Below are 43,220 nucleotides of genomic sequence, written 5' to 3' on the forward strand. Positions count from 1 at the left end.
CACCCGCAGCGTCGCCGAGGTCGATCTCTGGGCGGTGCATCCGGGGGGCAGGACGATCCTCGATTCGGTGGAGCACGGCCTCGCCCTGCCGCAGGGCGCGCTGGCCGAAAGCCGCGCGGTGCTGCGCGACCACGGCAACATGTCCTCCGCCACCGTCATGTTCGTCCTGCGTGCGATGCTGGAGCAGCGCCGGCCCGGCCGCAGCGGCTGCGCCCTTGCCTTCGGCCCCGGGCTCTCGGCCGAGGCCATGCGCTTCGCCACCGTCTGATGCCCCGCCGCCTCGCCCCCGAGATCATGGACGATCCGGGCCAGTCCGAGGCCGATTTCTCGGCGGCGCTGCACGACCTCGAACGCCTGAACCGGCTGACCTTCGCCCATGCCCCGCTGCTGCGCTTCCTCGACCGCGTCCTGCGGGAGGAACGGCCCGCCCGCCTCTCGCTCCTCGATGTCGGCGCGGGCGGGGGCGACGCGCTGCGCGCGGTCGCCGCCTGGGGCAGCAGGCGGGGCGTGGCGCTCGACCTCTGGGGCCTCGACCGCAGCCCCTGGGCGGAGCGCCACGCGCTGGCGCGCGGGACGCCGGCGCGCTGGATCACCTCCGACCTGTTCGACCTCGACCCCGCGCGCCGCTTCGACCTGGTGACCTGCTCGCTCTTCGCGCATCACCTGGACGATGCGACGCTGCTGCGCTTCCTGCCCTGGCTGCGGCGCCACGCCATGCGGCGGTGGCTGATCACCGACCTGCACCGCCACCCCATTCCCTGGGCCGCGGTCTGGGCCGGCACGCGGGCGATGCGGATGCATCCGATGGTCACGCATGACGGCCCCGTCTCCGTCGCGCGCGGCTTCACCCGCGCCGACTGGGTGCGGCTGGCCTCCGAGGCCGGGGTGCAGGCCGAGATCCGCTGGGTGCTTCCCTTCCGCTGGTCGGTGAGCGGGCCGGGCGGCGGCGCCCTTCCGCCATGAGCCGCCCCGTGATCCTCGGTGCCGGCCCCGCGGGCTGCGCCGCCGCCATCGCCCTTGCCCGCGCCGGGCGCCGCCCGCTGCTGCTGGAGCGCGAGGCGCGGCCGGCGGAGAAGGTCTGCGGCGAGTTCCTCGCCGCCGATGCCGCCGCCGCCATCGCCGCGCTCGGCCTCGACCTGCCCGCGCTCGGCGCGGTCCCGATCGCGCGCGGCGTGATGGCGGCTGGGCACCGCCGGGCGGCGATGGACCTGCCCTTCGCCGCATGGGGCCTGCCGCGCGCCACGCTCGATGCCACCCTGCTGGCGCTGGCGCGCGAATCGGGCGCGGAGGTGCGCGCCGGCACGGCGGCGACGGGGGCAGGGAGGCTTGGGGATGGCTGGCGGCTTCGCCTGGCGGATGGCGAGGTGCTGGACGCCACGCAGCTGGTCCTGGCCACGGGCAAGCACGAGTTGCGCGGCGCGCGGCGCGGCGCGCGCGGGGGCGCCATCGGGGTGAAGCTGCCGCTGCGTGGCGTCGGCGTGGACGGCACCATCGTCCTGCTGGCCTGCGCCGGCGGCTATGCCGGGCTGCAGCCGCGGCCGGGCGGCGAGGCCAATCTCTGCGCCGCGCTCGACCCCCGCGCGCCGGGCGTCGCCGCCGCGGCGCGGGACGGGCGCGCCTTCCTCGCGCATGTGATGGCGGGCTCCTCGCTCGCCGAGTGCCTGCTGCGGGATGCGGTGCCGCTCCTGCCGCGGCCGCTGACGGTGGCGGGCGTGCCCTACGGCTTCGTCGCCCGCGGCGGCCTGCCGGGGATGTTCCGCGCCGGCGACCAGGCTGCGGTGATCCCCTCCTTCTGCGGCGACGGCGTGGCGATGGCGCTCGGCTCCGGCCGGCGCGCGGCGGAGGCGATCCTGGCCGGCCGCGACGCGCCGGCGCACCACGCGGCCTGGGCCGGCAGGATCGGCGGCGCGATGCGCCTTGCCGGCCTGCTGGGCGGCCTGGTGACGCGCGCGCCGGGGCTGCTGGTGGCGGGCGCGGCACTTTCCCCCGGCCTCGCGGCCTGGGCGGCCCGCCGCACACGCAGCGGCTGACCCCGCCGGCGGATGGCCGCGGGACGACGGCAGCGGACCGCACCCGGCGTCAGGAACGCCAAGGGAGGGCTTGACCCCCCGCGATGGTGCCGCCATACGCGGGCGCACTGCGTCCCGTTCGTCTAGAGGCCTAGGACACCAGCCTTTCACGTTGGCAGCACGGGTTCGAATCCCGTACGGGACGCCACTTCCGCACTTCGCTACCTGTCTCTCCCCAAGGTAGGCCCGCCGGGAACGGCCGGTTCCGCGGGATTTTCGGGGACAGGTTGGCGGATGCGCAGCGGGAAAAAGGCGGCGAGGTCCCTCTCTGCGGCCCCAGTTTCTCCGAACCTGGCGACTTGGGCGATCAACCAGCCAAGCTGAAAGCCCCAGGAAGTCCTTATTTTCCCGCGGCTGAAGTGGGGCGGAGTTAGCGGGGCGCATGCCCCGCCGAAAGACGCCTACCTGTGTTAGCGTCAGTGTGCGACTGGAAGCAGCCCTTGCAGCCCGGTGTGCGCCAACGCTGGCGCTACCGGTGCAACCAGGGTCAGGTCAGAACTGAACCGCACGCTTGCTACACCCGGCGGCAAGTCGCCTCGAATGGCGGGCACGTGCCGGAGATCGAACCACCTCAAGCTTGCCCGGCAGGTGGCTTCGTCGAACGTTGCGTCCAGCGTTTCCGGCAACGCGGACCCCATTGTTGACGCGACCGTCTCGCGCAGCTTCACGGCGGCCTCCGGCACTGCCGAAAGGCGGGCCTCGATCCGATCGAGGAGGTCACGCACCGTGGTGCCGCCACCGGTCGCCTCGCCGACCACCCCGTCTCGCGCCTCGACGAGTTGCTGCCGTGGAAGTAGAAACCCACTCCTGCTCGACTTGCGGACGCGGCATAGCGCCATGGCCACGACTGGCGAAACCCGGATCGCCGTGATTGGGAACAGCGGCGGCGGCAAGTCCACAGTCGCGCGGCATCTCGCCATATCGAGGGATTTGCCGCTCGTGGAGGTCGATGCGCTGCTCTGGCGGCCGGGCTGGCAGCTCTCTCCGACCGCCGACTACGAGCGTGCCCACGCCGAGGCGATCCGCCGTGCAAGCTGGCTCGTCGAGGGACTTGGACGACTTGAGTCCATCCCGGACCGGCTCCACCGCGCGACCGAGATCATCCTCGTCGACATGCCGCTGGAGGTGCATGTCCGCCTCGCATCTGAGCGACATGCGGCCTGGGAGGCTGGAACGCTCCGCTTTCCACCAGCCTCGATGTTTCAGCCCCCACCGTTGGCCGCACTGCTCGAAACCATTCAGGAGGTCGATCGGACCTGGATGCCCGATATCCGACGCTGGGTGGCGAGTGCCGAGAGGGGTGGCACCGCCGTGACGCGGGTCACCTCACTTGCTGAACTGCAGTACCTCGGTCGGGACTCGCTCTGAACAGCCAGAACATCCGCGGCCGTCACCGGACGGATACTATTCCGGACATTCCTGGGGCGGTTCGCGCTGACCTCGTTCCTCGGCCTCCGTCCTGGTCCGTTGGACCCGAACCTTGACCTGGGATCACTTGGCGCGGCGATCGCGGCGCGTAGCGAATTCGAAGGCTACCAGGGGCACCACGAGGAGGCGTTGCTGGCGGCGTGGTTCGGGCGAGACCGCATGAAGGACATCATCATGCGGCGGCGCCGGCGACGGTTGAGTGGTCCCGCCGGAGCGGGAGGGCCAGCGTGATCGCCCAGCAGACTGCCAGCAGCGTCGATGCGCCGATCAAGCAGCCGGTGACGCCAGCCAGTTCGTAAAGAAGCCCGGACAGCAGGATTCCACCGAAGCGGCCAGCGGCATTCGCCGCATAATAGAAGCCAACGTCCTCCGCCGCCTTCTCGCTGCCGGCGTAGGCCAGCACGAGATAGGAGTGGACCGAGGAGTTCACCGCGAAGAGGACGCCGAAGACGCAAAGTCCCGCCGGTACGAAGAACTCGGGCGCCGGCACGCCTGCGATCATCATCGCGGCGAGCACCGCGGGCACGGCAGTCAGCGCGAGGGACCAGGCGCGCGCGGCGGGAACCTCCGCCGACAAGCCGTCAGCGCTGCGCCGGACGAAGGCCGGAGCGGCCGCCTGGACCACGCCGTAGCCGATCGTCCAAGCCGCGAGGAAGCCGCCGACCATGGTGAAGGTCCAGCCCGAGGCGTAGAGGAAGACCGGCAGGCCGACCACGAACCACACGTCCCGCGCGCCGAACAGGAACACCCGCGCGGCCGCCATCAGGTTCACGCCGCGGTTCTTCGAGAACAGCTCCCGCGCGGACTTCGACGCCTTCGCCCTCCCCATCATCGGCGGGAGCGACAGCAGCACCCCGGCGAGGATCACGGCCAGCGCCGCCGCCATGGCCCACAGCGCGCCCCGGAAGCCCAGCGCCTCCAGCAGCAGGCCACCGAGGAAAAAGCCGAAGCCCTTCATGGCATTCTTGCTGCCGGTGAAGAATGCCACCCACTTGAACAGACGCCCGGAGGCCTCGCCGGCCGTCAGCTTGATCGCGCTCTTGCTCGCCGTCTTGGTCAGGTCCTTCGCCACCCCGCAGACGCCCTGCGCCGCGACCACCCAGGCGACCGAGAGAGCGGCAGACCAGGCGGGCGAGACCACCGAGAGCAGCAGGAAGCCGGCGATCTGCGTGGTCAGCCCGACGGCCAGCATGCGCGCGATGCCGAACCGCGTCGCCAGCCAGCCGCCGATCAGGTTCGCACCGATCCCTGCGGCCTCGTAGAGCAGGAAGAGGAAGGCCAGGGTGAAGGGCGAGTAGCCGAGCCGGAAGAAGTGCAGCAGCACCAGCATCCGCAGCGCGCCATCGGTCAGTGTGAAGCCCCAATAGGCCGCGGTGACGATGGCGTAGTTGCGGGTCCCCGAGGAAGACGGGACGGCGGCGCTGCTGCTCATCCCGTCAGATCCCGGCCTCGGCCATGTGGCAGGCGAGGCCGACCATGCGGCAGGCGTAGCCCATCTCATTGTCGTACCAGGCGTAGACCTTCAGCAGCGTGCCATCGATGACCAGGGTGCTCGGAGCGTCCACGATGGAACTGCGGGTGTCGCGGGCGTAGTCGGCGCTGACCAGCGGTCGCGCCTCGTAGCCCAGGATGCCGGCGAGCGGGCCCGCGGCGGCGGCCCGGAACAGCGCGTTGACCTCCTCGGCCGAGGTCTCCCGGGCCATCTCGAAGACGCAGTCGGTCAGGCTGGCGTTCAGCACCGGCGCGCGCACCGCATGGCCGTTCAGCTTCCCCTTCAGCTCCGGATAGATCAGCGCGATCGCCGTCGCGCTGCCCGTCGTCGTCGGCTGGAGCGATAGCATCGCGGACCGCGCCCGCCGCAGGTCCTTGTGCGGGGCGTCGGTCACCACGTTGGTGTTGGTCGGGTCGTGGATGGTGGTGATCTGACCGTGGCGGATGCCGATCGCCTCGTGCACCACCTTCACCACCGGGGCGAGGCAGTTCGTGGTGCAGGAGGCCGCGGTGACGATCGGGTGCCGCGCCGGGTCATACAGGTGATGGTTCACGCCGACGACGATGTTGAGCACGCCGTCGAACTTCACCGGCGCCGCCACGATCACCCGCTTCGCGCCGCGCTTCAGGTGCCCCCCGATCGTCTCGGGGTCGAGGAACTTGCCGGTGCACTCCAGCACCAGGTCCACGCCCAGATCGCCCCAGGGGATCTCGGCCGGGTGCGGGTGCTCGGAGAAGGACAGGCGGCGGTCGCCGATCCGGATGGCGTGCTTCCCCTCCGCCGCGATCGGCGCGCGCCAGCGGCCCTGTACGCTGTCGAACTCGAGCAGGTGGGCGGTGGCCGCGGCGCCCCCCTTGATCTCGTTGAGGTGGACGACCTCCAGCCGGTTGCCCCGCCGCGGGTCGTCGTCCGGCCGCTCCGCCGCGCCCAGTGCGGCGCGCCGCGCCAGCCGTCCGATGCGGCCCATGCCGCTGATGCCGACCCTCATGGACATCTCCCCCTTTCCGCCGCCTATCGGGCCATCGCGTGCGGATCGGCCAACTCGTCCACTCTCGCCTTCAGCGCCATCCGGTCGAGCGAGGCGAAGGGGAGACTGGTGAGGATGCGGAGGCGGCGGTGCAGCGCGGCGTAGAGCTCGTTCAGCAGCGTGGCACGCTCGGTCGCGCTGCCGGTGAACTTCGCGGGGTCGGGCAGCGGCCAGGCGGCGGTGACGATCGTATCCCCGAAGTCCGGGCAGAGCTGGCCGGCCAGCGTGTCGCAGAGCGCGATGACGAAGTCGATCCGCGGCGCGCCCGGCCCGGTGAACTCGTCCCAGCTCTTCGACCGCAGCGTCGAGACGTCGTGGCCAAGCGCCTTGAGCTGGCTCAGCACCTCGGGCAAAGGCCCGTTCTCGCTCGGCGCCGAGCCCGCAGAGAAGGCGCGGAAGCGGCCCTCGCCGACACGGTTCAGGATTGCCTCGGCCATGATCGAGCGGGCCGAATTGCGCGTGCAGAAGAACAGCACGTTGAACACGGGCTTTTCCATCCTGGCAGTCTCCCCTCCGGTGTCCAACAGTCGGTGCAGGTCGCCGCAGCGTGCGGGATCGCCGTCGCAGCAGGCCTCGGCCAGGAAGGCGACAAGCGCGCGCAGCCGCGCCAGTTGGGCGGCGTAGATGAGGCTGCGGCCGTGCCGCGTCGCGGCGACTAGGCCAGCCGTCTCCAGCGCCTTGAGATGGAAGGACAGGGTGGAGGCCGGAACGCCGAGCCGCACCGCGATCTCGCCCGCGGGCAGTCCGGAGGGACCGGCCGCCAGCAGGCTGCGCATCAGTTCGAGCCGGGTGCCCTGCCCAAGGGCGGTGAAGCCGGCCGCGGCCTCGTCACTATCCATGCTTCCAGAATAGTCGAATTAATGCTGCTGTGCGTGAAGGTTGGATGACGACGCCGTCGGCCACCGTGCCTATGGCGACGCCGGCGATCCCGCCGCAGGTTCTGACCGGGCCATGTCGAGGGCCAGCGCGTCCGAGATCCCGGCCACCGCGCCGCGCGCGGCCCGGGTGATGCCGGCCAGCGTCGCGGAGGCGGTACCCGTCCAGTCCCCGTAGCCGAGCAGCCAGAGCCGAGGCTCGGAGGTCGCTCGCCCGTCCGACCCGGCCCGAGCCCGTCCGTCCGGCCCCGGCACGCCGAGCGGCGCAAGATGGTCGAGCGCCGGGCGAAAGCCTGTGCACCATATGATCGCCTCGGCCGGCACGCGGGTGCCGTCGGACCAGACTGCGCCGTCCGCTTCGAGGCATGCGAAGGGCCGCAGGCTGCGTGTCAGGGCGCCGCGTGCCCGCGCCTCCCGCACGGGCGGCACCATGACGATGTCGCCGAGACCGCCGCGCGGCTCGGGCGGCGGGCGCCCCTCGCGCTCGGCCTGCCAGCGCGCCGTCGCGCGCTCGAACAGGACCCGGCCGTCCACCTCGTCCGGCAGGAAGACCGGCTCGCGCTCCGTCACCCATGTGGTCCGCGCCACCTTCGACAGCTCGGCGATGATCTGCGCGCCCGAGTTCCCGCCGCCTACGACCAGCACGGCCTGGCCGGCGAAGTCCTCTGGCCGCCGGTACTGCGCCGAGTGGACCTGCCGGCCCTGGAAGACGTCGCGCCCGGGCACATCGGGGAACCAGGGGCGGTTCCAGGTGCCGGTGGCGCTGATGACGGCGCGGGCACGCCAGGACCGGCCATCCGCTGCCTCGGCCAGGAGGCGTTCCCCGTCGCGCCGCACCGCCACCACGCGCACGGGTCGCCGCACCGGCAACGCGTAGCGGGCCTCGTAGGCGGCGAGGTAGCTCACCACCGCGTCCCGCGGCGGGTAGCCGCCACCCTGCGGCGGGGGCATCGGCCAGCCCGGGAGCGAGCTCCATTGCGCCGGCGAGAACAGGGTCAGCGAATCCCAGGCGTGCTGCCACGCGCCGCCTGGGGCAGCGGCGTCGTCGAGGATGATGAAGGACAGGGGCGTGCGACGCAGGAAGTAGCCCGCGGCGAGCCCGGCCTGCCCGCCACCCACCACGACAACGTCGCGCGCCTCCGGCATGACCACATCGGGCACGTCCGTCACGCCGGAGCAGTGCGCGGGAACCAGCGCCGTCCGAGCCGGAGCGCGACGCCCACCAGCAGGATCAGCACCGGGACCTCCACCAGCGGTCCGATGACCGTAGCGAAGGCAACCGGCGAGGCGAGGCCAAAGGCGGCGATCGCCACCGCGATGGCGAGCTCGAAGTTGTTCGACGCCGCGGTGAAGGCGATGGCGGTGGTGCGCGGGTAGTCGGCCTCGATCAGCCGCCCCATCCAGAAGGAGACCACGAACATGACGAGGAAGTAGATCGCGAGCGGCACGGCGATCCGCAGCGCGTCGAGCGGCAGTCGCACCACCTCGCCACCCTTCAGCGCGAACATGGCGACGATGGTGAAGAGCAGCGCGCCGAGCGTGATCGGCCCGATGCGCGGCAGGAAGGCGCGCGCGTACCAGTCCTCGCCCTTCCGGGCGACCAGCAGCCGGCGGGTCAGGAAACCGGCCGCGAAGGGCACGCCGAGATAGAGTAGCACCGCGCCGGCGATGGTCCCGAAGGAGACCTCGACCACCTGCCCTTCGAGGCCGATCCAGGGCGGCAGGACGGAGAGGAAGAACCACGCGTAGGCGCCGAAGAAGAGCAGCTGGAAGATGCTGTTGAAGGCGACGAGCCCCGCCACGTACTGGCTATCGCCGCGCGCGAGCTGGTTCCAGACCAGCACCATGGCGATGCAGCGCGCCAGGCCGATGAGGATCAGGCCGGTCATGTATTCCGGCTGGTCGCGCAGGAAGATCACGGCCAGGGCGAACATCAGCACCGGCCCGATCAGCCAGTTCTGCACCAGCGACAGCGCCAGCACGCGGCGGTCCGCGAAGACCTGCGGCAGCGCCTCGTAGCGGACCCGGGCAAGCGGCGGATACATCATGAGGATCAGCCCGGCCGCGATCGGGATGTTGGTCCCGCCCAGCGACAGCGCGTCGAGGGCCGCAGGCAGCCCGGGCACGAGCGAGCCCAGCGCGACGCCGAGCGCCATCGCGGCGAAGATCCAGAGGGTCAGCCAGCGGTCCAGGAAGGACAGGCGACGGGGCGCTGAATCGCTCATGCGCGCCTCTCCCCCGGGCAGCATGCGGTCAGCGGCAGCGCCGCCTCGATCAGCGGCGCACAGGCCTCCGGCCGTCCGCCGCAGCACTCCTCCACGAGGAAGCCGATCAGGTCGCGGACGCCGCCCGCCTCCACGGCGTAGATGACCTGCCGGCTCTCGCGCCGGGACGCGACGAGGCCGGCCCGCACGAGGATGGCGAGGTGTGTCGACATGGTGTTGTGGGGCGCGCCGAGGCGCCGGGCCACCTCGCCGGCGGGAAGGCCTTCCGCTCCCTGCCGGATCAGCAGGCGGAAGGCGCGGAGCCGGGTCTCCTGGGCAAGGGCGCCAAGCGCCTCGACGGCAGATGTTTCGTCCATCTGTCGAGAATAATGGACAGGATGGGTGCAGGCAACATGGGGTGTCCCCGTTTCGCCCCCGAGCCTAGGATCGCCGCGTGTTCTCCCCATCCAGCCTTTCGCCGGCCGCCCGGTTCGCGGCGGCCGTGGTCGCGGCGCAGGTGCTGGTGCAGATCGGCGCCTTCACCCTGCCGGCGCTCCTGCCGCACTACCTGGCCGCCTGGTCGCTCTCGGCCATGGAGGCAGGCTGGCTGATCGGCGCCTTCTTCGGGGCCTATGTGGCGGCCGTGCCGGTGCTGGTCGCCCTGACCGACCGCGTGCCGGCGCGCCGGGTCTACCTGGTCGGCGCCGGGGCGACGGCGCTCTCGCACTTGGGCTTCGCCATCCTCGCTGAAGGATTCTGGAGCGGGCTGGCGTTTCGTGCCTTGGCCGGCGTCGGCTGGGCGGGTTGCTACATGCCGGGGCTCAAGGCCATCGCCGACCGGCTTGAGGGCGACGCGCAGTCGCGGGCCGTGAGCTGGCACGCCGCCGGTGTGGGCATCGCCGGCGCGGCGTCCTTCGCCTTGGCCGGCGGACTCGCAGCCTTCGCTGGCCCGCCGGCCGCCTTCGCCTTCGGCGCTGCCTGCGCGGCGGTGGCCTTTGCGATCGGCGCGGCGGTGATGCCGCGGTCGGCGCCACGGCCCGCCGCGGCGCCGATGGCCCTGCTCGACTTCCGCCCGGTGCTGCGCAACCGGGCGGCCATGGCCTGGATCGCCGGCTACACGGTGCACACCTGGGAGCTGGCCGCGCTCCGCGCCTGGGGCGTGACCTTCCTCGCGGCCGCGGTCGCGCTGCACGGCGCGCCGGCCTGGCTGCCGGGGCCGAGCGTGCTCTTCACGGCCGCTGGCCTGGTTGGCATCGCCGTCTCGATCACCGGCAACGAGACGGCCCAGCGCTTCGGGCGGCCGCGCGTCGTCGCCGCCGCGATTGGCGGAGCCGCCGCCTTGTCGCTGCTGGCCGGCTGGTCGCTGCTCGTCTCGGCGCCGCTGGCCGCGCTCTGCGTGCTGGCCTGGAACGCGGCGATCTACCTCGACAGCTCGGCGCTCACCGCGGGCACGGTGCAGGCGGCGGAGAAGGACAGGCGCGGCGCGACGATGGGGCTGCACAGCATGTGCGGCTATGCGGGCGGCCTGCTCGGCCCCATCGGCGTCGGCCTCGCGCTCGACCTGGCCGGGACCGGCGCGGCGGGTTGGGCGATCGCGTTCGGCCACCTCGCCATCGTCACGCTGGCCGGGCTCGTCATTCTGCGGCGGCTCGGCCGCTCCGCCTGATCGCGAGGGGCACCAATGGGGCGACGAGGGCGAGGTTCACCACGCCCGCGATCGCCAGCGCGATAAGCGTGCCCTCCGGCCCGAAGGCACCCAGCGCCCAGACGCCCAGCATCGGCGCGGCCGCCGTCGCGAGCAGCGTCGGCACGGAGAGGCGCCCCATGAGGATCGCGTAGCCCTCCTTGCCGAACAGCACGAGCGGCACGGTGCCCCGCACGATGGACCGCAGCCCGCTGCCGATGCCGTAGAGGATGATCGCAGCCGCCGCCCAGCCGGGCACGACGAGCAGCAGGATCGCGCCGAGGGCGACCAGCCCGCTGGAGACCACCAGCGTCCAGATCGGGTGCGCACCACGCCCGAAGACCATTTCCAGCACGCGGCCGCCGACCTGTGCCGGGCCGACCAGCGCGCCGAGGGCGACCGCCGCGGCCAGTTCCAGCCCACGCGCCTGCAGCAGCGTGAGCAGGTGGACCGCGATCACCGTCATGACGGCGTAGGCGAGCGTGAAGACGATGGCGAGGAGGTTGAAGGCCAGGCGTTGCTCGGGCGGCAGATGTCCGGGCCGTGCGCCGGCAGGTCCGGTGGCGGACGCCTCCGGCGCGCGTGCCTCCTTCGGCACCAGGAGCAGGTAGCAGGGCAGCACGACCGCGAGGTGGACGAGCGCGTAGGCGAGGCACGCGCCGCGCCAGCCGACCCATGCCTCCAGCAGCGCCGTCAACGGCCAGCAGACCGTGCTGGCGAAGCCGCCGAACAGGGTGACCTTGGTGATCGCGGACCGCGCCGCCTCGCCGTAGAGCCGGCCCAGCGTTGAGAAGGCCGGGTCGTAGAGCCCGGCTCCCATCCCGAGCCCGATGACCACCCAGGCGGCGACGAAGACTGCGAGGTTCGGCGCCGCCCAGAGGCCAAGCTGTCCGAGCGCGATCAGCGCCGCCGCGCCGCCGAGCACCGGACGGCCGCCGTGGCGGTGGATCAGCCGTCCGACCAGCGGCGAGACCAGGCCCGACGCCACCAGCCCGACCGACAGTGCGCCGAAGATCCAGCCGAGCGACCAGCCGGTGTCCCGCTCGATCGGCACGGCCAGCACGGCCGGCAGGTAGTAGGTCGAGCCCCAGGACAGGATCTGCCCGAGCCCGATGGCGGAGATCACCGCCATCCGGGGCCGGTCGGGTGCGTGCGCGACGGCCGATGCCATGCTCACCCGCGTGTCCTCAGCCGCAGCAGCCGCCGCCGGCCGCGACCGGCGCCAGCACCTGCTGGGCTGTCTCGACGGGGCCGCAGCAGGCGGTCGCGGCGCCTGCCGGCGCGCGGTCGGTCGAGCAGACACCCGTCTCCGGCAGCACCAGCTCGACCCGACGCGCCGCCTCGACATCGCCGGCGAGGAAGGCCGCGATCGAGCGCACCTGCTCGTGCCCCGTCGCCATCAGGAAGGTCGGCGCGCGGCCGTAGCTCTTCATGCCGGCGATGTAGAAGCCCGCTTCCGGGTGGCGGAGCTCGACCTCGCCGTGCGGACGCACCGTGCCGCAGGAATGCAGGTTCGGGTCGATCAGCGGCGCGAGCGCCGGGGTCGCCTCCACCGCGGGGTCCAGGCCGAGCCGTACCTCCCGCAGGAAGGAGAGATCGGGACGGAAGCCGGTGGCGACGATCACGCGGTCGGCCTGCACCGTCGTCGTGCGTGCCTCCTGCCGGCCGGTGACGGCGAGCTTGCCATCCGCTTCGGCGATGCGGTCGATGAGGAAGGGCGCGAGGGCGGTGACGGCGCCGGTCTCGACCAGCGCCTGCGCGCGGGCGCCCAGCTCGCCCCGCTGCGCGAGCCCGTCCTTCGCGCCGCCGCCGAAGTTCACCGCGCCGAGCGGCCGGCGGAAGGCCCAGAGGATCCGCGTGCCCGGCGCCTGCCGCGCCAGTTCCGCGAGGTCCAGCACGGCGTTCATCGCCGAGTGTCCGGCGCCGACGACGAGCGTCGTGCGGCCCACATAGGCCGCGCGCTCGGCCCCGAGCACGTCGGGGATGCCGTAGGCGATGCGCGCCGCGTGCCGGGCCTCGCCGGGCGCGGGCATGCCGTGGCTGCCGGCGGGGTTGGGCGCATGCCAGGTGCCGGAGCAGTCGATCACCGCGCGCGCCTCGACCGCCCGCACGCCGCAGCAGGTCTCGACATGCACCACGAAGGGGGCCGCGTCGCGGCCGGCCCCGCCGTGCAGCCGCCCGAAGTCGCGGCGCGCGACGCCCACGACCTTCGCGCCGGTGCGGATGCGCCCGCGCAGCGCCGCCGTCGCGGCCAGCGGGGCGAGGTAGTCGGCGACGAGCTCGGAGCCGGTCGGATAGTGCGTGGGGTCGGGCGCCGACCAGCCCTCGGCCTCGAGCAGCGCCCGCGCCGCGGCGTCGGTGTTGAACTCCCAGGGCGAGAACATGCGGACGTGGCCCCAGGCGCGGACCGCGTGGCCGATGTCGGGCCCGGCCTCCAGCACAAGGGGCTCGAGGCCACGGCCGAGGAGCTGCGCGGCGGCGGCGAGGCCGACGGGGCCGGCGCCGATCACGACGACGGGCAGGCTGGGTGCGCTCATGGGCATGCTCCCTGATGCATAGGGGGTTGAGGTATGCAGGCAGGAAAAGAGGCGCTTCGGGTCACGCGCAGCACTCCCCGCCGGGGCGCCGCTCCTCCCGGGCGCGGTCGGCGGCGGCGAAGGCGCGGCCGGTGTCCTGCAGGGCGGCGGTCGCCTCCATCCAGGCCTCCAGCGCCACGCGGAAGGCGGCGCGACCGGCATCGGTCAGCTCGTAGACGCGGCGCTGGCGGCCGCCGACGACCTCCTCGGTCGCGGTGACGAAGCCGCCGGCCTCGAATTCGCGGAGCACCGGGTAGATCGTGCCCTCGGTGGGGGAGCAGCAACCATTGGTGGTGCGCTCGACCAGGCGGGCGATGTCGTAGCCGTGCATCGGCCCGTCGTGCAGCACGCGCAGGATGAAGAACTTGCTCAGGCCCATCTTGATGGTGCCCGCCCAGTAGTCGCGGGAGGCGTAGTCGACGCGGGGGGAAGGGGCTCGGCGGGCGGCGTCCATGCCCGAACGCTATACCTCGATCATCAATGCATCAAGCCCCAAGATCATGGCGCGGCCACGTTGCCAGTGTCGGCGCCGATGCGCGTCCACCGCCGAATACGCGGCGGAGCAGCGCCAATCCCGCCAAACCCCCACCTCCCACTCCTTCGAGCTCGCCTGCGCGCAGAGCCACATCGAGCACCGCGTGACCAAGCCATTCCACCCGTGGACGAACGTTCAGGTTGAGCGAATGAACAGGACGCTCAAGGAAGCCACCGTCCAGCGCTACCATTGCGGCAGCCACGATGAGCTCAGGCATCACCTCGCCCTGTTCCTCGACGCCTACAACTACGCGAGGCGCCTCAGGAGCCTGAAGGGTCTCACCCCCTACGAGTTCATCTGCCGATCATGGGCCGCAGAGCCCCACAGGTTCTCTGCAAACCCGCACCACCAAATGCCGGCACCAAACATCTAGCCCAGACGCAGCGCAACCGCGCGGAAGCGAGCCAGCGCGGTCTCGAGATCCTCGGCGATGCTCGCCGCGATCTCGGCGGGCGGGGGCAGGCTGGCGGGGTCGGTGGCGCCGTCCTCGCGCAGCCAGGACAGGTTCAGGTCCAGCTTCTCGCGCGCGGCCAGCTCGGCGTAGCCGAATCGCTTGAAGCGCTCGGTCTCCTGGCGCTTCGCGCGGTCGGAGAGCCTGGCCAGGCTGACGAACTCCGCCATGTCGGCGTCGCGCAGCGGGCGTTCCTTCAGGGTGAAGCGCTTGTTGGTGCGGAGGTCGTAGACCCACAGCGCCTCGGTCCAGGGTTCCTTGCGCCGCGGCCGGGCCTCGAAGAACAGGACGTTCGCCTTCACGCCCTGGCGGTAGAAGATGCCGGTCGGCAGGCGCAGCAGGGTGTGGCACTCGAATTCGTCGAGCAGGCGGCGGCGGATCTTCTCGCCGGCGCCGCCCTCGAACAGCACGTTGTCGGGAAGCACCACGGCGGCGACGCCGCCCGGCGCCAGCACGGTCATGATGTGCTGGACGAAGTTGAGCTGCTTGTTGCCGGTGGTCACGTTGAAGTCGGGGCGCTGGTAGTCCTCGCGCTCCGTCTCCGCCTCGCCATCGCCGGTGAAGACCTGGATGGACTGGCGCCGGCCGAAGGGTGGGTTGGTGAGGATCACGTCCCAGCGGCGGCCGGGATCGGCCAGCAGCGCGTCGGCGCGGTGGATCGGCGTGACGTCGGCGCGGCCGAGGCCGTGCAGGTAGAGGTTCATGGCGGCGAGCCGCGCGACGCCGGCGACGATGTCGAAGCCGGTGAAGCCTTCCTCCCGCATGCGCCGCCCCGTCTCACGGTCGCGCGCCTCGGGCTTCCGGCGCATGTGCTCGAAGGCGGCGAGGAGGAAGCCGGCGGTGCCGCAGGCGGGGTCGCAGACCGTCTGGCCGGGCCTGGGGTCCACCACCTCGACACAGGCCCCGATGACGGGGCGCGGGGTGAAATACTGGCCGGCGCCGGACTTGGTGTCGGAGGCGGTGCGCTCCAGCAGGCTTTCGTAGATCGCGCCCTTCACGTCCACGCCGAAGCCCGACCAACTCTCGGCGCCGATCATCCGCACCAGGCGGTGCAGATGGGCCGGTTCCTCGATGGTGTTGCGGGCGCGGGTGTAGATGGTGCCGACGAGGCCGGGCTGGCCGGCCAGCGTCTCCAGCGTGCGGGCGTAGTGCTGCGCGAGTTCGCGGCCGGAGAGCGCGGCGAGGCGCGCCCAGCGGCACTCCTCCGGCAGGAGGGAGGGCAGGCCGTCCTCCTCCCGCTCCGCGTCGAGCTTGAGGAAGAGCAGGTAGGTGACCTGCTCCACATAGTCGCCGGAGCCGACGCCGGCGTTGTTCATGACATGGGCGAGGTTCCAGACCTTCGCGGTCAGGACGTTCTCGGTCTCGCTCATGCGGGGGTCTCGATCAGGTCGGGCTGCGTGGCGGTGCGGCGCGCGCGGGGACGGCGAGAAGCCGCCGGCGTGGCGCGGAGGCGCGCGAGCAGCGCGGCGGCGGGTTCGTCAGCCGGGTCCTGCGGGACGAGGCGGCCGGTGAAGGCGGCGTGGAGGATGGATTGGCGAAGCTGCGCGGCTTCCTCGACGAAGGGATCGCCAAGTGCGGCATCGCGCGCCACATCCAAACAGTCCGCCACGCGGGTGATGATCTCGTCTTGTTCGAGCAGCGGTGGAACAGGGACGCAGAGCGTGCGAAGGCGACCGCCGCTGACATTTGCCTGGCCAACCTGCTGCGTCATCACCGATGCGATCCACTGCCGCCCAAGCGGGGAGTTGATGTAGTGCGCCAAAAACGGCGAGCGGACGTGCACAGCCTTCGCACGAACAATATACGACGCGAACGAGACCGGACGGTCGTGCCCCTCGAAGACAGCCGTCTTGCCGACGAGCTCGGCGCTGTTCGTGCGATTGAACAGAAGGTCACCCCGCTCCAGCAGCAGGTCGGGAAACTCATTGTGGTCGCGAGGGAGATGCTTGAGTTCGGCATAGTCGAGCCGGCCGTTCTGGATGTTTCCCATACGGAGCACAGGCACTCCGTCAGGCAGGGGCCGGCAGCGCGCCGATGATCCATAGTCGATCTTCCAGCACAACTGATCCACGGTCGCCCAACCCCAACTGGGGGGCAGATCGAACGGTGGTGGACCTTCGGGAGTCTCGGCGTCACGGTATCGCTTGGCGACTTTGCGTGCCCGCTCCTCCGCAATCGCTGCAAGTAGCTGTTCGGGCGGGCTGTCTGCTGGGTTCTCAGCGCGCCAGTCGGCGGTGAGGGCGCCGGTGCAGGCGGCGTGGAGAAGGCTTGCGCGGAACTGCGTCAGGCCCTCGCGCGCACGCGCCAGCGCGGCTTCGCCGGCCTCCACCTCCTCGAACAGCGCGTTCACCGCGGCGACGATGCGGGTCTGTTCGGCCGCTGGCGGGACCGGCATGACGGCTTCGCGGAGGAAGGTAGCCGGAACACGCTGCTGGCCTACCGCTCCACTCATGGACGACCGGGCGGTCGCTCGAAAGCTTTCCTGCATCAGATAGTAGCAGACGTAGGCAGCATCGATGCCGGGCTTGGGACGGACGACGTGAAACTCGGTGCTACCGATGCCGATGCCTTGGGGTAGCTCGGGCACGAGAGCGATCTTCCCGTTCTCCATGCACGGCGTGATCTTCGCGAAGATCACATCGCCGCTTCGGAACCGCGTGAAGCCCGTTGTGATCTCGCGAAGCGGGCGCGTCGTGTTCGTGTCCACCGTATTCGTCAGCGCGCCAACCGCTGCCATCGGCACGAAGGTGATAGCTGTGTCGCCGCTGATGGCGCTGATGTCCGTCGAAGGATTTATCTCGCAGATCGTTTCGAGAGATGCAGCACCCCATCCCGGCGGCAGGCCCTCACGCGGCAGCGCATCCATGCTTAAGCCACCAGCGCGTCGGTCAGGTCATCCACCAGCGCCGGCAGTCGCTCCGCGCCGAACAGCGCGCGCGCCCGCGCGGTGCCGCCGCGCGACGAGAAGTCCGAGGCTTCGCGCAGATCGGCCAGCGTCAGTTCCACGTTGCTCGCCACCCAGTCCTTCATCAGCCGCAGCCACTCCATCTGCGCCTCGGTGTAGTCGCGCCCGGCCTTCTTCTCGCGGCCGAGCCACAGTTCGAAATTGCGGTTCACGTCCGGCGCGAAGGGGGCCAGCACCGCGCGCGCGCCGATGGCGTAGCGCACCAGCCCCACCAGGTCGGTCAGCAGCCCCGCCGGCGCGCGGGTCTGCCCTGCATGCAGGCGCCGGTAGCACGCCCAGACCGCCTTGTCGTCCAGCAGCCAGGGCGGCCGCGCCATCGCCGCGCGCAGATCCTGCAGCATGGCGTAGGTCAGGCGGCGCTGCGCATGCGGCCGGGCATAGAGGATGGCGAGCGCGGCGAGCCGGTCGGCTTCCTCCGCCAGGAAGCGGCCGAAGCGCTCGGTGATCTCGGTCGCGCGGTTCAGGTCGAAATCGGCGGAGAGCACGGCGTCGGCCGTCAGCTCGTCCACGATGATTTCCGTCGTGCGCTGCGCCTCCAGGATGGCGCGGCGCAGGGCGGGGTTGGCGGCGAGCGGCCGGCAGGCCTCGGCGCGCAGCCCCTCGGCGGCGGCGTCCCAGGCGGCTTCGTCGTCGGGCGTCGCGGCGGCAGCATCGCGGGCGCGGGCCTCGATGCGGACGGGATCGGCGGCGTCCACCAGGGCGCGGGCCAGGTCGGTCAGCGTGGCGCCGCCGGCAGCCTGGCGAAGCTCCGCGCGGGCCGGGTCGGGCAGGCGGCGTTCCAGGCGGGCCAGGCGGCCGGCGAGGGTGGCGCAGGTGTCCTCGTCGGTGTGGCCGAAGGCGACGCGCTCCAGCAGGGCTTCCAGGCTGAGGGTGCGGTCGCGCTCCAGCGGCTCGGTCGGCGTCTTCACGCTCTCCGTCACGCCGACCGCGTCCACGATGATGAAGCGGTCCTTCCGCTCGGCGGAGGGCGTGGCGCGCTGCAGGTCGGTGGGCAGGATGGTGCGGGCGCCGCGGCCGCGCATCTGCTCGAAATACTGGGCGCTGCGGACGTCGCGCAGGAAGATCACGACCTCCAGCGGTTTGATGTCCGTGCCGGTGGCGACCATGTCCACGGTGGTGGCGATGCGGAACAGGTGATCGGTCCGGAAATCCTGGATCAGCTCCTGCCCGCTGCGGCCGGTGGCGCGGTAGGTGATCTTCTGCGCGAAGCGGGCATCGCCGCCGAAGACCTCGCGGGCGATCTCGGTCACCGTCTCGGCGTGGCTGTCGGACTGGCAGAAGATCAGGGTCTTCGGCACCTCCTGCCGGCCGGGGAAGAGTTGGGTGGGCAGGGCGTCGCGATAGGCCTGCATCACGGTGCGGATCTGGTTCGGCACCTCCACGGCGCGGTTCAGCTGGCCGGGGGTGTAGGGCAGATCCTCGTCCAGCGCGGCGAGGCGGCGGCGGCGCGTCTCCTTGTCGCGGTGGGGGACGGTGAAACCGGCGGGGATGGTGCCGCCGCGCTCGCCGACCTCGGTGCGGACGCGCCAGACCTCGAAGTCCACGTTCACGCCGTCGGCGACGGAGCGCTCGAAGGGATACTGGCTGACGATGTTCTGCTGGAAGAAGCCGATTGTGTGGCGGCCGGGTGTCGCGGTGAGGCCGACGAGGAAGGCGTCAAAGTATTCCAGCACCTGCCGCCAGTTGCCGTAGATGGAGCGGTGGCACTCATCCACGATGATGAGGTCGAAGGTCTCGGGCGGGATGGCGGGGTTGTAGATGACGGGGCGCTCGGCCCCCCTGTCTTCGCCGCTGCCGGCGGCGCGCTCGAAGCCGCCGCGCTCGTCGTCGGCGTCGTCGAAGGGCTGGCCGCGCAGGACGGAATACAGGCGCTGAACGGTGGAGATGACGACGCTGGCCGAGGGATCGATGGTGCTGCCCTGCAGGTGCTGGACCGTGAACTCCTCGCGGAACAGCAGGCCGGCGCCGCCGGGGGCGCCAAAGGGGACGAAGGCGTCGAACTCGCGCTTCGCCTGGGTGCCGAGGTTGGCGCGGTCGACCAGGAACAGCACCCGGCCCATGCGGACGGGCGGCGAGAGCAGGCGGTGGGTAAGCGCGCAGGCCGTGAAGGTCTTGCCGGCGCCGGTCGCCATGGAGACCAGGGCGCGGGGCCTGCCCTGGGCGAGCGAGGCTTCGACGCCCGCGATGGCCTCGGCCTGGCAGGGGCGCAGGCGCGTCGGGTCGAGCGGCGGCAGGGTGGCGAGGCGGGCGCGAAGGCTGCTGCCGGCCGCGAGGGTGGCGCGCAGCGTCTCGGGCCTGTGGGGGGCGAAGACGCGGCGGGGGCGGGCGCCAGAAGGGGCAGCCTTGTCGCGGGCGTCCTGGAACAGGGTCTCGGCGCCAGTCGACACGTAGACGAAGGGCAGCGGGTCGGCCCAGGCGGGATACCTGGCCGGTGCGGCGCGCGTGTAGTCGTCGCCCTGGTGCACCACGCCTGACAGGGTCGTGCCTTCGGGCTTCGCCTCCAGAACGCCGCAGGCGCGGCCATCGAGGAAGAGCAGGTAGTCGGCGGGGCCTGTGGCGGTCGGGGTCTCGCGCACGGCGATGCCAGGGCCGGCGTGCAGGTTCACTTCGGCGCGGTCCTGGACGATCCAGCCCGCGGCCGCGAGGCCGGCGTCAATGATCTGTCGCGCCCGTGCCTCTGGGGCTGCGTCGCGGCGCCCGCGCTCCTGGCCATCCATACCGGAAGGGTAACACAGGATCGGGAGATTCGAGGGGCTTGGGCCTGCGACGCGCCGGATTCAGACGTCCGAGGCGTTCGCCCGGGCGAAGCGGTTGCTGAACATCCAAGCCCTGCGATGCCGCAAAGATGAGGCAGAACAACGGGTTGGGGCTTGTAGACTGGATCGGGCTAGTCCAAGGTCCGGAGAGAAAAGCCCGGAGAGAAACGCGCGCCGGGGCTCGGCGCCGCCCGTGAAGTCTCAAGGTGGGGGCGGAAAACGTGGCGAAAGGCCGCGCTTCTGCGAGGCGTCGCCAGTACGGAGAATGTGTTCTGGATGACCGACTGGAGCGGGCGAAGGGATTCGAACCCTCGACCCCAACCTTGGCAAGTGCGGCGGGGCTGTTCGCGGCCGTTCGCCGAGGTTCGGCAGGTTGTATCGCATCAAGGGGTTGCAGCTGCCGACGTTCGCTGTGGGTCGCCCAAAGCCGCCGCCAACCGCTCGAAAGCGGCACCCTATCCGGCCCCCGCTTCCAGGGCAGCCCGGCTTTACCGCTCCGCCCAAAACGGGGGAGGCACCGCGGAATCTCCCGAGATGGCGCTGACGGCGTGGCAGCCGTGCGGTAGCATCCGCCACGATGGAACAGTCTGGACGATATAACCACTTATCGCGCGAACAACTCATTGAGTTGCTCGAACGGCGAGACGTGCGGCGGAACTTCGGCCTGGTTTGGGAGCGGGAGGGCATCGAACCCGACCGCGCCATGAACACCGACTTCGTGGCTCTTGAACTCGACCCGGAGCTATCAACGGCACCGCTGGACGAGCGCGGGTGGCGCAATCTAGTCATCGAGGGTGACAACTGGGATGCGTTGAGGGCGCTGCGGATCGCCTATGCTGGGCGTGTCAATTGCATATTCATCGACCCCCCTTACAACACAGGAAACGCCGACTTTAGCTATAATGATAAATTTATTGGAGCGAATGACCGGTATAGGCAGTCTTTATGGATAGAATTTCTTTACCGACGCTTGATGGTTGCTCGCGATCTTCTGGCGCAAGATGGCGTTATTTTCGTATGTATCAACGATGAAAACAGAGCGCGTCTAGATCTCCTTATGGAGAAAGTATTTCCGGGGATGCGCCTTGGGAGTTTCGTGTGGCGCACGCGAACTGCGGTCGGTGACGCTAAGCCAGGGTCGATTTCAATAGATCATGAACACGTGCTTGCTTATGGCAACAATGGAGCACGCTTTTCTGGCGTTCCCAAAACTAACGCCGCCTATAAAAAAGGTAAGGATGGAGAAGTCTCTCAGTCTGTTACATTAACACAGAGTAAGAACTACAGAAAGCGGCCAAATTCGTATTTCCCACTAGTTAACCCAAGCAATGAAATACACTATCCATGCAATCCCGATAGGGTGTGGGCATTCGTGGAGAAAATCGAGGATACTAAGGGTGGGAAGGGAAGAACTGCTTCCGAGATCATAGCCGCAGACGAAGTTATCTGGCCGGAGAATGATCGGTTTGAGGTTTTTCCAACACTTGATGCCCTCGAGAAAGCGATTTTTGACAGGGCTGTCCCTCACTCCGGAAGAGGAAAGCGAAAGAAACCCCTGCTGCGACCGGGCCTTCCCGGGGTTGAACTGTTAGTAGGCAAAAAGATTGGTTGGGGAACGCCTCGACGGCGCGTGACGCCCAAGTCAGTGCGGAGCGAGATGCAACCTACACCGTCCATCATTATTGGAACGAGTGAGGCGGCCAAGCGAGCATCGCTTCGGAGTGGCACGAATGGCGAGGGCACTGCCGAGTTGCGTGGCATATTTGAAGAAGACCTCTTCAGCTATCCAAAGCCTAGAAGCTTGGTTTCATCGCTGATTTCTCAAGTTACGCCGAGAGACGGCCTTATTCTCGATTTTTTCGCAGGCAGCGGGACTACCGGCCACGCTGTTCTAAGCTTAAATTCCGCTGACCTGGGTGATCGGCGCTTTGTGCTTGTCTCAAACTCGGAGAAGCTGCCAGAAGACCCGAGTAAGACGATTTGCCGTGATGTGTGCGCAGAGCGCCTCCGGCGGGTGATTAAAGGTTATGGGACCGCGCCGCCAATGAAAGGAGATTTCGCTTATCTCCGCACTCAGCGTATGAATTGGGATGACGTGCTTTATGACCTAGACGATGGCGCTCTCTGGACCCTCTTGCAGCTTCGGCATGACCGTCCCGTTCGGCCCTTCGATCCCGCTGCGCCTGTGCAGATTGCCCACCCTGATCCGCGCCACCCGGCCGATCCCATCATCGCCTTCCTACCGCGCGTGACGGAGGAGGCGGTTGCGCAGCTCCGGCAACTTGCCGTTCTCGGGTCGTTGGTCGCGTTCTCCCCCGCGCCCGCGCTGCTGCGCGACGCGCTCGACATGCCCGCCGTCCCGGTGGAGCAAGTCCCGGATCGGCTGCTGGCCGAGTTTCCGCAACTGATCGCCGGGCTGTAGCACCATGTCCCGTCGCGCCGCAGCCCCTCTGGTTCTCAGGGACTACCAACAGGAGGCTGCTGACCGCCTCTCGGCTGCTGCCCTCGACACCGCTACGAAGATACGGGCAGCGCCCACCCAGCGGCGGCGCATCACGAAGCAGATTGGCTGCGCGTTGCTCGAAGCGCCGACGGGATCGGGCAAGACGGTGATGCTCGCCGCGACAGCCGAGGCAGTCAGCCGTGGCGCCCCGGTCGTGTGGTTCTGGTTCGCGCCCTTCGCCGGGCTGATTGGGCAGACCATAACGGCGCTGCGGGAGGCTGCGCCGGGGCTCCGCGTGCGCGATCCGGTGAAGGACCGCCTGGATGTGGGCACCCGGCCCGGTGACGTGTTCGTCGCGACCTGGGCGAGCGTCGCTGCCCGCCGGGCGGACACCCGCCGGATGCGGATGGATGACGACGGCGCCCCGGCGTTGGACACGCTGGTTGCCTCCCTTCGTGGAGCGGGGTTCCTGCTGGGCGCGGTGGTGGATGAGGCACATCACAGCTTCCGGCCCGGGACAGAGGCGTTCCGCTTCTTCTCGGACGTGCTCGCGCCGGACCTGCTGATGTGCGCGACGGCTACCCCGAACGACGCTGACGTGGAAGTTCTGCGACGCGGCCTGGACATTGTAAAGTTCCAACACGTCGCTGTCTCGCGGGACCGGGTAGTCGCGGCGCGCCTGAACAAGCCGCGCGTCAAAGCTGTCAGCTTCGTTGCTCGGGGCACGAGCGCCGAGCTGCTGGACCTCAATGACGTGGCGCTCCGCAAAGCCGTGGAGCAGCACCGCGCGTTGAAACGGGAACTGGTAAAGGCCGGCTTCCCCCTAGTGCCGCTGCTGCTGGTCCAGGCATCAAGCAACGGCTGGACACCGGCTAAGGTGAAGGAGTTTCTGACCGGGAGCCTGGGCTTCGCAGCGGAATCCGTCGCTGTGCATACCGCCGATGAGCCTGACCCGAATGTGCAGGCATTGGCCAATGACCCAGCCGTTGAAGTGCTGGTGTTCAAGATGGCCGTCGCCACGGGGTTCGACGCACCCCGGGCGTTCACCCTCTGCGCCCTCCGGCCAGTCATTGACACGTCGTTCGGGTTGCAGGTGATCGGGCGCATCATGCGCGTCCACCCCCTTTTGCAGCCCCGCACGGACCTCGCGCCCATCCTCGACACAGGTTGGGTGTTTCTGTCGGACGCGCAGGGTCAGACCGGCTTGCAGGCGGCGGCCGACCGCATCAAGGCGATGCGGGACGCCATCTCGGTTGTGACGGACGGCGTGCAGGTCTTTGAAGCGGCGGTCGGGGAAGGCGGGAACGTCACCCTGATCGGAGCTGACGGGCAGGCGCGGCTTGTCCTTGAACCTCCGCCCGAAGTCGCTCCGCGACCTGCGACGCCGGACATATCCCGTGCCATGCCGGCGCCGGCGCCGTGGCCCCAGACGTTGTTCGGCCGTCTTGAGGAAACGCAGGCGCCCGGGCCCGTGCCGGCCGGACCCCAGCCCGGCACGCCCGCGCCACGCCGCCCCACGGCTCAGGCGATGACCTTCCAGTATCCCCGCCGGGCGGGTCTAGTTGTCCCTGACAGGCTGCGGACCGAGAAGATGCCCAGAGGTCCGAATGACCTGCTGGACGCGCTGATCCGGAATGTGCGCTTTACGCCCGAGCAGCTACTCGCAGCGGGGCAGACAACCGCGAGCGTCGAACGCCAGGAGGGAGACCTTTTCGAGCGAACAGCGCAGGCCCGCAGGGTTGAGCAAGCCGCCATTAATGAACTGTTCGCGCGGCAAAACGCTCATGAGCTGCTGCGCGTCAGTCAGTATATCAACCCCGCCGAACTTGGACGGAGGCTACAAGACCGACTGGCAGCGCAGCTTTCGGAACGCGGCCTGCCGGCGGTAGACCAGAAGGCGCTGCGCCGCGCCTTAAACATCATTCTTGTCCAAGCGCCCAACCTGTTGCGCGATGCGCTGAGGCGGGCTGCGGCGGCTTGCACGGAGGTTGTTGATGCTGCCGATCTTCCAACTAAGCTGGAAAGCCCGGACCCGCTGCCGCCCTCTCCGCTGAACCTATACGGCTGTATGCCGCCAGGTTTGAACACCTGGGAACAATCATTCGCGGACTGGCTAGACACACAGGACGGCCGGGTTCTTTGGTGGACTCGCAACCTTCCACGGCCGAACGCGAAGGATGACTGGTCTGTCCGGATTGTGCTGCCAGAAACAGGCCGAGGCTACTACCCCGACTTTGTGGTGTGCGTGGATGGCCGCAAGTATCGTGACGGTATAGCCCTTGCCGAAACGAAGGACCGCACGGAGACGACGGACAGCGCGGTCAAAAGCCGGACGGAGCACCGCGAATACGGGCGGGCGCTGATGTTGTCTTTCGACAGCGTGGCGCACCGTTTCAACCGCGTTGAGTTTAACGCGGCACTCGGGAGGAACAGCGAGGTAGCGCCGCTCTACCCTGATGACTTGTTGCAGTAAAAGCCGGCTCTCCGTCCAGATGTCGTTAAGCTGCTGCGGCGGTCAGCGTTCGCGTCTCCCGCACGGTGTCAGCCCATCGCTGAAGGGCATCGAGCTTCTCGGGCAGGAAGTTGTATCGGCGGTAGGTGCCGGCGACCCCCTTCAGCACATGTCCGAGGCAAGCCTCGATGACATGCGGCGCCACTCCCAGCCGCTCCATGTGGGTGGCCATCGACCGCCGAAGGTCATGCACCACCCAGGGCGTCATCGGCCCACCGTAGTAGGCCGCCGCCAGTCGCTCCAGCGCCGCCTTCGCATCGCTGAACCCGGCAATGGCCGTCTGCCCGCCATCCGACGAGAACAGGTGATCCCCCGTTACCGGCGCTGGCAGCGCGGCGACGATGCTGCGCGCGAGCGGACTGAGCGGCACCACGTGGGGCCGGTCGGTCTTGTAGTGCTCGGCGGGGATCTCGAGCGCCGACCAGGCCTCGTCCAGCCATAACCATCGGGCCGTCGCCCATTCGCCTCGCCGGCAGCCGGTCAGGATCAGCAATTGGTAGAACGGGCCCCAGGGGTAGGGCGTCGCACACGCCGCCGTCCACACCGCCCGCAACTCCTCCATCGACAGCACCCGGTCGCGCGGCCTCGCACGGTCACGGTTCCGCACCCCCGCAAAGGGGTTGTCGGGCCGCATCTCGGCCTCGACAGCATACTGGAACATCGCCCGCACCCATTTGCGCACCTCGGCGGCGGCGCCCGCACCGCCGCGGTCGACAGTGAAGGTTCCCCGCCCGCGGGTCCTCACCTCGACGGGGCGGGGCTGGCGGACATCGTCGAGCAGCTTCAGCAGATCACCGCGCGTGACCTCCGCCACCGGCCGGTGACCCCAGGCGGGGCGGACGTGACGGGCCAGCAGCGCCTCCACCACGGGGGCGGAGCGCAGGTTGCGACGCAGATGGTCGGCGGCGTAGCGCTCGATCAAGTCGGCGACGGTAATGGCAGCCGCCTGGGCGGCCGCCTGAGCCCGCTGGGCGGCGCCTGGGTCGATGCCGTCACGGGCGAGCCTGCGAGCCGCCAGGGCGGCCTCACGGGCCTCGCTGAGGCCCATGGCGGGGTAGCTGCCGAGGGCCATGCGGCACTTTGGGCCGGCGAGGCGGGCGACCCGGCCCTCGCCGGGGTCTCCCTTGCCCTTCACCCGATAGGTGAGGGTCCAGGTCATGGCGCCGCTGGCGCCGACGCGGAGGGACAGCCCACCGCGGTCGGGCAGCTCGACGCGCGCGCCGGTGGGTCGCACCGCGCGAAGCTTGGTGTCGCTGAGAGGCATGGATGGATGTCGGGGGTGCCGCTGCGGGTTGATCGCGGCAGTGAGCGGCGGAGGCCTGCCAGCAGGGGCAGTATAGCCGATCTAAGCCATTGACTACAAACAGAATTACCGAACGTCCGCGGTCGCCGGCGAACGGGCGCGGAAGGAGGGCATCACGGCGGGCCTCGACGCGCCGGTGCCGCCGCGCTCGCCAGCGTAGCGCTCCGCCAGCCGAGCTGCCCCGACACAAGGGTGCCGGGTCGAAGAAACCTCCAAGAACTATCCATTTACGACAAATGCTGAGAGAAACGGACCAAACAAAAAATCTACTAACGGCGTCGTGGGGTGAATTGAACAGTGTGAATACTCTGCTTGTAGATTTGTTTGTTATAGGGTTATATTCACACTGGGGCAGTATTTGCCCCGACAACCCCTACCCCTCACGAAAGGTCAGCAGCATGAACGCGACGCCGAAGCGGCTCGTGGTGATCGACGCCGACAGCAACGGCCCAGCCCGGGGCGCCAGCTTCGACCCCGCCGGCCGAGATGCCATCGCCAAGGCGCTGGAAGGCAGCACGGCGAAGATCATCGAGGTCGACCAAGTGAAGCTCAACCAAGTCGACCCGGACTTCCCCGAGGGCAAGCTCGCCGCGACCGGCAAGCCGACCCTGCCGCTGATAAAGCGGGCGACCTATGAGCGGCTGGTCGCCCTCGCCACGCCGGTGCCGGTGCCCGCCCCACCGGTGGCCCTGGCATCGTCTGGCAACCCGCTCGCCGCGGTGAAGGTCGGCTCGGTCGTGCTCGCCTGGGACGACGAGAATGGCGGCTGGTGGGAAGCGGTTGTCCAGCGCCTGGAGCACAACGGGGCAACCCTGCGGCTGAAGTGGCGCGACTTCCCCGAGATGCCCCAGGTGGCGAAGCCGCTCACCGCCGTCGCCCTCCCGCCCGCCAACGGAGTACGTTAAGTAGACGGGACGCCGAAGTCTGCGTCAGGGCAGGGGTGGTCGCGTCGGCCGTTACCCCTGCCCAGTTTAGCCAGTCCTCCCCTGGCGTCATTGATGACATGGCCGGGCAGGGCTCATTATGGCGCGCAAGAGACGGTTCCCTCACAGGAGCAAGCAGCGTTGATCCCACTGCACTGATATGGATTGGGGCACCATTCCGTTTCCGCCGCCGGCGGACGAAGCGATCCTCGAAGAGTTTTACGAGCGCCGCCTTCGCCTGCGGCGCATATCCGCTGCCGACCTCACCGCCCGATCTGCTGAGGCCCATGAAGCTCTGCGGCCCCGGACGGAAATTACCCAGGACACCGAACTTGCGCAGGACACGAGCGACAGCGCCCGAAAAGGACGCTTCGTCAACTCCATGGTCCTGCTGCCGGACACAATCCCAAGCCTGCTCGACGCCCTGTCTGCCCTGCTCGGTGAGAACGTCAACATTCCAAAGCTGGCTAGGCTCCTTTGCGGTGACGACGGGGACGCCTGCATCAGGCTAAGCGCAGTTCTCTATCGCGCGCGAAAAGGAAGACCGGTTCGCGTGGAAATCGTGTGGGCGATGGCCCTGGAATTTGGAATACCGGTCGAGGAGTTAGCGGCACCTGACTCAGTCGCCTTGAATCTGGCTGCCGCGCGCGGGGGATCGGCAGCGCGAGACGGGTTCGCGGAAATCCGTAGAGGGCAGACACAAGACCTCCTCCATCGTCTGCAGCGTTTCCCCGTGACCATGCATACCGTGGAAACCGACATGGACGAATCGGCCCTGCTTGCCGATCTCCGTGACCCCGCGGTGGACGTGGAGTTCCAAAAGCGCAGCCTCAAGAGAGCCGCATCCTCGTCGAAACGCGCCAACAGAGTTTTTGCCGAGCTACGAAATGCGATGGGCTGGCCCAGCCGGATATCGCTGTCCAAGGAAGATGTTCGCAGCTTGGTTGCAGCCGCGGCGGAGGCAGAGCGCGTTATCAGGTTCGGCCGGCTCATTCGCGTTCAACGACTGCGTCCAAGCGACCCTCTCGCGCCTTCCACGCATTATCGCTGCCTGCGTGTCGACGTGGCCTTTGCTCACGAGAGCCCCAACGCTCCTGTAGATCTATCCAGTGACTATGCCCACCGCCCCACCCAGCGCGAGTTGGCGCTCTTGGGGCGGGAGAGGCCTGTTGACGGGGCCATCGAGCGCGAAATTGAGGCCGTGCGAGCCGATATAGAATGGTGCGGTCATTGGGAGGGGCGGTGGCTGCCTCTGTGGCCCATTCCTATATCGGAACGAATTCGCGTGGGTCTCTCGAACAGGTCTAGTGCTTTATAAATAAAGCGTATTTTCGGATTAGCAGAGCGCTTCAAGCACAGTTCTGTGCTACATCGCGGCATCTTCGTTGATGGCACACGGGATCTCCACCACGGAGGTTCCAGTGCCGCAGTTTCCGAAAAACCAAGCCGCTGGCGATGATCCGCATCGCACGGATCACGCTACTGCTCAGCCCCCTGTCGACGGCATGTCCCTGATGGACATTCCTGAGGTCTGCGCCAAGACCCTGCAGGGCCGCACCACGATCTTCAAGAAGATCAAGGAACGCGAATTACCGGCCGTGAAGCTCGGCCGACGCACCATGATTCGGCGCAGCGACTTCGAGGCCTGGATCGCAACCCTGCCGCCGGTGAAGGGCGCGCGGTGATGCCGGCGCCCCGCAACCGAGCGGTGAAACAGCCGAAGGCTTCGCTGAAGCAGGCCGCACCTCTGTTTGCGACTTCCGTGGTCAAGCTGCACGCCGCGCAGTTCTCCGCTGCCCAAGCGGCGCGCCCCGGCCGTCCCCGCAATCCCCCCTTCAGTCGCCTCGCGCCGACACGCCTCGTCTACGATCCGGCGAAGCTGGTCCGCGCAACCAAGACGAAGCCCGCCTTCTCGACGGATGAAGAGGCGCGTGCAGAACTCGACGAGCGCATCAGGCGGCTGTCGTTGTCGAGCACTTCAGTGGTGCGTGCCCTCGCCATGCGGCTGACCTGCGGCGACGGTGAAGCCCCGCCTGCCTCGCTCGCCCATCCCCTCTACACCCGCGCGTTCCAGCGGGCGCAGGGCAGCGTGTTGCTCGTCCGCACCCGAGAGGCCGGTGCGGCTGGGCTGGAGGTGAAGCCCTTCACTCTCGTCTGGCCCGCGCACGCGGTCCACGCTGACGAGCTGCACGACGCCGACCCGACGCGGCTGATCGCCTGGCTGCGCCGATTGGCCCTGAAGCACCTGCCGCGCAACCCGCGCGGCTGGCTCTACGCCCAGCTGCACGGGGAGTACGAGGCACGGTCGAACACCTTCATCCTGCACTTCCACGGCATCGCAGCGGGCGACTACCTCCTCGCGCTGCGCGGCCCAGTGAAGGCGGAGCTGAAGGAGGAAGCGAAGCACCTCCCCAAGAACCCCAATACTTCCGACGTGCGGGCGCCCTTGCTCTTCCAGCAGCTTCGTGACGCGCCCCGCCAAGTCTCCTACGTGCTGCAGAGCTGGTGGCCTTCCCGCCCCGTCGTCATGACACCGAAGGGCCTGAAGCGTGTCCGCGCAAAGCGCCGCATCCCCGAACCGTATCACAGCGCCTACCTCGTCTGGCTCGACCGGCAATCCGTCGCCGGCTTGCGCCTGCGCATGGGCCTGGGCAGTGGGGGCTGACGATGACGGCGACAGGTAATTCAGCGTCACGTGCCCTGAAGACGGCTCAAGGCGTCCCGCCGACGGCTCCAGCCGCCAAGTTGATGGGGTGTGCTCAGCAACACTGCATCGTCAGCCGCGCCACGCAGGGGCAGCGCCGTGCAGGGGCGTGCAACTGGTGGGAAGAGTGGGAAAGGGGGGTGTCCCGTGACTGAGCACGCCCCCCTCCGCGACAGCGGTCGCGGCGAGCTCGCCGCCGAGTGCGCCACGGACCAGCACGGGCGGCGCTATGCGCTGGTGACCGTGGGTGCCGGTTCCGTCGCCGTGCCCCGTCGCCTCTTCGTCGGCCCCTTGTCGAAGGCCCTCGAGTTCCTTGCCGAGCGCGGGATCGAGATCATCAATCCGGAGGAAAAGCGTCGTCTGTGGCGCCTCGTCGCCCAGCGCTCCGAGGTTACGAGGTCTTTGCTCGTGGCCGACAGGCCCGGCTGGATCGCGACCGCTGCCTACGCGCTGCCGGACGGCACCTTCATCGTTGCTGGCGGTGTTCGGACCGCGGACTTGATCTGCAACTTCCGAGCAGATGCGGCTCACGCGGAGCAACGCGACCTCCAGGCCTGGAAGGCACTCTACGGGCCGCTGCTCAAGAGGCAGACGCTTCTGCAGGGCGTCCTCTGCTTTGCGCTGCAGGCGCCCCTGATCCGGCTGTTCGGCGCCGAAGTCGGCGTCCGCGACAATCCATTGTTGGTGCTGGTCGGCCCGACGAGTTGCGGGAAGACCACGGCGCTTCGCGTTGTGGGCTCGCTGCTCGGCATCGGCACAATGGGGACGTGGGCAACCACGACCAACGGGTTGGAGCTCATGGCGCAGCGCAGCGCCGATGGCGTTCTCCTGCTCGACGAGGTGCTGGTCGCAGGCGCCGGCCCGCGGGCTCGCACCGAGCTGCTGAGCTTCGCGACCATGAGCTTGGCGAGCGGCCGCGGGAAAGTCCGCATGGGGCAGGAGGAGATGGCCCCCGCGAGGTTCGTGCTGCTCAGCAGCGCGAACGCGATCACCACGACCAATGCGAAGAACGCCGCCGCGAACGATCCTGCGCTGGGCGTCCGGATGTCCGTCATCGATCTCGTCGGGCGCGAATTTGGCATCCTCGACCATGCGCCTGACGGCGGCGCGAGCGCCTTGATCGACGCGCTGAACGCGAGCGCGGAGACGTGCGGTGGCGCACCTATGCGCGCCTTCATCATGCGCCTAACGCGGGAGCTCTCGGTCAACCCGGAGGAACTGCGCAACAAGGTGATCTCCGCCGCTCGACGGTTCGAAGCGGAGGCGCGCAAGCGTGGCCCCCTGCCTCCGGAGGTCTCGCGGATTCTCGGCCGCTTCGCGCTCGCGTTTGCGGCGGGTCTGCTAGCGCGCGACTGGGGCATTCTCCCGGCTGATTGGGAAAAGCCAGGCATTGGCACCTTCCGGCTGTTCCGCATGGCCAGCGAGTCCCTGCGTGCTGGCGCGCAGCAGGATGCCGTCGCACGGCTCGAGTTGGCCTTGGGAAAAGCACGGCATCGTTTTGCGGAGGTCGGAGCGGACGCCACTCCGGGCGGCGGAGAACCAGTCGGTTGGCTGCGTCGGACGCCAAGCGGCGTGTTGGAGCTGGTGCTTCGACGGAAGCAGTTCGACTCCCTGTTCGGCACCATCGCGGATGACCTGCTGCCCCAGCTGCGCGCCTGCGGAGGGCTCACGGTCGAAGGGCCGGATGCGGCCGGGAAGGTGCACCACGCCGTCCATCGCAAATTGACGCCAGATGGGCGCTCAGAGCGGGCCATCGCGCTGCGGCTGAACCCGGCGGCCTATCCGGAAAAGCTGGAGGTTCGCCGCAAGAGTTAGCTCCCGATGCAGTCCGACCACGAGTGTTCGCCTATGCCCATGCGGCAAAATTCACACGAAGACAGGAGAAATTCATATGACCTCTCAGCAGCGCTATATTCCGAAGTATGCGGCCCAGCGCGGTGAGTTCGAGGAGCGTCCCCGCGTTGCGCCGCTTATCCTCAAGTCGCCGACCGGCCGCACCCGTCTGCTTGGTCTGCCGCCGTTTCAGACCCTCTCGAAGGCGATATTGCCTCCGCCCGATCTCGTCGCGGGGATCGATGAACTCCTGATGGCCGGCAGGGATAGCAACAGCCACGCCGTGTGCCAGCCCCCGGTCTATGTCTTCGTCCTTGACCTGTGGATCGATGGCCTTGGGTTGAACTGGTGCTCGAGTGTCGGACTTACGTTCGTGCGTAGCCTGGAAGCCAGCCGCCGCGGGTGTGGAATCGTCGGACTCACTCCGGCGGAACGCGAAGTGGCCATCGCGAACGTCTATGCGGTGAGCGTGGCGTTCGGGATGCTGCTTCTGTCGTCTTCCTGCGAGCCGCTCATCCGAAACCTGTCCAGTTACCTGGAGATTCGAGAGTCTCATCTGGATGCGGAAGGTGTGCATCGCTTCGCGCTTCGATGCTTGATGCCCTACGACGTTTCAATCGGCAGCCTCACCGTTCGCCCGAAGCGCTACTTGGAGCACGATACGCTGGCAGCCACGGTTTCGCGGCCTGGCTTGCAGCATCGGATCACTGCGATCTCGCATCTGGAGCGGCGCCGGTCGATCAGCGCGTCGCTTGGTTGGGAGCGGCGTGGAGCTGTGAAGGCAGCGATTTCGAAGCTGTTGGCGCAAATGTCCTGAGCATGCCCGACGCGGCTGTCCAACTGAGAGGCGCCGCGGAGTGCTACTGCCAATGCGTCCTGTTGAAGACCGCCTTGGCCGGCATTGGGATTGCCGCTTCGCCGAAGCTTCGGGCGGCGATCCTCAATGCTCGCTCGCGTGGGCGTTGAAGCATGAACTACGTCTGCTTGCTGGGAGGAATCCCCCACCACGGACGGTCGCCGTCGGGCGCTTTGCCCGCCGTGCACGGGCGGCCGCCGGCCCGCGTTTACTGTCGCGCCCGTCGGACGTGCACGGCCGATGCAGCGGCTTGCGCGCCAGGTGCCGGTCAGGCGAACGTGGTGCGACCACCCTGCTCGGGTTCATGCCGTTGTCTGCACCGCACGACCTCGCTGGCCTGATCGCCTGGTCTCGTCGGCCTGAGTGGCGCGAGCCCTTCGGCACGCTGCTCAACCGGCATGTCGGCGAGGCCTGCGCCGCCGCCGGTATTCCGCCGGCGGACATCGGCGAGGTGCTGGGCGACGGCGCCGTCAGCACCGTCTTCGGCGCGGTGTTCGAGGATCTTCTCGGCCTTACCCTTCCGGACGGCCGAAACCTCGCCGACGAGTATCTCCGCCGGCGCGGCTGGAAAGAGGGCGTCGGCACGCGCGACTACATCGCCGCGCTACGCCGCACGCCGATGAGCCTCTTCGAGGTGAGCGGCATCGTGCCGGGCGAGAGCATGATGCTGCGGGACCTCGTCCGCGTCGGCGACCCCGTGAGGGTGATGGAGAAGTCCGGCTCGCGCGGTGCGCGCCAATGGGATCGGCTGGCGACGCGGCTGATCCGCCAGGGCGACCGCGCGGTCATCAGCGGCGCGCTGATGGTCTTCGACTTCGATACCAGCGAGGCGCTGCTGAAGGCGCTGCGCGGCACCTTGGCGAGGGCGCCGGGCGAGGCGGCGGCGCTGGCACGCGAGCTCGGCGTCGCGGTTGATGAGGCGGCGGTTGGCGCCGTGGCCGATGTCGAGCTGGTGCTCGCCGGTGCCGGCTTCCTGTTCACCGCCTTCTGGCTGGATGCGGCGCTGAAGGCCGCGCTGCGCCCCTCCCGCCCCGAGGTGACCAACAGCGCCGGGGAGAAACTCGCCTTCGTCACGGTGCACTTCCCGCTGGCGGCCGACGTCCGCCTCGACGCGGTGCGCGCGGCTCTCGCGAAGGTGCCAGGGTTGCGGCAGGAGAATGCCGGCTTCTGGAACTGGGTGGAGGAGAAGGCCGCGCCGCCCGCCCGCCGCAAGCCGCGGACGCAAAGCTTTGTCACCACGATGGACGATGGCGCGGTGGTGCTGGGCAATCTCGAGCTGAAGGCGCGGCGCCTGTCCCTGACCGCGAATTCCGAGGCGCGGGCTGAGCGGGGGCGGGCCCTGCTGGCGGGCGCGCTGGGCGCGTTGGTGGGCCCGCCGCTGGTCGAGCGGGCCGATCTCGACCGGCTGCTCGCCGAGCGGCACGAGCGGCCGCGCCAACCTGCCAGCCTGCCTCCTGAGGTCGAGCGCGAGGTGATCGCCAGGGCGCTTGATGATCACTACCGCCAGGTGCTGGATGAGCCGATCCTGTCCCTAAGCAACCGCTCGCCGCGCACGGCGGTGAAAACGGCGAAGGGGCGGGAGAAGGTAGCTGCGTGGCTGAAGTTGCTGGAGAACCACGGGGCGCGGCGGGAGCCAGGCGACCCGATGGCGGCCTATGACTTCGGCTGGATGTGGCGCGAGCTTGGAGTGGAAGATCTGCGGCGCTGACGGTGGCCGCCAAGCCGCTAGAGCTCCCGGCGCGTGCCCGACAAGGCAGCGTGTCGCGGGTGCATTTTGCGTAACCGCACCACCCTCGCCGATACCTCCCTGGTGATCGGCACGACGGAGCTGCGGCGGGCCTTTCGGCACAGCTGGGTATAGGGCCATCCGGCTAACCGTGCACATGCGATACGGCAACCCTGCCCGTTAAGCCATGTAGGCGGGCTGTAGGGGCGTGGAGGGGCGGCACTGAGGGGTTGGGCTAGCAAACACTGCTCCAGCCCCTCAGTGCCGCCCTGAGGCGCCCCGGCATGGTGGGTGGTGCGGGCCTAGTCACCTCCGGCGCTGCCGCCGCCTCGACTCGTCAAGAGTCACCGACGATGCCTCCAGCTGTGGCGCGGTGGCGAGGCTCCCCGAAGCGGCACGCACCGCATGACCCGCGCCGCGGGCGTTTGCGTATCCGCAAACGACATTCGCAGCCGCTGCACGACGATGCGCATTGACGAGTAGCTCCCGATCAGGCGTTTACGGTCCGACTTGACGGCCTTGAACGTGATCTTCGTGCACTTCGTCATGCCGGCGTTGCTCGACATTTGCTGAGCTGCACATCGACGTGCTCCAGCACGGGCGAGTGCGACAGCGCCGCTGAGCAGCGCGGCACGCGGCGTGACAGCGAGTCAACGCGTCTACGGGGCCGCTACAGCCGTTAACTGCCTGTCTTGAGCCGCCTGCGTCGTGCTCCAGGCATAGCTCGCCGATGTTGATCCGGCTCTTCCTCCGTGCCTGCGCATTGGCGCGGCGCACATCATCGGGCTGCCCCTACATTATCGATTGGGCGCAGCGCGTTGCGCGCCCCTGAAGAGGGCGTGTTCACGGCTCAGCTAGCTGTCTTGCGGGCTGAAGCGACGAGTTGGCCACGCGGGCCTGGGGAACGTAGAGCACCATGCAGTCGAGTGCCTCACCGCCACGGACGAACTTGATCTGGTAGCTGGCCCAGCGCCGTACGTCCCGCGGTGGCGCAACGTCCAGCTGACCGCAGTTTCGGTGGCAACTCGACCAGAGGGGCTGTGCTGCATCGCTCAGGAGAAACTCGACATAGCGTGCCGGCGCGTAGAGTGAGGCATGCACATGCGGGTTGGTGTCGGGGTTCTCCAGCATGCCGATGGCAGCCGGCCGGTCCGCGGGCGGCACGCGGTTCCAGTTCCTGCCGTCGACCACCCGCTGCAGCTTGTTCATGAACAGGTGGATGGTGGATTGCAGGGTGTCGAAGTTGAGGGCGTGCTTCAAGTTGAAGCTGACGGCCAGGTCGGGTCGGCGGTCGGCGATGAAGCTGTGCAGGGCGTCGCGATGCTGGCGGCGGTCGAGCATTCTGGTGGTCCATGTGTTGGGGCGACCGGCGGCGTGTTGCCGCCGGTCACCCCTTTACCGGGCACGGCACCTGCTTCTTGGGTCGCGGCGCAGGACACCAGCAGGGCTCGAGGGGTGGAATCCCTGCCATCAAGGGGAGAGGCGGCGGCCAAACCCATCGCCGGGGCGGCTGTAGGGGCCGCCTGCGCCTTCGGGGCAGCCCGCGCGCACCTGGGGGCCGCCCCACCGCTTCAGGGCCCCTACAGGTCCGCCTACGCGGGCGGGGCGGCCATCCGCAGCGAGGTGCCGGGGGCTGGCCAAGGGGGCAGGCGTCTGCCGGGTCTGCCTGGAGCACTTCGCACCGCCGTCGAAGGCGGCGGCGCGGCGTGTTGAGGGACGCGGCGGTAATGCCGGGCGAGGAGGCGCTCGCGGGCTATTCCGACGCTCGATCCGACTCGTGTATTCCTACTGGATGACGACTCGGCGCCTCGTCTTTCTTGGTCACGCCACGCCTCAGGACAACGCCTTCACGCTCTGGCTTGGGGCGCGCCTGACCGCCGCTGGATACGATGTATGGTTCGACCTTAAGCGTCTAAAGGGCGGCGAGACCCACTGGGACGACATCGAGGACGCACTACGCAACGATTCCGCCGCCTACATTCCGATACTCTCGATGGCGTCCATCAGCCGCACGAAACGCGGCTTCCACGACGAGTTGGGCATCGGAGTTCAGGTGCTCCGCTCGGGGGTGAAGAACTTCATCATTCCGGTGCGGCTGGAGGACATCCCCGCGGTGCCGCCACCCCTCGTTCAGGTGAACTATGTGGACTTTGCCCGCGGGTGGGTGAAGGGATTGAAGCAGCTCCAGGAGGCGCTGCAGAAGGCGGGCGTCCCTTGCCGTTCCATTCAGGACGGCGCGGCCATGCGGGCTTGGCGCGACCACCAAGCGGCGGTCTCGAAGGCCGCGCGGGCCGAGAGGAGACAGGAGACGCTCAGGACGAATTGGTATCCCGTTCTCGGCCTGCCGCCGATGATCAACCTCGTCGCCTCGCCGATGATGCGGGAATCGTGGGACGCGCTAACCGCGCGGCTCGCCATCCCCCACATCAAGTTCGGCGACTGCATCGCGACCTTCGCTTCCGCCCAGGCGGTCGCTGATGCCCTGTCGCTTCCGGGGCAGCTTGCCACACCTGCCTCCGTGAGGACCGCGGACTTCCTCGCCAGGGGGAGCAGGGATGCGGAGTTCAAGGTCGCGCCAGCTGACGCCCGACGCATGGTCACCGACCTGTGCAACCGAGCCTGGTCGGCCTTTGCCAGGTCCCGCGGTCTTCTCCCCCACGACATGGCGCACGCGACCGTCTGGCAGTTCGCCGACGGGTTCGCGCCAGACAACAAGGGCTGGTATGCGGGGGCGAACGGAAAGCGCTCCTGGCGGCAGCTGGTGGGACGGAAGGGCAAGCTGGGCACGCTTTGGCACGTCGCCCTGTCCGCACGATTCGAGTTACGCGAGCCAATGCGCCTCCAGGTCCGCACGCACGTGGCCTTCGGACCGAAGGGCGGCCCCCTCCTGACTGATAAGAACAAGGTCCAACGCCTTCGGAAGTCGCTTTGCGGCGGCTGGTGGAATGACGCGTGGCGCGACAGGCTCTCCGCGGCGATGGCCTTCCTTTCCGACGAAGAGCCGCGGATCCGCATGGAGGTCGGCGACGCGCGCGTCGAGATCGCGGCGCACCCGCTGCTTCTCAGCACGGACTGGTCCTTCGACCGGGACCCGGAGGACGACGAGGCAACCGAGGCCGAGGACATCGAGTTCGACGAAGTAGTGCAGGCGCCGGAGCGCCCGGACGACGGCGAGGACGAGGGATGACCAGCCTCCCAACCATCCTCCTGCCCGAGCCCGAACTGTCGTTCGGCCACGGCCAGACCGCGGACAACCCGAAGGACGGCCTGTTCCTCTTCGGGCCGGTCATCGACGAGACCCACCCCCGGCAACTTCGTCTCGGCGTGATCGGCACGTCCGAGGGCCTCGGTCGCTACGACCGTTGGGCCGCACGGATGCGCGGTTACATCCCGGTGCCCGACGGGGCGAGGGCGCACCACATGCCCTGGCCGGGCTTCGAGGCGGCGTTCGCGTGTGAATGGCCGGAACGGCCTATGGCGCGCATCGCGCTGCGGCTCGACGACTTGGTGGACGCTATCCAGATCAAGTCCCGCCAGGAGGCCGTCTACAAGGCAGTTGGCCTTTACTTGAACCCAATACTCGCCCACCTCCGGCGCGAGGAGGCTAGGCCGACGCTCTGGTTCGTCCTCCTGCCGGAGGACATCTACCGCTACGGCAGGCAAGAGTCGGTAGTCCCGCGCGACCGCCAGCGACCCGGGGACACCCGCGCCGGATCACGGCTCGTCCGGTCCAGCATCGCCAGGGGCCAAGGCCTGCTCTTTGCCGAGGACAACGCCGCAGCGGAGCTTCACAAGTTCTCTGCCGATTTTCATAACCAACTGAAAGCCCGTTTGCTGAAGGAGCGGGTCGCCGTGCAGCTCCTGCGCGAGACAACCATCGCCCCGGACGACTTCCTGTCGAACACGGGCCGCCCGGTGCGGCGCCTCCAGGATGAGGCCACCAGAGCTTGGAATCTCGGGGTGGCCACATTCTTCAAGGCTGAGGGAAAGCCGTGGGGCCTCGCTGCCGCGAGACCGGGCGTCGCATACGTAGGTCTTGTCTTCAAGCACGTTCCCGACGGGCCCGAGACTCACGCCTGCTGCGGTGCACAGATGTTCCTCGCCTCCGGCGCAGGAACGGTCTTTCGGGGGGCGATGGGGCCTTGGCGGAGCAAGGACCGCCGCGAGTTTCACTTAAGTCGCGCGGCTGCCGCCGATCTCATCGGAGTTGTCGTCGAGGAGTTCCGGGCTAAGCACGACGGCGAGGCCCCGAAAGAACTGTTCGTCCACGGTAAGATTGGCTTCTCTGATGAGGAGTGGGAGGGCTTCGCCTCGGCTGTGCCCGCCGAGACGAACCTCGTTGGCGTGCGCATCCGCCAAGTAAGTGATCTGAAGGTGTTTACCCCCGGCAAGATGCCACTTTTACGCGGCCACGCGCTGCTGCTCGCGCCGAGAAAGGCGTTTTTATGGACCAATGGCTTCGTCCCCCGCCTCAACACCTATCCTGGCTGGGAGGTGCCGCGTCCCCTTGCCGTGGACCTCGTGCGCGGCGATGCTGACATGGAAGCGGTGCTCGGGGACGTTCTGGCGCTGACGAAGCTGAACTACAACTCGGCGGACTATGCGGTCGGGCTCCCGGTGACGTTGGGCTTTGCGGACGACGTGGGCACAATCCTTACCGCTGCACCGACGGACGACACACCGCCCCTTCCGTTCCGCTACTACATGTGAGGCGTTCCACCCGCGCATTGGGCCGCGCTAGGGGATATGTCGCGCTGCGTTGCGCAGCAGCGCTACGAAGCTGCGCTTGGCGCCGTAACGCCGGAGCAGGTCCTCAATGAAGGCACGGTGCTCGGCCTCCTCGCCGCGCCGAGCGCATAGCGCGGCCATGCGGGCGACGAGCCGGCAGGCCTCCTCGTAGCCCTGCCGGTTCGTGAGCGCGACCTGGCGCTCGACCAAGCCAGCATACGCAGCAAGCGCCCCCTCCGGCATCGCCGCCTCGCTCGCCTCGGCAAGGCGGCGCAACGCGTGGTCGGGCAGGCCGGGCGCGCGCGTCACCGCCCAGGCAGCGTCGAGCCGGCCCTCAGCCAGCAGGATGTCCGCCAGCAGCGTCGCGAGGCCGGTGTGCTCCCACGCCGCCGCGGCTCCCTTGCCGGCGGCGAGCCGCCCCTCGACCAGCGCCACCGCGCGGTCAGCCAGCGCGATGCGGGCCGGCGAGCCCAGTGCGCCAACCCGCGCGGCCGGGATCAGCATTCCGCTTCGCGCGTATTTGGCCCCTATTTTGACATTGCCCTAGTGAGCAGTTCGTTCAGGACACCAAGAGCTCCCCACTGCGCCTTGGCATTGTTTCGTTCAACTTTCGGCCAGTATTGGGACGAGAAATAGATTGCTGCCTGCACATAGGGAGAGACTGCTGGGTAGATGCTCACCAAGGCGCGGCGTCTGGCTGCATCACCATAGCGGCCAACATAGATCGCGGCCGCTGCTCTCGTCGCGTCATGCGTCGATCCGTTCCTCAACAGATGAAGTGCCATTCTTACTGGGGTGTCGTCGTTTGGCTTTCTCATGATCAGGGCAGCGAGGATCCACATCGCCTGCCAATCCATCAATGACCGATCTCCAAGATTCTCACATAGAAACGAGTAAACCGATGCGTCATCAAGAAATTTTGCCAGATAGGCCATGTATATTTGCGACATAGAAGGGCGCTTCTTGAAAGATTCAAGGACATGCTCAACCGCATATTCCGAGGACGCCTTAGCAAACAACGGGAGGCAGAATCTCTCAATATTTTCCTCGTGGCCAGGATGATCTGCGATGGCATCAAAGAGAAGTTTTGTTGCCTCCAATTCAAGGGGGTCGGCCGTTCCCCTTTCGCTCTCCGCTTCGGACTTCTCTCCTTGATTTTCAGCGTCCCACTCTGACTGGAAACCATAGTCAGACTGGAAGTCTTCCTCTTCGATCTGGCCTGAAATTTCCTCGACGGCCTGCTCAAATAAAGCTTCGAGATCTGGCTCTTCTGCATTTAAGGCAGTTTTTGGAAGGATTGCAGACTTAGCTTCATTTAGAACAAGATCGTAGCTCCTCAGTTCGGGGATCAACCACCGCATAAGGTGCTCTGCTGCATCAACGCTACCAACAAAGATATACATGTCATCGACATAGCGCGCCGAAGCAATATTTTGGTCGGCAAGGGAGCGGTCAATCGGCTCCATGTAGAAGTTTCCAAACAGGTCAGACGGGTAAATGCCCTGAATGATGCCCCTAGAACTCCTGTCCCCTGTGTAGGCTGTTAGTATCGCCTCCAAGCGCGACGCAAATTTTGCGGGAAAACCTGCGTCTGTTAGAACGTTAATCAAAGTGTGCTGATTGATAGATCCGAAAAAATCTGCGACATCTATCCGAACAATATACTTCAAATCGCTCTTTGATGAGTGCTCGGCGAGATTCTTCTGGAGTTCTGCCCAGCATGCGCGTGTCGGCTTGAACATATTCGGGGCGTTCTCCCCTTCAAGCCTATGACTAAATGAGCGTGCGTGATCAGTCTTGGCTTCGATGATTGGAGCAGCCCTGTCAGCTAGGAATTGGTAAAGCAGGCGATCTTTAGGCAGGAGAATGCTGCCCGGTCGGGAATACGTGGGGCCAGGCCTTGGCGGTCTCGCTCTAACTTGCATCCGGTGCGATTTGGGAACTTCAATTGTCAACGGGAGGCTTGGCTTGTGCTGGCCGTCCTTGAGTTCCCGCTTGAGAAGCTCAGCAAGTTCCTGGCCGGCTTTCCGGTAAATGAAGCCAATATGCGGCGCATAGATGAAATCCGAGCGCAGGTCATGAATGATCCGCTGAAGTGACAAGGACCAAGCCGTATCGGGAATCTCAGAGAGATCCATTCCGAACGGCTCTCCGAGCTTGATGTCGCCCAAGGTTGGTTCCTCCGGACCCCGCGCCGAACACAACCTGCTCGGAATGAACGGCACAATCAAGTTCTATGAATTCCCGACGCATTCGCCATCGAGCGTCTTGTAACGAGCGACCGCCCCGGGTTCGATGCAGCTCTTGTGTCCGGCTGTGCTTACTCTCGCGTGCGGTTACGGTCGGATGCGTCCGACGACTATGAGCGCTTTGCCCTCCCGCCGTAGCACGACGCCCTCGCCAGAGGCGGGCACGATGCCGGTTAGGGCAGTGATGTTCACTTGATGCGTGCTCACCACCAGCGCGCCGGGGCCGTTCCACGCCATCAGGATGGCCCGAGCTGCCACTGTCTGCGCTGGCCCAGCACTCCGGTCCGCGAAGAAGGAGTTGAAGGCGGGCTCGTCCACGGCGCGGCCTGGGAAGGCGAGCTCGGCTGTCTCCATCGTGCGGCACCACTCGGAGGCGAGCACCGCGCCTACGACGATATCGGCAGCTCGCAAGGCTTCGCCGATGCGCCGGGCCTGGCGGCGGCCGGTGGCATCGAGGTTGCGCTGGGTGGTGCAGTCGCCGAGGCGCATGCCGGCTGGGTCGCCGCCGCCGGGGGCAATGGCGTGGCGGAAGAGGACGATGCCGCCTTCGCGCAACGCCTGCCACGCCGCCTGATCCGCCTGGGCGCGGCCGGGCAGCACTGCCAGCGCGACCGCGAGAGGCAGGAACTGGCGTCGGCGAAGAGGCATGGCACCCCGCGACATGGCGGCGGGGGCCGGGTTGGGAAGGCCGCAAAGCCGTCTGCTACGAAGCGGTTTGTGCGGTCAGGTCGCCGCCGTTCAGCTTCGTTCGCCGAAAACCGCCAACAGCCACGCGAAAACGGCACCCTATCCGGCACCCCGCGGAACAAACGTTCTGGTGCGCCCATCTGGGCCAAAATCGCTCTAAGTGGCTGATTTGCTGGGGTTTTCGATGGAGCGGGCGAAGGGATTCGAACCCTCGACCCCAACCTTGGCAAGGTTGTGCTCTACCCCTGAGCTACGCCCGCGCTCCGTCGGCGTGGCGGGTTCCTACCATGTTGCGCGGGGATTGCAAGCCACCCTCGTGGACAAGCTGCGCTGTGCGCCCTCTCATCATCGCCCCACATGCCTGGTGCCTGCATCCGACCATGCCCGATACGCCGGACACCCTGCTCGCGCGCCTCGTCTCCCTCGGGATCGAGGCGCGCACCGTCCGTCATCCGCCCGTCTTCACGGTCGAGGAAAGCAAGGCCCTGCGGCCGGACCTGCCGGGGGGGCATTCGAAAAATCTGTTCCTCCAGCCGGCGAAGGGGGAGGGGCCGTTCCTGCTTGCGGTGCTGGAGGAGGACCGGCGGGTTTCGCTCAATGCCCTCGCCCGCGCGGTCGGGGCGCCGCGGATGGGGTTCGGCGGGGCGGCGGACCTGCTGCGGCACCTGGGGGTCGAGCCGGGCTCGGTGACCCCCTTCGGCCTGGTGAATGCCGTGCCGGGGACGGTCCGGCCGGTCTTCGACCGGGGGCTGATGGAAGGCCACCCCTGGGTCAACTTCCACCCCCTGACCAACACCATGACCACCGCGATCCGCCCCGCGGACCTGCTGCGCTTCCTGCGCCTGCTCGGCCATGCGCCGGAGGTTGTGGAGATGCCGGCCGCGCCGCCGGCCGGCTGAGCCTCAGCCCTTCAGGCTGTCCGGCACGCGGCCGCCATTCTCGGCGAGCTTGCGCATCACCGCCCGGTGCAGCCAGATGTTCATCTCCGCGCTGCCGTCCTGCGGGCCGGTGTAGCCGAGTTCCCCGGCGAGTTCCTTCCGCGCCGCGAGCCCGCTGTCGAGGTCGAGCAGCTTCATCAGGTCCACGATGGAGGTTTGCCAGTTCAGCTTCTGCGGGTTGCGCGCTGCCATCTCCCGCAGCACCGCCTCCACATCGACCGGCGCGGCGGGCGCGGCGGCCGCAGGCGCCTGCGCG

General features: G+C 68.2%; 35 protein-coding genes, 2 tRNA genes and 1 pseudogene (1 of these 38 cut by a window edge). 19 read left to right on the plus strand and 19 right to left on the minus strand.

Going from position 1 to position 43,220, the window contains the following annotated elements; all coding sequences use genetic code 11:
* The 5 genes from ACK8OX_RS07620 to ACK8OX_RS07640 all read left to right on the plus strand — a co-directional run.
* Window positions 1–268, plus strand: the end of a protein-coding gene (locus ACK8OX_RS07620; protein WP_430663367.1) for a type III polyketide synthase. The gene continues 797 nt to the left of window position 1, outside the view; the window shows 268 of its 1,065 coding nt (coding positions 798–1,065); its start codon lies off the left edge, out of view; the stop codon is at window positions 266–268.
* Window positions 268–963, plus strand: a complete 696-nt coding sequence (locus tag ACK8OX_RS07625) for a methyltransferase domain-containing protein (protein ID WP_430663368.1) — start codon at window positions 268–270, stop codon at window positions 961–963. The genes ACK8OX_RS07620 and ACK8OX_RS07625 overlap by 1 nt, the downstream gene beginning before the upstream one ends.
* Window positions 960–2,030, plus strand: a complete 1,071-nt coding sequence (locus ACK8OX_RS07630; RefSeq protein ID WP_430663369.1) for an NAD(P)/FAD-dependent oxidoreductase — start codon at window positions 960–962, stop codon at window positions 2,028–2,030. The genes ACK8OX_RS07625 and ACK8OX_RS07630 overlap by 4 nt, the downstream gene beginning before the upstream one ends.
* Window positions 2,031–2,141: 111 nt before the next feature.
* Window positions 2,142–2,217 (plus strand) — tRNA-Glu (locus ACK8OX_RS07635).
* A gap of 689 nt (window positions 2,218–2,906) precedes the next feature.
* A complete protein-coding gene (locus ACK8OX_RS07640) occupies window positions 2,907–3,437 on the plus strand; it encodes a hypothetical protein (protein ID WP_430663370.1) in 531 nt (176 codons plus the stop codon).
* 232 nt (window positions 3,438–3,669) lie between these two features.
* Here the strand turns inward: ACK8OX_RS07640 and arsJ are convergent, their stop codons facing one another.
* The 6 genes from arsJ to ACK8OX_RS07670 form a co-directional block, all read right to left on the minus strand.
* Window positions 3,670–4,929, minus strand: coding sequence for an organoarsenical effux MFS transporter ArsJ (arsJ, locus tag ACK8OX_RS07645; protein ID WP_430663371.1), 1,260 nt, complete (start codon window positions 4,927–4,929; stop codon window positions 3,670–3,672).
* 4 nt (window positions 4,930–4,933) lie between these two features.
* Window positions 4,934–5,977 carry an ArsJ-associated glyceraldehyde-3-phosphate dehydrogenase gene (locus ACK8OX_RS07650; RefSeq protein WP_430663372.1) on the minus strand — a complete coding sequence of 348 codons (1,044 nt, stop codon included), beginning with the start codon at window positions 5,975–5,977 and terminating at the stop codon, window positions 4,934–4,936.
* A 23-nt stretch (window positions 5,978–6,000) separates the two neighbouring features.
* A complete protein-coding gene (locus ACK8OX_RS07655; RefSeq protein ID WP_430663373.1) occupies window positions 6,001–6,855 on the minus strand; it encodes a metalloregulator ArsR/SmtB family transcription factor in 855 nt (284 codons plus the stop codon).
* 69 nt (window positions 6,856–6,924) lie between these two features.
* Window positions 6,925–8,037, minus strand: coding sequence for an ArsO family NAD(P)H-dependent flavin-containing monooxygenase (locus tag ACK8OX_RS07660; protein ID WP_430663402.1), 1,113 nt, complete (start codon window positions 8,035–8,037; stop codon window positions 6,925–6,927).
* Window positions 8,038–8,057: 20 nt separating this feature from the next.
* Window positions 8,058–9,116: an ACR3 family arsenite efflux transporter gene (arsB, locus tag ACK8OX_RS07665; protein WP_430663374.1), complete on the minus strand. Its 1,059-nt coding sequence runs from the start codon at window positions 9,114–9,116 to the stop codon at window positions 8,058–8,060.
* A complete protein-coding gene (locus tag ACK8OX_RS07670) occupies window positions 9,113–9,472 on the minus strand; it encodes an ArsR/SmtB family transcription factor (protein WP_430663375.1) in 360 nt (119 codons plus the stop codon). The genes arsB and ACK8OX_RS07670 overlap by 4 nt, the downstream gene beginning before the upstream one ends.
* Before the next feature lie 77 nt (window positions 9,473–9,549).
* Between ACK8OX_RS07670 and ACK8OX_RS07675 the strand changes: the two genes are divergently transcribed.
* Window positions 9,550–10,761, plus strand: coding sequence for an MFS transporter (locus ACK8OX_RS07675; RefSeq protein ID WP_430663376.1), 1,212 nt, complete (start codon window positions 9,550–9,552; stop codon window positions 10,759–10,761).
* Here the strand turns inward: ACK8OX_RS07675 and ACK8OX_RS07680 are convergent.
* The 3 genes from ACK8OX_RS07680 to ACK8OX_RS07690 all read right to left on the minus strand — a co-directional run bounded on the left by ACK8OX_RS07680 (window position 10,730) and on the right by ACK8OX_RS07690 (window position 13,809).
* Window positions 10,730–11,950 (minus strand): MFS transporter, encoded by a 1,221-nt coding sequence (locus ACK8OX_RS07680; protein WP_430663403.1) that lies wholly within the window; start codon window positions 11,948–11,950, stop codon window positions 10,730–10,732. The two genes, ACK8OX_RS07675 and ACK8OX_RS07680, sit on opposite strands and share 32 nt — an antisense overlap.
* Before the next feature lie 16 nt (window positions 11,951–11,966).
* Window positions 11,967–13,316 (minus strand): FAD-dependent oxidoreductase, encoded by a 1,350-nt coding sequence (locus ACK8OX_RS07685; RefSeq protein ID WP_430663377.1) that lies wholly within the window; start codon window positions 13,314–13,316, stop codon window positions 11,967–11,969.
* Window positions 13,317–13,377: 61 nt separating this feature from the next.
* Entirely contained in the window at window positions 13,378–13,809 is a 432-nt protein-coding gene (locus tag ACK8OX_RS07690) for a PadR family transcriptional regulator (protein WP_430663378.1), read from the minus strand.
* A 139-nt stretch (window positions 13,810–13,948) separates the two neighbouring features.
* On the opposite strand from ACK8OX_RS07690, the pseudogene ACK8OX_RS07695 reads away from it, so the two are divergent.
* Window positions 13,949–14,263 (plus strand): annotated as a pseudogene (locus tag ACK8OX_RS07695) (integrase core domain-containing protein); the annotation flags it as partial.
* Here the strand turns inward: ACK8OX_RS07695 and ACK8OX_RS07700 are convergent.
* Genes ACK8OX_RS07700 through ACK8OX_RS07710 form a run of 3 tightly spaced genes read right to left on the minus strand, consistent with a single transcriptional unit; the run spans window position 14,260 to window position 20,023 of the window.
* Window positions 14,260–15,711, minus strand: coding sequence for a type I restriction-modification system subunit M (locus ACK8OX_RS07700; RefSeq protein ID WP_430663379.1), 1,452 nt, complete (start codon window positions 15,709–15,711; stop codon window positions 14,260–14,262). The pseudogene ACK8OX_RS07695 and the gene ACK8OX_RS07700 sit on opposite strands and share 4 nt — an antisense overlap.
* Window positions 15,708–17,207, minus strand: coding sequence for a restriction endonuclease subunit S (locus ACK8OX_RS07705; protein WP_430663380.1), 1,500 nt, complete (start codon window positions 17,205–17,207; stop codon window positions 15,708–15,710). Before ACK8OX_RS07705 ends, ACK8OX_RS07700 begins: the two co-directional genes overlap by 4 nt.
* Window positions 17,208–17,209: 2 nt before the next feature.
* Window positions 17,210–20,023 carry a DEAD/DEAH box helicase family protein gene (locus tag ACK8OX_RS07710; RefSeq protein ID WP_430663381.1) on the minus strand — a complete coding sequence of 938 codons (2,814 nt, stop codon included), beginning with the start codon at window positions 20,021–20,023 and terminating at the stop codon, window positions 17,210–17,212.
* Window positions 20,024–20,639: 616 nt separating this feature from the next.
* Here ACK8OX_RS07710 and ACK8OX_RS07715 point away from each other — a divergent pair.
* Both ACK8OX_RS07715 and ACK8OX_RS07720 read left to right on the plus strand, forming a co-directional pair.
* Entirely contained in the window at window positions 20,640–22,484 is a 1,845-nt protein-coding gene (locus ACK8OX_RS07715) for a site-specific DNA-methyltransferase (protein ID WP_430663382.1), read from the plus strand.
* A 4-nt stretch (window positions 22,485–22,488) separates the two neighbouring features.
* Entirely contained in the window at window positions 22,489–24,978 is a 2,490-nt protein-coding gene (locus ACK8OX_RS07720) for a DEAD/DEAH box helicase family protein (RefSeq protein WP_430663383.1), read from the plus strand.
* 25 nt (window positions 24,979–25,003) lie between these two features.
* Here ACK8OX_RS07720 and ACK8OX_RS07725 read toward each other — a convergent pair whose 3' ends face one another.
* Window positions 25,004–26,281: a tyrosine-type recombinase/integrase gene (locus ACK8OX_RS07725; protein WP_430663384.1), complete on the minus strand. Its 1,278-nt coding sequence runs from the start codon at window positions 26,279–26,281 to the stop codon at window positions 25,004–25,006.
* 437 nt (window positions 26,282–26,718) lie between these two features.
* On the opposite strand from ACK8OX_RS07725, the gene ACK8OX_RS07730 reads away from it, so the two are divergent.
* From ACK8OX_RS07730 to ACK8OX_RS07760, 7 genes are all read left to right on the plus strand, one after another.
* Window positions 26,719–27,225: a hypothetical protein gene (locus tag ACK8OX_RS07730; RefSeq protein ID WP_430663385.1), complete on the plus strand. Its 507-nt coding sequence runs from the start codon at window positions 26,719–26,721 to the stop codon at window positions 27,223–27,225.
* 178 nt (window positions 27,226–27,403) lie between these two features.
* Entirely contained in the window at window positions 27,404–28,561 is a 1,158-nt protein-coding gene (locus tag ACK8OX_RS07735) for a hypothetical protein (protein ID WP_430663386.1), read from the plus strand.
* A 70-nt stretch (window positions 28,562–28,631) separates the two neighbouring features.
* Entirely contained in the window at window positions 28,632–28,928 is a 297-nt protein-coding gene (locus ACK8OX_RS07740) for a helix-turn-helix domain-containing protein (protein WP_430663387.1), read from the plus strand.
* On the plus strand, window positions 28,928–29,908 hold the full coding sequence (locus ACK8OX_RS07745) for a hypothetical protein (protein WP_430663388.1): 981 nt from the start codon (window positions 28,928–28,930) through the stop codon (window positions 29,906–29,908). The genes ACK8OX_RS07740 and ACK8OX_RS07745 overlap by 1 nt, the downstream gene beginning before the upstream one ends.
* 186 nt (window positions 29,909–30,094) lie before the next feature.
* Window positions 30,095–31,762 (plus strand): DUF927 domain-containing protein, encoded by a 1,668-nt coding sequence (locus ACK8OX_RS07750; RefSeq protein ID WP_430663389.1) that lies wholly within the window; start codon window positions 30,095–30,097, stop codon window positions 31,760–31,762.
* 76 nt (window positions 31,763–31,838) lie between these two features.
* A complete protein-coding gene (locus ACK8OX_RS07755; protein WP_430663390.1) occupies window positions 31,839–32,597 on the plus strand; it encodes a hypothetical protein in 759 nt (252 codons plus the stop codon).
* A 52-nt stretch (window positions 32,598–32,649) separates the two neighbouring features.
* Window positions 32,650–34,344, plus strand: coding sequence for a hypothetical protein (locus ACK8OX_RS07760; protein WP_430663391.1), 1,695 nt, complete (start codon window positions 32,650–32,652; stop codon window positions 34,342–34,344).
* Between the two features lie 861 nt (window positions 34,345–35,205).
* Here ACK8OX_RS07760 and ACK8OX_RS07765 read toward each other — a convergent pair.
* The gene (locus tag ACK8OX_RS07765) at window positions 35,206–35,703 is read right to left on the minus strand and encodes a hypothetical protein (protein WP_430663392.1); all 498 of its coding nucleotides are present in this window, start codon (window positions 35,701–35,703) and stop codon (window positions 35,206–35,208) included.
* Between the two features lie 451 nt (window positions 35,704–36,154).
* On the opposite strand from ACK8OX_RS07765, the gene ACK8OX_RS07770 reads away from it, so the two are divergent.
* Both ACK8OX_RS07770 and ACK8OX_RS07775 read left to right on the plus strand, forming a co-directional pair.
* Window positions 36,155–37,549 carry a toll/interleukin-1 receptor domain-containing protein gene (locus ACK8OX_RS07770; protein WP_430663394.1) on the plus strand — a complete coding sequence of 465 codons (1,395 nt, stop codon included), beginning with the start codon at window positions 36,155–36,157 and terminating at the stop codon, window positions 37,547–37,549.
* The gene (locus tag ACK8OX_RS07775; RefSeq protein WP_430663396.1) at window positions 37,546–39,072 is read left to right on the plus strand and encodes an argonaute/piwi family protein; all 1,527 of its coding nucleotides are present in this window, start codon (window positions 37,546–37,548) and stop codon (window positions 39,070–39,072) included. The genes ACK8OX_RS07770 and ACK8OX_RS07775 overlap by 4 nt, the downstream gene beginning before the upstream one ends.
* Before the next feature lie 27 nt (window positions 39,073–39,099).
* On the opposite strand, the gene ACK8OX_RS07780 is transcribed toward ACK8OX_RS07775, so the two are convergent.
* The 4 genes from ACK8OX_RS07780 to ACK8OX_RS07795 form a co-directional block, all read right to left on the minus strand.
* Window positions 39,100–39,594, minus strand: a complete 495-nt coding sequence (locus ACK8OX_RS07780; protein WP_430663397.1) for a hypothetical protein — start codon at window positions 39,592–39,594, stop codon at window positions 39,100–39,102.
* A gap of 23 nt (window positions 39,595–39,617) precedes the next feature.
* On the minus strand, window positions 39,618–41,261 hold the full coding sequence (locus ACK8OX_RS07785) for an RNA-directed DNA polymerase (protein ID WP_430663398.1): 1,644 nt from the start codon (window positions 41,259–41,261) through the stop codon (window positions 39,618–39,620).
* A gap of 165 nt (window positions 41,262–41,426) precedes the next feature.
* Complete coding sequence (locus tag ACK8OX_RS07790; RefSeq protein WP_430663399.1) at window positions 41,427–41,987, minus strand: histidine phosphatase family protein; 561 nt, start codon at window positions 41,985–41,987, stop codon at window positions 41,427–41,429.
* Between the two features lie 224 nt (window positions 41,988–42,211).
* Window positions 42,212–42,286 (minus strand) — tRNA-Gly (locus ACK8OX_RS07795).
* 120 nt (window positions 42,287–42,406) lie between these two features.
* Here ACK8OX_RS07795 and ACK8OX_RS07800 point away from each other — a divergent pair.
* A complete protein-coding gene (locus ACK8OX_RS07800) occupies window positions 42,407–42,925 on the plus strand; it encodes a prolyl-tRNA synthetase associated domain-containing protein (protein WP_430663400.1) in 519 nt (172 codons plus the stop codon).
* A gap of 3 nt (window positions 42,926–42,928) precedes the next feature.
* Here the strand turns inward: ACK8OX_RS07800 and ACK8OX_RS07805 are convergent.
* The coding region (locus ACK8OX_RS07805) for a DUF3597 domain-containing protein (RefSeq protein WP_430663401.1) at window positions 42,929–43,220 on the minus strand (292 nt) is incomplete at its 5' end.

This window comes from Falsiroseomonas sp. CW058 (assembly GCF_050563535.1).
Taxonomy (GTDB): Bacteria; Pseudomonadota; Alphaproteobacteria; order Acetobacterales; family Acetobacteraceae; genus Falsiroseomonas.

Coding starts and splice junctions, on each gene's coding strand:
- ACK8OX_RS07720 (WP_430663383.1), top strand. CDS start 22,489: ATGTCCCGTCGCGCCGCAGCCCCTCTGGTTCTCAGGGACTACCAACAG.
- ACK8OX_RS07680 (WP_430663403.1), bottom strand. CDS start 11,950: ATGGCATCGGCCGTCGCGCACGCACCCGACCGGCCCCGGATGGCGGTG.
- ACK8OX_RS07755 (WP_430663390.1), top strand. CDS start 31,839: ATGACCTCTCAGCAGCGCTATATTCCGAAGTATGCGGCCCAGCGCGGT.
- ACK8OX_RS07765 (WP_430663392.1), bottom strand. CDS start 35,703: ATGCTCGACCGCCGCCAGCATCGCGACGCCCTGCACAGCTTCATCGCC.
- ACK8OX_RS07700 (WP_430663379.1), bottom strand. CDS start 15,711: ATGAGCGAGACCGAGAACGTCCTGACCGCGAAGGTCTGGAACCTCGCC.
- ACK8OX_RS07800 (WP_430663400.1), top strand. CDS start 42,407: ATGCCCGATACGCCGGACACCCTGCTCGCGCGCCTCGTCTCCCTCGGG.
- ACK8OX_RS07715 (WP_430663382.1), top strand. CDS start 20,640: ATGGAACAGTCTGGACGATATAACCACTTATCGCGCGAACAACTCATT.
- ACK8OX_RS07710 (WP_430663381.1), bottom strand. CDS start 20,023: ATGGATGGCCAGGAGCGCGGGCGCCGCGACGCAGCCCCAGAGGCACGG.
- ACK8OX_RS07770 (WP_430663394.1), top strand. CDS start 36,155: ATGACGACTCGGCGCCTCGTCTTTCTTGGTCACGCCACGCCTCAGGAC.
- ACK8OX_RS07655 (WP_430663373.1), bottom strand. CDS start 6,855: ATGGATAGTGACGAGGCCGCGGCCGGCTTCACCGCCCTTGGGCAGGGC.
- ACK8OX_RS07725 (WP_430663384.1), bottom strand. CDS start 26,281: ATGCCTCTCAGCGACACCAAGCTTCGCGCGGTGCGACCCACCGGCGCG.
- ACK8OX_RS07745 (WP_430663388.1), top strand. CDS start 28,928: ATGCCGGCGCCCCGCAACCGAGCGGTGAAACAGCCGAAGGCTTCGCTG.
- ACK8OX_RS07740 (WP_430663387.1), top strand. CDS start 28,632: ATGGCACACGGGATCTCCACCACGGAGGTTCCAGTGCCGCAGTTTCCG.
- arsB (WP_430663374.1), bottom strand. CDS start 9,116: ATGAGCGATTCAGCGCCCCGTCGCCTGTCCTTCCTGGACCGCTGGCTG.
- ACK8OX_RS07650 (WP_430663372.1), bottom strand. CDS start 5,977: ATGAGGGTCGGCATCAGCGGCATGGGCCGCATCGGACGGCTGGCGCGG.
- ACK8OX_RS07705 (WP_430663380.1), bottom strand. CDS start 17,207: ATGGATGCGCTGCCGCGTGAGGGCCTGCCGCCGGGATGGGGTGCTGCA.
- ACK8OX_RS07670 (WP_430663375.1), bottom strand. CDS start 9,472: ATGGACGAAACATCTGCCGTCGAGGCGCTTGGCGCCCTTGCCCAGGAG.
- ACK8OX_RS07790 (WP_430663399.1), bottom strand. CDS start 41,987: ATGCCTCTTCGCCGACGCCAGTTCCTGCCTCTCGCGGTCGCGCTGGCA.
- ACK8OX_RS07730 (WP_430663385.1), top strand. CDS start 26,719: ATGAACGCGACGCCGAAGCGGCTCGTGGTGATCGACGCCGACAGCAAC.
- ACK8OX_RS07660 (WP_430663402.1), bottom strand. CDS start 8,037: ATGCCGGAGGCGCGCGACGTTGTCGTGGTGGGTGGCGGGCAGGCCGGG.
- ACK8OX_RS07735 (WP_430663386.1), top strand. CDS start 27,404: ATGGATTGGGGCACCATTCCGTTTCCGCCGCCGGCGGACGAAGCGATC.
- ACK8OX_RS07625 (WP_430663368.1), top strand. CDS start 268: ATGCCCCGCCGCCTCGCCCCCGAGATCATGGACGATCCGGGCCAGTCC.
- ACK8OX_RS07780 (WP_430663397.1), bottom strand. CDS start 39,594: ATGCTGATCCCGGCCGCGCGGGTTGGCGCACTGGGCTCGCCGGCCCGC.
- ACK8OX_RS07630 (WP_430663369.1), top strand. CDS start 960: ATGAGCCGCCCCGTGATCCTCGGTGCCGGCCCCGCGGGCTGCGCCGCC.
- ACK8OX_RS07685 (WP_430663377.1), bottom strand. CDS start 13,316: ATGAGCGCACCCAGCCTGCCCGTCGTCGTGATCGGCGCCGGCCCCGTC.
- ACK8OX_RS07760 (WP_430663391.1), top strand. CDS start 32,650: ATGCGTCCTGTTGAAGACCGCCTTGGCCGGCATTGGGATTGCCGCTTC.
- arsJ (WP_430663371.1), bottom strand. CDS start 4,929: ATGAGCAGCAGCGCCGCCGTCCCGTCTTCCTCGGGGACCCGCAACTAC.
- ACK8OX_RS07640 (WP_430663370.1), top strand. CDS start 2,907: ATGGCCACGACTGGCGAAACCCGGATCGCCGTGATTGGGAACAGCGGC.
- ACK8OX_RS07690 (WP_430663378.1), bottom strand. CDS start 13,809: ATGGACGCCGCCCGCCGAGCCCCTTCCCCCCGCGTCGACTACGCCTCC.
- ACK8OX_RS07775 (WP_430663396.1), top strand. CDS start 37,546: ATGACCAGCCTCCCAACCATCCTCCTGCCCGAGCCCGAACTGTCGTTC.